This is a genomic window from Pseudarthrobacter linnaei, from assembly GCF_055412825.1.
On record NZ_JBVAYX010000031.1, the window covers coordinates 1 to 40,838 of the forward strand.

Below are 40,838 nucleotides of genomic sequence, written 5' to 3' on the forward strand. Positions count from 1 at the left end.
CACGGCCCATCAGGACCTCGCCCTGCGGGAGCTGCGCCGCGCAACCTACGCCGGCTCCGAGTTCTACCGGCGCCATCACGCCGGCCTGCACTACGCGCCTCTGGACCAGGTGCCGTCCGTGACGAAAGCGGACCTGATGGAGCACTTCGACGAAGCCGTCACCACACCGGACCTGAAGCTGGCGGATCTGGAGAACCACCTTCTGTCCCTGGTCCAGAGCGGGGGAGACCCGGGGCGGCCGTGGAAGGGCCGGTGGTGGGCGGCGGCAACGGCCGGCACCACCGGCCGGCGCGGGACCTTCATCTGGAACCGTTCTGAATGGGGCACGATCCTGGCCTCCTACGCCCGCGCCAACGACTGGGCAAGGATCTCCGCCGGCCCGACCCGTCCCCTGAAAATGGCACTGGTGAGCTCCCGCGTCCCCACACACCAGTCCGCCGTCGTCGGAGCGTCCCTGCGCTCCGGGGTCGTCCCCACCCTCCGCCTGGACGTCACTGCACCCATGGATGAGACGGTCGCAGCGCTGAACCGGTTCCAGCCCAGGGTCCTCGTCGGCTACGCCTCCGCGCTCAAACCCCTCGCGGCTGAGCAGACCGCCCGACGCCTGCACATCTCACCTGAGGGCGTGATGTCCGCCTCCGAAGTGCTCAGCCCGCACACCGCATTGGAACTGGAGGAGGCTTGGGGGAGTGCCCCCTTCGATGTCTACGCCGCCACCGAAACGGCAGGGATCGCCTCCCCCTGCATTTTCCGGAACCGCCACGTGTACGAGGACCTGCTGATCATCGAACCCGTCGACCTGGCCGGTAACCCCGTGCCCCCGGGGACAACCGGGGCCAAGCTCCTCGTCACCGTCCTGTTCTCCCGCACCCTGCCGCTGATCCGCTACGAAATGTCCGACACCGTAAGACTGGGCGAACGGGGATGCCCCTGCGGGCGCTCCTTCTCCATTCTGGAGGACATCGAAGGGCGCACCGAAGACGTCCTGCAGCTCCCCGGTAGAGCAGGCCATGTAAGTGTCCATCCGATGGTGTTCCACCATGTTCTCGACCAGGCCGCCGCCTCGGGGTGGCAGGTCATACAGGAGGCCTCAGGGCTTCGGGTCCTCATGGCGGGCCTCGCGCCCGGAGCCTCCACAGAGGGAGTCCGCGCCGCAATAACTGGTGCGCTCACCACAGCCGGGGTCACTCCCGTCCGGGTCGATGTGCAGCTGGTTGAACATGTTGAACGGACAGCCCTGGGGAAAGCCCCATTTGTGCGCAGATCAGCGGGCGGCCGCTGACGCATGTCCTGCCCCGCAGAACCATGCAGTGGTCGCCGGCCCGCTGGCTTCATGCCGGTGAGCCCTCGCCTCAGCCGTACGGCCCTCCATCACGGCGGCGTCAAGTCTGAGCAGCACGGAGCTGGGAGTTGTCGTTTTCGGCGACACACCTCAGTCACGGTGCTTGGTTCCGGCCACGTCGTCCAGTTGTCGTTGTTCCCCGCTTTCTTCTGCGCTGCAGCCGGTGATCTGGCCAAACCGAAGCGACCATGAGAACCAGCACATCGGCGAAACCGAGGATGGCGGCACAGGGCAGCTCGATGTCTCCGGTGTTGAGGTTTTGAAGAACGAACCTAATGGAGTAAGTAGGGGCAACAGCATAAGAACGTGACGAGGTAGATCGACCGCGACCGGGTATACGATACAAAGGCCAACGAGGAAGACCATGCCTTCGCGTGTGGAGGAAGCAGCCCTCGAGAGAACAGCAATTGGATCTGCACAGCCCGGTACACGGGGATCGTCATCAGGGAAGACGGGGGCCGGTGGTGAGGAGCCTTCGACGGTTGTCGGCTGCGTTGTCCAACACGTAGGACTCCAAACCAAGCCGGAGCTCTGTGCGCCGGTTAGACTTCGCGGCCTGCGGTGCTGCATCTGCGCAGTGGAAGGCGTCGCTATTGGCTTGGGCGCCTTCTGCGCCGGTATGACCGCAGACTGCTGCGGTCCGCCGCCAGGGTGTCCGTGATCGACGTCGTTGCCGGCGTACGCCCTGGGCAGGTCTGTCAATCCCCAGGCGCTCTCGATCCAGCGTTTGCGGGATTTCGGAGCGATCGAGGTTCATCAGTTTGCCACTAATCGTTGCCGGGCCGGTGACTGCGGCCAGATGCTTGCCCGTGCGACTGAGGACGAGAAAAGCGCGTACAGGGCAGGAGGACAGTATCGATGTCGTTTGGCAGGGGCATGAAAGGGGGTGGGCCAAGGAATTCACTGTCGACGCGGCCAGGGCCAGAAAGATCGCTTGCCATCAGCAGTTGACTTACCAGCGGCAGCTGCCGTGAAAGGTCGATCCCGCGGGGTATCGAAGAACAAGTGCAGGGCCTTAGGTCTCCATCCCGGAGCTGGTCCTGACGCGGCGATCCGCAACTGCCGGGCCCAGCCGTGATGGACGAAACCGGGCAGGTCCTCCCGGGACCTCACCTGAGTTCTAGCTGGCGGCGATGACGGCGGTAACTGGGGTGGTATTGGAGAAAAGGTCCAGGACCGGGCACCGGGCATCCACTACGCGGCGTAGTTCCTCATACTGCTCAGGGGTTCCAGGGCCGGTGATCTTGATAGTGAGCCGCATCGCGGTGAAGCCGGGGCGTACGGTCTCGTCCGCGCCGAACAGTCCGCGCACGTCCAGATCTCCTTCGGCATCAATGCTGATCGCCTCGAACGGTATCCCCAGCTGGTGGGCGTAGAGGCGATAGACGACGACCTGGCATGAGATCAGGGCGCCCAGGGCGTATTCCACGGGGCTCGATGCTATATCGTCCCCGGCCAAGCCAGTCGGCTCGTCGACCATGAACTCGTGCCTGCCAGCGGTGATCCGCGTCGCCACCGAGCCCTCTGCGGTGCCGCGGGCCAGGTACGTTAGCCGGGCGTTCCCGGCATCGGAGCTGATCCGTTTCGTCCAGAAATCCCCGGCGGCATCCAGCCGGGTTGCCCGGTCTTCGGCCGTGACATCCAGGCTTGTTTCGGTCGTGATGGTCATGGCGTTTCCTTCGGTTGCGGAGTGGGGCAATTCGCTTCAGAGTACAGAGCCCGGAGAACCGATTGCGGGGTTCTGTCACGGACGGTCACCGGGCGTAACCGGGGGTAACGCCCGCTGTACCCGGCTGAATTCAGGGGCGGAGATTCTGTATTCGCACGGGCTCGGGTTGTAGATGGATGCAGGTGCTTTCAGGGTCGCCTTGAGGTGTACTACTGATGTGAGACACAGTTTGAAAGGATTGTGCCCATGTCTTTCCGTCACAATTATTCCGATGAGTTCAAGGCCGATGCCGTGAATCTCGTCGTTTCCTCTGGCCATTCGCCCGCCTCAGTTGCCCCCGAGCTGGGGATCTCCGTGACCGCGCTCAAGAGGCGGGTCCAGCTGCACCGGGAAGGAGAGGCCGGCGCCGGCGGCAAGCCTGATGATCCGGTAGATCCTGCGAAACACAACGCGTTGGAGGCTCGGCTGCGGGAGCTGGAAAGGGTGGTTGGCCTTCACCTATTCATGTCCCGGTGTTGGGGTGAAGACATGACTAGAGGGAAAATTTCCTGAGGATTCTTCTCTTCGGTTCGCGTCCTTCTGTGGCCGCGAGGGGAGGGCTCGGGGGCGAATATCCTCCCAAAGGGGTGCGGATAGTGTCCACACTGGTCTAGAGGTGCTGGACTGTCTCATCGGTGACACTTCCCCACCTTTTCTGCCGTCCCGGCTTCGTGCAGCCCCGCGGGCCTCATCCGTGCTGCTTTGCCGGTGGCCGGGCGCTGTCCCAGGGGACGACGTTTGGGTTGTCACCTTCATGACGATGTCGCTTGCGAAACGCACTAACATGCCTCAAGCACCCACGTTCACGGGCCGGCGAAACCCAAAAAATCCCCGACGACGTCATTCGTTCTGGTGTGGGCAGGCGGGCTCGGGGGAGGGTGGTACTGCTTTGGTACCATGGGGTATGGCTATGAATCTGCGCATTCCCGAAGATCTCGACCGCCGGCTTGATGAGCTCGCCGCCGAGGAACACACCTCCAAGTCGGCTCTGCTCCTCCAGGGTGCCGAGCTGGTCCTCCAGCGGCACGGACGCAGCCGCGACATCAGTGCGGGATTGGACTTCGTCATGAGCCACGACGCCGAGCTGCTGACGCGGCTAGAGGATGCATGAGTTCGTACCTCGAAATTGAGGACGCACTGCAAGTGATCGACCGATACGGGTTCCACATCCGTGACATCGGGTTGCTCGCCTCCGCGCTGGCCCGCCCGGCAACAACAGTCATGGGCACCGAAGCCTATCCACAACTGCCCATGAAAGCGGCGGCCCTGCTGGAGTCGGTGGCCTGTTTCCACCCGCTCATCGATGGCAACAAGCGCACTGCATGGACCCTCATGGTCCTGATGCTCTGGATCAACGGCCACCGCCACGATTTTACCGCCGACGAGGGCTTCGATCTTGTCGTGGGCGTGGCTGCCGGCAGCATCGAACTGCAGGAGTGCGCCAGCTTGATTTCCAAACACATGGTCCCACGCTAAGAATTCGGGCAGGCTGCTGCGCTCTAAGCCTTTGGTCTGGCCGTTAGAGCAGAGGCGATGGCTTCTTGGACTGCTCTTGCGACTGCCGGCGCTTCTGCCAGGTCAGAGTGTTCGCAGCGCGCAAGGACTCCAAGGTGCGGTCCTTCGGTCGCCCTTCCACGATGAGGCTTCCGTCTTTGCTGTAGTCGAGGTCGACGTAGAACTCGGGAACGAACGCCACTCCGCAGGTTGCGGCAGTCGACTCGTGCGCTGTTCCTGCGAGCCCGTACCCGGGGACACCGTGGGCGGCGAGGAAGCCGACGAGGGCGCCTACCTGGTAGTGCATCAGATCGCGTGCTGCATCGGCCGTGATCGCCGTCCTTGCGACGCCCGAAACCGGTAATGTCGGCGAGACCGGGTGTGCGCCTACCGTGACGCCGGCGGCCGTCGCCGCCCGGACGGTGCGGTCCATTGTGCTGGGGTCCCCGGCTGCATGCCGCAGGCTATGTTGACTGTGTCCACGATCTTGAGGATGGCCTCATCGTTGCCGAATGAGTGGATCCCGATGTCCTCACCGAGATCTGAGTTGATTGTGATGTTGGCAGTCATGGTGTCCTAGAGGGCAGGTGCCTTTCGTCCTTGCAGTGTTGCTTCGGCTGCGGCGGCGAGTGCCAGGAGGGCCCGCTCGCCGAAAGGAACGGCCATGAACTCCAGACCGACGGGAAGTCCATCAGCTGTTTGGCCGGCCGGGATGGTGATCGCGGGGAAGAGGAGCTGGGATGCGATGACGGTGTTGGTCGGGTAAGTCAGGCAGGTCCAGCGGTCGGCGAAGATGTCGTCGTGTGTGGGTGCCGGAAGTTTGGCGTCCGGGAAGGCAATGGCGTCGAGTTGGTTCTTGGCCATGATGCCGATTACCTGTCGCTGGAACGCGTTTTGGGCGAGGAGGCGTTCCACGTATTGGGGATCATCGGTGGGCCGTTCCGGTCCGGCTACGATTGCCTCGAGCAGGTCCAGCTTCTCGTGGTACTGCTTTGTCTCGATCAGGTGTCGCATGGAGGGGATCCCGGTCGCGGGGCGGGCACTGACGAACTCGTTCATGTCGGACTGTGATCGTGTGGTGTAGAGCGATGTGAAGCCGACCTGATCGTCGAGGTTGTCGATGGTGATGTCGATGAGTTCAGCGCCTGCGCCGTGCAGAGCCGACAACGCGAGCTCAACTGTCGTGTTGACATTGGCCCCGTCTGGGTCGGATTGGTCGCCGAACGCCTGGCGAAGAATCCCGATTCGCTTTCCGGTAAGGGTCGCGTTGTGAAGTACGTCCGCGTAGGGCTCGTCGTGGCCTGCAATGACGGCGGCCGAGGTGTAGTCATCGGCCTTGTCGTAGCCGACCATGACGTCAAGGAGACGGGCGGCGTCTTCCACGGTCCGGGTCATCGGCCCGGACGTGTCCTGGGGTTTCACCAGGGAGGACATCCCGGCGCGGCTGATCAGGCCTGGCGTGACGCGGAGCCCGACGAGGCCGCAGAAAGAAGCGGGCAGGCGGATCGAGCCTCCGGTGTCCTCGCCGATTCCTACGAGTGACAGATTCGCTGCTACGGCTGCGGCGGTTCCGGAGGAGGATCCGCCGGGATCACGGGAGAGGTCGTAGGGGTTCTTGGTTACCCCACTGCGGGAGGAGGTCGAGAACCAGGACGTCGCGAAGTCTGGGAGGGTGGTCTTGCCGAGGATGATGGCGCCGGCGTCACGGAGTTTGGCGATGGCGGTCGCGTCCTGCTTGGGCTGATAGTCACCGCATGCGATGCTGCCGAATGTCGTGGGCAGGTCGGCGGTTTCGATCTGGTCCTTGACGACGATAGGTACGCCGTGAAGCGGCCCCATGAGCCGGCCCGTTTTGCCGAGTTCCCGGTCGAGCCGGCGCGCTTCTTCCAACGCGCTCTGCGAGACGGAAATCAGTGAATTGAGTTCCGGCCCGGACTGGTCGATTCGTTCAATGCGGTCCAGGTAGGCGCTGACAAGATCCTCTGCGGTGAATTCACCGTCGAGGAAGGCTGCGTGTGCCTGGGCGATGGTCAGCTCTTCGATGGGGCGTTCAATGGCCATGGGACCACTATTCCTTAATCGTGGTATTCAGGGAAAGGGTTCGAGACTTCAGCCTGACGGCTGGCAGCCATACGGCGGCCAGAGCGCCGGAGGGGGCTGCCCCGTTGGCGACTTGTCTGAAGGCAGGAGTTCCTGTCGATAATGCTGAATCGCTGTGGCCGAGTATGCTCCGTCTCCCACCCGTGACAAGCTGTGGAACGGTGCCGACCACACCCCGCTCTGCCCCCGAGGGGGCCGGGCACTTGCTTTATGATCACTGACTCCCTGTGTGCGAACCCCATTGTCTAACACTCAACACACGAATTATTTCCTTGTATCCGGGAACCTATACACCGCCACCGAATGGGCCGTCACCGGCTACGCAGAATCACTCCGACAGCAACTCGTGGGCACCGGTATCCGTGTGTTGGGCGTTGCTCCGGGCCACGTGGACACACCACTGTGGAGGGGGGCACCCGAGGCTGCGATAGCGCCGGAGTCCGTGGCCGGGGCCCTGCTGTGGGCGCTGGCAAACCAGCCGGAGCCGACATATCTGAGATAGCCATACGAGCCACAGGCCAGGACTTCTAGGTCGCAGGCAGCAGCCACATCAAGAGGCCCACGGCCCGCACTGATAAAGGGCAGACGTGTCGAGCCGCCGGCGCCGGCGTCGAGACGCCGTTTGGGAGGAATCGTCGAAAGTAGCTCAATTCAGGGGTGGGTCTGGAATCAGCGGTTGGCACCTAGGGCTGCCCGCGCGTTCTTCTTGCGTTCAGTAAGGTCCTTGCGCGCCCCTAGGGCTTCGTCCAGGCTGACGGCGGTGAACCTTGTGGTCGTGCCGGGGGCGGCGCGGGCCACCAGATCCATGTCGGCGCTGATGACCGTGCCCACCATGGCGTACCCGCCGCCGGAGACGGCATCGCGGTGCAGGATTATGGGTTGGGTGCCGCCGGGTATCTGGATGGACCCGACGGCGTAGCCGGCATCCACAATGTTGGAGGGGTCGGAACCGGCCCCGAAAGGTTGCTCGCGTTTTTTCCACTTAACGCCGGGGCCGGAGTATCTCAGCCCCATCCGGTCGGCGACTGGGGTCAGCTTCCATTCGCCGTCGAGAAGGTTTTCCAGTCCTTCGTCGGTGAGGAGGTGGTCGTACAGGCCAAGCACGATCCTGACCGTCTGATGTTTCGCGAACACGGGCCGGAATTCCTCCGGAACGGTTTCGGCGGCGGACAAAGTTCCGTCATTGAGCGGCCTTCCTACGGGGACCAGGTCGCCCGCCTGAAGTTTCCGGCCGTTAAACCCGCCGATTGCGCCCAGAACGTAGGTGGACCGGCTGCCAAGCACCTCGGGAACGTCGATGCCGCCCTGAACTGCGATGTAGTAGCGCGTGCCGCCCTGGATGACTCCGAAGCTGAGCTCGTCGCCGGCGTTCAGTTGAAGCCGGGTCCACTCGGGGCGGGATAGGCCGTTGACCTTCACGTCAACCGGGGCACCAGTGACGACGATGACTGCATCCTGATCGGTGGTCAGCACCGGGCCCAGATACGTGCATTCAAGGACGGCTTCTTTGGCGGTGTTGCCCGCCAGGGCGTTGCCGAGTTCGGCGGAGTATTGGTCCATGGACCCGCTCTGCGGGATTCCCACGTTGTAGTGCCCGGTGCGGCCCTGGTCCTGGACCGTGGTGGCCAGGCCGGGGTTCTTGATTCTAAACGCCATTGAGGGCCTCCATGAGTTCCTGGTTGTAGCCTTCGGGATTTGCGAGCGCCTTGGACAGATCGAACGTCGCAGGTACCTGCCGGTAGCGGAACGTTCCTGCGGAAATCTGCGCCTGAATGTCGTTGTACTCGGCCTCGGTTACCGGCTTGAACTTGACGATGTCTCCCGGGCGGAAGAACACCATGAAGTCGTTGAAGTCTTCCAAAGTCTGGGCGGGATCAAAGATCGGCGCGGCAGCGACGCCGAACATCTGGTATCCGCCGGCGCCGCGCACGGAATAGATACAGCCGAAGCAGCCGCCGTGGCCCACCGTCAGCTTGGGGGTATCGGTCCGGGGACTCAGATACTTGGGAACTTCCAATTGTTTCTCCCGCTCCACAAGCTGGAAGAGGAACGGCAGGCCGGCCACGAAGCCAACCATGGAGACAAGCCAGGGCTGCTCATGGTGCCGCTGGATGAATTCGGCGGCATCTTTCAGGTTGTTGACCTTGGCCGCGTAGTCAATGTCGGTACCTCCAGGCTCCTGATGGAACCCTTCGCGGAAGCGCTCCGCCACTTCCGCCGTGAAGGGGTCGTTGTACCAGACCGGGACCTCGATGATCCGGGTTTCGAGCGCCTGCTCCTGATGGTGTGTCAGGTCCCCTTCGATGGTCCGTACGGTGTCTTCAAGGGTCGACGGCGGCAGGACGTCGGGATCGAACCGCACCAGCAGTGAGGCGTTGGCGGGACAGACGTCAACGACGCCCGGCAGCTCCATGGCTGAAAGCTTTGAGGCAATGGACATGACCCGAAAGTTGGCAGCCAGGCTCATGGACTCGGACACTTCAACGAAGAGGAATTCGTCTCCGCCCCAGGTGTAGCGTGCCTCCTGCGTGGCGGGGACCGGGCTGATCATTGTGCCTCCAAAAGATCGGCGGTTTCAAGGAACTTTGAGTGGTGGGTCACGGCAGCGAACTCGGGCCGCGCCAGAAGCGTCTTGTGCACCGGGATGGTGGTCTTGACCCCTTCGATGTGTGTTCCGTCCAGTGCTGCCAGCATGGCCTCAATGGCCGTTACACGGTCGGGTGCGTGGACGATCAGCTTGGCGAGCAGGGAGTCGTAGTATGGGCTCACTACGGATCCTGCTTCCACGCCTGTGTCCACCCTGATGCCTTCGCCCGAGGGCCACTCAATGGCCGTGATGAGCCCCGGGCTGGGGAAGAAGTTATGCTCGGGGTCTTCGGCGTTGATGCGGCATTCGATGGCGTGCCCGCTGAAGCGGACGTCATCCTGTTGGATGGACATTGCTCCTGTGGAAGCTATCAGCAGCTGTTCGCGGACCAGGTCGATTCCGGTGATCTGCTCGGTGATGGGGTGCTCCACCTGGATCCGGGTGTTCATTTCGATGAATGCGGCTTCGTGGTTGATGGGGTCATAGAGGAATTCGACCGTGCCGGCTCCGCTGTAGCCGCATTCCCGGGCGAGTTCCACGGAGGATTCCCGGATCCTCCGGCGGACGGCGTCGGGAAGGTCCGGTGCCGGTGCTTCTTCGATGACTTTTTGTGAGCGTCTTTGCATGGAGCAGTCGCGGTCCCCGAGGTGGATGAAGCTGGTTCCGTCTCCGAGGATCTGCACCTCCACGTGGCGGGCATGCTGCACAAACCGTTCCAGGTAAACCGTGGGGTCCCCGAAGACGGATGCCGCCTCCCCGCGGGCCGTCTCGATCGTTTTCAGGAGCTCGTCTTCGCTGTGGACGAAGCGGATGCCCCGGCCGCCGCCGCCGGCGGAGGCCTTCACCACCAGCGGGTAGCCGATGCCGCGGGCCACCTCAATGGCGTCGGCACCGGGGTCCAGGGGTCCGTCCGAGCCGCGGAGTACCGGAACGCCGGCCTTGCGGGCGGATTCTCTGGCCATGGACTTGTTGCCCATCATTTCGATGGCATCCGCGTCAGGACCCACCCAGGTCAGCCCAGCATCTGCGACCTTCCGGGCGAATGCGGAGTTCTCGGAGAGGAAGCCGTAGCCCGGGTGGACGGCATCGCAGCCGCTGTCCAAGGCCGCGGAGATGATGGCGTCCTGGTTGAGGTAGCTGGCGGGCGCAGGAGCCGGGCCCACTACCACCACATTGTCGGCGGTGCGGGCTGCAAGGGAATTGGCGTCGGGTTCGCTGGCCACCAGGACTGTTTCGATGCCCATTTCGCGTGCGGTCCGAGCAACTCGGACGGCGATTTCGCCGCGATTGGCTATGAGCAGTTTCTTCACAGCTCTCCTTCGCGGATGACGACGATCGTGTCGCCCGGGTTAACCATGTCGCCCTCATTGACCTCGAAGGACTCGAGGACCCCGGCCACATCGGATTGGATTTCGGTGAACTGCTTCATGATTTCGACGATGCCCAGGGTCTGGCCGATCTCGATGGTGTCGCCTTCGTTGGCGAACGGCGGCTTGCCGGGGCCGGGCTTACGGTAAAAGATTCCAGGGAGCGGGGAGACGATGGTTGCCACGGAGGTGCTCGCTTTCAGATGGTTGGATAAGTCAGAGTCAGCCCAGGACCGCGCGCACGGCGGTGGCCACTGCAACAGAGTTGGGTGCGTCGGAGTGGATGCAGATACTTTGGAACGAGATGTCCAGTTCGGTGCCGTCAACGGCCAGAATGGGCTGTCCCGTCAGCGCCCGTCTGACGCGATCGGCAGCGGCGACCGGGTCCGTGGGGGCCGGGCGGCGCTGGATCAGCAGTTCGCCGGCCGAGCCGTAATTGAGGTCAACATAGAGTTCCGGCACGAATTCCACCCCCATGGCCCGGCACACGGATTCGTGAGCGGTCCCGGCGAGCCCGTAGAAGGGGACGCCAAACTGTTTGGCGGTTCCGGCGGCGGCCTGCATGAGTTCCTCGTCGCCGGCCAGCATTCCGTAGAGGGCGCCGTGGGGTTTGATGTGGTTCAGTTCAAGTCCGTGCTTTGCCAGAAAAGCCGTCAGGGCTCCGGTTTGGAAGAGGATGATCGATTCGACCTCGCCAGGGCTAAGGACCATGCGGCGGCGTCCGAATCCCACGAGGTCAGGCAGGCCGGGGTGCGCTCCCACTGCCACGCCATGCTCAGCGGCCAGAGCCACGGTCCGGTTCATGACGTCTGGATCGCCGGCGTGGTAGCCGCAGGCGACGTTGGCGACGTCGATGATCCGCATGAGTGCATCGTCGTTGCCGAACTCGTGAAGACCGAGGCCTTCACCCATATCGGAGTTCAAGAGCACACGTCCGGGAGTGTCGGGAGTCACGTTTGTTTGCATGGGTGTAACGCTACTCAGCATTTCGGGTTATCGATATTGTGCAGGCCGCTGAATCTAACGGCATACATTATGCTTATTGCACTGTTCGGCGGACGACTCCCGCCACATTTGGAGGCTACCTTGCGAATCTCAGACTTGGCGGACGACGCCGACCTCAACATCCGCCTTCGCGTTACAGGCGGCGAAGGCCGCCTGGCTCGACCCATCACCTGGTGCGCTCCGACCGAACATATGGACCCCACGCCCTTCCTCAGTGTGAATGCCCTTGTGCTGACCAATGGGATGGGCCTTAACGTCAAGGACTTCAGGATCTGGGACGCCTACGTGGAACGCCTGGTCTCCGTCCCGGTCTCCGGACTGGCGTTCGGGCTGGGCGCCGCGCACAGCGAGCTGCCGGCAGGCCTGGTCCAGGCCTGCGAGGCCCACGGCCTGCCGCTGCTGGAGCTCCCGCCGGAAGTGCCTTTTGTGTTGATCATGCGCCATGTGGAGCTGGCCATCGCCGCCGAGCGATATGAGGAGTTGCGAAAGGGCTGGGAGCTAGCCGATGGATGCACCCGGTTGGCGGCCGGCGGGCATTCACTGGCCGAGGTTCTGGAGCGGGTGGCGGACGTCGTCAACGCGAGGGTGGCCGTGATCGATCACAACGCGTTCGAGCTTGTGTCCGCAGGCGAGGCTCACGGCGGGCCAACGCGAACAACGCTGCACCTGCCCAGCGGCGACTCCGAGCAGTTCCGGCTTGCCATCGAGGGAATCGGGAGCGACATCGTGCTGCAGCCCATCCTGGGTCCTGTGGCGGCAGTCATTGGCATGCAGTTGAGCTACACCCTTGGGTCCCGTTCACCCCTGCATTCCCGGGAAGCCGCGCGCTTCCTGGAGGCCCTGTATGAGGACCGCGGAGAGCCGTCAACGTCTTTGCGCCGCTATGGCCTCGAGTCCGGCTTCGATCCCGACGGAGAAGACTGGGGGGCGGTGCTGATCGGCAGTTCGGAAGAGGTGGCTCCTGCCAAGCTGCGTGCCATCGCCTGGCGCGCACGAGTGGGACTGCAGGCAGATTTCGGTACGGTGCGGTTCATGGAGGAATCGGGACTCACGACTCTTCTGTTGCAGCACAGGCACGGAGCAACCGACCTGCTGGATGCCACGCGGGGGTATTTTACGGACGCCCCTGAACTGTCTGTCGTCGTCTCCGAATCCCCGAGCCTCAGCGGATTGCCGCTGGTGCTGCAGCTTGGCCGCCGTCACATCGGGCGGCCCGGCGTGCACCGGGCGCCGCCGGCTGATCTCGCCGGCATTGTGCAGGGGCTACCCAGCCCGGGCCTGGTGGCCATGTGCCAGCGGCTGTTGGCCCCGTTGGCCTCCGACGGCGGCAGCGTTTTGCTTGAGACGTTTGACGCTTTCCTGCGCCACAACGGGAATTCGGCGAAGATCTGCGACGAGGTCTTCATCCACCGAAATACGCTCAGCTACAGGCTGCGGAAAATCCAGGATCTCCTCCAACTGGATTTGTCCGACGGCGAAGTCCGCGCCACTTGCTTGCTCGCCTTGGGAATCGTCGCGTCTTCGCATTGAAGGAATCCTGCGCGGGAAACCGCGCTCTGGAACCCGTGCTGCGGGAACTCCGAGGTGAATATCATCCCATGTGGCTTCGGGCGCTGCTTTCCCTCACGCAGAGGCTCGGTTCCAGCCTGACGGGCGTGACGATTTCGCCGTCCAGCACGCGCTTCAGGAGCTGCACCGCCGTGCGCCCGATGTCCAGCATGGGCGAGCGGACCGAGGACAGCGGGATGGGAAGCTCCGCGGCCAGCGAGGTGTCATTGAAACCAACTACTGCAACGTCCTCGCCAACAGTGAGGCCATGGGACCTTAGCGCTCCCATGGCACCGATCGCCGCAAAGTCATTGACGGCGAACAGCGCCGTCGGATGTGGGTTGCAATGAGTCAGGATATTCTCGGCCGCTTCCCTTCCGCCGGCGGTATCGAAACGGGACCACACCACGGCCTCACTGGGGATTTTTCCGCCCAGCGAACGCCAGCGGTCCACGAAGCCGGCCGTCCGGTCAACGGCTGTACTGGCGTAGGGCTCGCCGGCGATGACAGCGACGATCCGATGCCCCTGGGCCCACAGGTGGTCGGCCACAAGCTCGCCGCCAAGGACGTCGTCGCAGGTGGCGGACGGGTAGCCGGGGACGCGGCGGTTCATGAGCACGAAGGGCACCTTCCGGGCTGACAACTCCCGCAACAGGCCACTGTCCAGATGTGCGTCACCTATGATGAGCCCGTCCACGCGCCTGGCCAGCATAGTGTCCGTCTTCCGTCGTTGTTCCTCCGGGTTGTCCCGGGAGTTCATGACAAACGTCGAATAGCCCAGCTCCGCCGCGGCCTCGTCAATCCCCTCGTACATGATGGCCAGGACGAGGTCCGAAAGCCGGGGCACGATCACCCCCATTAGCCGCGTGCGCCGCGTCCGCAGGCCGGCGGCCTGCGGGTCCGGGGAGTAGCCCCGTTTTCGCGCCAGCGCGCGGACGCGTTCGGCCGTCGCCACGGAGGCGGCCCCCCGCGCCACCTCGGAGTCCGAGTGAAGGATCCTGGACACGGTCGAGGGGTGGATGCCGAGCTCGCTCGCCAGATCCTTTAGTGTCACCGTGCGGTCCCCGGCCGTGGTTTCTTCCATGCGTTTCCCTGCCTCAGCTCAAAAAGAAGACACCACCAAGACTGCCCGATAAAGTGCGGAGCTCTGATCGGGAAGCCCTTGACGTGGCGCACCTCACATTCTATAGTCATTTCACCACCAACCCAATCGATTGGGTAGTGGAGGTCCGATGCCAGACGGCGACATGGTAACTCCGTCGAAACACCGGAAGCGGCTGCGAAAACATCGCAAAGATACTTTTTATCCGGTAACCCAATCGATTGGGTATGCATCTGGCAGCAGATGCAGGACAAGCGGAGTGAAAATGACTGTCACAGAATTGGGTGCTCCCTACGTGGTGCTGTTGGCGACCGGGGGAACCATTTCCTCCCGTGCGTCGGAGGTCGAGGGGGCCGCCGTCGCGTCGGACACGGGAGAGCAGGTGTTCGCCAGCCTGGGCGTTGCGGCCACTCATCCGGTCCGCGTGGTCGATGTTCTCCGGAAGGGGTCGTACCTGCTGACGGTCGATGACATGATCGCCATCTGCGCCGGCATCAGGCAAGCGCTGGCCGACCCGCACGTTCTGGGGGTCGTCGTCACCCACGGTACGGACACGATGGAGGAGACTGCTTATCTCGCGGACCTCACCCATGATGATCCCCGACCTGTGGTGTTCACCGGAGCGCAGCAGGCGGCCGACTCCAGGGCGCCGGACGGTCCCGGAAATCTGTCGCGCGCGATCTCCCTCGCCGGTTCTGCGCAGGCACGGAGGAAGGGCGTACTTCTGGCGTTTGCCGGGACGATCTTCCCTGCGGCCGGCGTCCGGAAGAGCCACACAACCCGACTCGACGCGTTCGCCAACCCGGATTTCGGAACCGCAGGCTCGGTGTCCGACTCCGGCGAGGTCGGCATGCACGCAGCACGGCCAGACATTGTCCCGTTGCCGTTGCCGTTGCCGTTGCCGGGCGTCGGCGCCGGTTCGCCGCGCGTGGACCTTGTTGCTTCCTATCCCGGAGCGGATTCGACCCTCTTGCGGGCTTCCCTGCAGGCCGGGGCGGCCGGGGTTGTGCTCCAGGGCACGGGAACGGGCAACGCCAACCGCGCGCTGTGCCGGGACGTCGCGGACGCTACCGCGGCCGGCGTCGTGGTGGTGACGAGCACGCGGGTGGAGGCCGGCGCCGTCGTTCCCCGGTACGGCGACGGCGGAGGTGCCGATCTGCGCGCGGCCGGTGCCATACCTTCCGGTCTGCTCAGGCCATCCCAGTCGCTGATCCTCCTGAGCCTTTTGCTCAGGCTGGACACCCCCGCGGCCCGCATTGCGGAAACCTTCGCCCGCCGGGGCACGCGCCCGCACTAGTTCCACCCAAAACCGAAACCCCAACGCACAAAACCTCAACAACAAGCGCAGTGAAAGGTAAATCTCATGACCAAGGACATCCAAGTCGCGTTCGGCGTCGACGTGGACGCCGTAGCCGGAATGCTCGGCTCCTACGGGGGCGAGGACTCCCCGTGCGATATCTCCCGCGGCCTGTTCAGCGGCGAGGTCGGCGGCCCCCGCCTTATCCGCCTTTTCGAGAAGTACGGCCTTCCCGCCACGTGGTTCGTGCCCGGCCACTCCATCGAGACCTTCCCGGACCTGACCCGCATGATCGTTGACGCGGGGCACGAAATCGGCGTCCACGGATACTCGCATGAAAACCCCATCGCCATGACCCGCGAGCAGGAGACGGCCATCCTGGACCGGTCGATCGAACTCATCGAAAAGGTCTCCGGCCGCCGCCCCACCGGCTACGTCGCACCCTGGTGGGAATTTTCCCCGGTCACCAACGAGATCCTCCTCGAACGCGGGATCAAGTACGACCACTCCCTGATGCACCGCGATTTCGAGCCCTACTACGTGCGTGTCGGCGACAGCTGGAAGAAGATCGACTACACGAAGGCCGCAGAAACCTGGATGGAGCCGCTCGTCCGGGGCAAGGAGACCGACCTCGTCGAGATCCCGGCCAACTGGTACCTGGACGATCTTCCTCCCATGATGTTCATCAAGGCTGCCCCGAACTCCCACGGCTTCGTCAGCCCCCGGGACATCGAACAAATGTGGCGCGACCAGTTCGACTGGGTCTACCGGGAAATGGACCAGGCCGTCTTCACCATGACCATCCACCCGGATGTCTCGGGCCGCCCCCAAGTCCTGCTCATGCTCGAACGCCTCATCGAACACATCAACTCCCACGAAGGCGTCAGCTGGCTCACATTCGACCAGATCGCGGACTCCTTCCTCGCCCGCAGCCCCCGAAAGGAAAACCAGTAATGACCATCCAGCAGCCCGGCGTCGACCTGACGAAACCCGCACCCAACGAGAAACGCCGCTTCCCGGTATTCTCCAAGCGCCACACGACCACCGCCACCGTGCTGGCCCTGCTGGCCTGGACCGTAGCCGTGTTCGACTACGGACTTTTCGGAACCCTCCTGCCGGCCATGCAGGAAGAGTTTGGCTGGACCGAAACCGAAGCCTACGCAATCAACACCTGGATCGCCGTCGGCACCGCCATCGTCTGCTTCGGCATCGGCCCCGTCATCGACCGGCTCGGCCGACGCAAAGGCATGATGGTCACCGTCGGCGGCACCGCCGCTGTCTCCGGTCTGACGGCCCTGATCCCGACCGGAATCCCGTTCCTCAGCAACGGCCTGGTCGTGCTGGTGCGTTCCTTCGGCGGGCTCGGATTCTCGGAGCAGGCCGTCAACGCCACCTACATGAACGAGGTCTACCAGGTCACCGAAGTCGCCGATAAGCGCAAGCGCCCCGGATTCCACTACTCCTTCATCCAGGGCGGCTGGCCGCTGGGCTTCCTGCTCGCCAGTGCCCTTGCCCTTGCCTTCCTCCCGTCCCTCGGATGGCGCGCCCTCTATCTCATGGCAACTATTCCGGCCGTGATCATCGTCTGGGCCATTGCCAAGAAGCTCAAGGAGACACCTCAGTTCGAGCTGCACCACAAGCTGACCGAACTTGAGAAGAGCGGCAAGACCGAGGAAGCCCACGCACTGGCCCGCGCCTACGGCGTCGAACACTCTTCGGCGGCCCCGCTCAAGCGCATCTGGGAACCGCACCTGCGCCGGAACACGATCGTCTTCTCGCTGGCCTGGATCTTCAACTTCTTCGGCATCATGATCTTCAGCATCCTCGGCAGCTCCGTCCTGAAGAACGCCAAGGGCGTGGAACTCTCCGACGCCTTCTGGATGCTGATCGTCATCAACATGCTGGCCTACTTCGGCTACGTCTTCCACGGATGGCTCGGTGACAAGATCGGCCGCAAACGGACCATCATCGGCGGCTGGATTCTCTCCGGCATTTCGTTCAGCATCATGCTCAGCCCCTTCGCCACGAGCCCCTTCATGATCATCGTCACCTATGGAGCCGGACTGTTCTTCCTGGTCGGACCCTACGCCGCAATCCAGTACTTCATGGCCGAGTGCTACCCCGTCAGCTGCCGAGCCACGGGCACCGCCTTCATCGGCGCGATGAGCCAGCCCGGCATCATTCTCGGCGGTGCACTGTTCACAGCTGCGACAGCCAGCGCGGGAACCGGCGCTGCAGCCCTGTGGGTCGGCGCCGCCGGAACGTTGTTCTCCGGCCTCCTGATGATCGCCGCCAAGCCGCCCGTAGAAGCCCTGCTCGAGGACCACCCCCACGAAGTCAAAGCATGACACCGGAAACCAGGGTGGCCGTGATCACCGGAGCTGCCAGTGGCATTGGACGGGCACTCGCGGCCCACTACGCCCACCGGGGCGTGCATTCGGTGATCGGCACCTTTCCCGGTGACCCGCACGACCCGGAAGAAACCCTCCGTCTGGTGAAGGATGCAGGCGGCCAAGGAGTTGTCCACGAAGTGGATGTCCGCAGCACACCGTCCGTTGATGCGTTCGCCGAACGCGCCCTGGCGGAGTACGGTCGTCTGGACTACGCGGTGGCCAATGCAGGAATTCTGCGCAACTCGCCCCTGGGCGAGATGACCGATGAGCGCTGGGATGACATGCTCAACGTCGACCTTACCGGCGTACTGCGGACCCTGCGAGCCGGGTCCGCGCGGATGACCGGCGGCGGATCGATGGTTGCCGTGTCCTCCATAGCCGGAGGAGTCTACGGGTGGGAGGAGCATGCCCATTACGCGGCCGCCAAGGCTGGCGTGCTCGGGTTGATCCGCAGCGTCGCCGCCGAGCTGGGACCGCGCGGCATCCGCGCCAACGCCGTGATTCCCGGACTCATCGAGACGCCCCAGTCCCTGGACCCGGTGAACTCGCTCGGTCCTGACGGCCTGCAGCGCGCCGGGCTGGAAATCCCCTGGGGCCGGGTCGGACGGCCTGGGGAGGTCGCCAGCGTGATCGGCTTCTTGACCTCCGATGATGCCTCCTACATCACCGGTCAGTCCCTGATCGTCGACGGCGGTCTTACCATCAAGATGCGTGCCTGAAAAAGCCCGGAAGGACAAGAATGGACAACCCAGAAGTCCCCCGTCACACCGAGGGCCGCGCCGTAGTGGTCACAGGCGGAGCCAGCGGCATCGGCAAGGCCATCGCCGAGGCCTTCACCGCCAACGGCGACAGGGTGGCTGTCCTCGACCGGTCGGGCGCGGCGGGAACCATCGACGTCGACGTCTCAGACGAAGCGAGCGTGAGGGCAGCCTTCGCCGTCGCACGCGCCCAGCTCGGGGGCATCGATATTCTCGTGAACAGCGCGGGCCTGCTGACGGAATCACCGCTCGAGGACATGACCCTGGCCATGTGGAACGAAACGATTGCCGTTGACCTGACAGGCGTTTTCCTCTGTTGCCGGGAGGTGGTAGGGGAAATGCGGCAGCAGAAGTGGGGCCGCATCATCAACATCGCATCCCAGTTGGCCATCAAAGGCGGAACCGGACTCAGCCACTACAGCGCCGCCAAAGCCGGTGTCGTAGGACTGACCAAGGCGCTGGCCCTGGAAACCGCCGCAGACAACGTGCTGGTCAACAGCATCGCCCCGGGCCCCATCGAAACGCCTCTGGTCGACGGTATCTCCGAGGACTGGAAGGCGGAGAAGCGTGCCGGACTGCCCCTGCTGCGCTTCGGTCTTCCTGCCGAGGTCGCGCCGACGGCCCTGCTTCTTGCCAGCGACCCGGGCGGCAACCTGTATGTCGGTCAGACGCTGGGACCAAATTCCGGCGACGTCATGCCCTAGGAAGGAGACAGTCACATGTGCGGTGCATGCGGACGAACTGTTGCGCGCGACCCCGTACTGGGCCCGATCCGAACGATGCGGCAACACCTCATTGTCGCCCAAACGATCAACAGCGTCTGCCAAACGTGGCCGGGGGCCCCGAAAGTGGCCGCTACCAGCGACGGCTGGCTGCTGTCGGGACGAACGGGCGCCACAGCGGCCGTTGGAACAGTGGAAGCGCTATGGTCTGCTGTTCTCCAGAGCAGCCCGGGAGCGCGGTCTTCGGATCTGCGTCCTAAGGAGGAGGGGCCCGGTGCTCCTGAAGAAGCTCGCATGGCGGCTCCTATCGTCGGTTCGGAGGGGGACCCGACGTCGGAGGACTGGACGGCAGCGCACTTGCAGCCGGAGGACTTGTCACTCCGCGTCTTGAATCTTGGCCGGCACATGGCGCGCAATGCGGGCACGGCCCCCGGAGGGTCGTGGACAGCCCGCGAATGATGATGGACCAGATGCAGCGCGCCGGGTTTGATGGGAACTTCGATTGCCTGGATGGATGATTCCCATGCCAGCACGACGGAAGTACCCGGTCCAGCAACGCGGAGGGCCAATGATGCAAGGAGAAACCCTGCGACCAGGACCGGCGAGTTCCGCCGGATCGGAGAGCAACTCGGGGTGAATCCCGAGGCGCTGCGGACCTGGGTGAGCCGGCCGAGATTGAGGAGAGTCTGCGACCGGGACGACGACGGCGGCGGCGGACACCCGACCGGATCACAATTCGAGCGTGAGGTCCGCGAGCTGCACCGGGCGAGCACGATCCTGAAGCAGGCAAAGCTGTTTGCCTTTTCGCGTGCACTCACCTGGCTTCGCTTCTGGTCGCCGATAATGGACCTTCGGTCAATTGGTAGGTGTGATCCCGGCTTTCAAGGCGATGAGCGAAATCGGTTGGCCCGGTTGCGCGAGACGTCATCCAGAAAAGGTTGCCCATTCTGTGCCGTGATGTGGTGAGTGATGGCCCTGGGCGTTGACCCACGGAACCATCGTCGACCAATCTCAGATTCCCTCTTCTGGGGCGTGGGCCCCGAAGACTTGCCCTGTTCCGCCGGCCGAGGTTGGTGCCATAGCTATCATTTCCCGATTGCAGCATGGCTCTGGCGAGTACTCGGGGAGTGAGTTCTGCGGGACGCAGCCGGGTCATGGGGCTCCCGACGTTGTGGACCATGAAGGGATTGAGGGAGTTGGAATCGATATGCAGAGACCATCGACCGAGAGTCCTGCGGGCTTGCCCCAGAGTCCCCAACGAGTGAGGGCATGACCCGGCCGCTGCCGCCCGCGGAATGCGACGTACGGGTCAACATTGCAGATACAGAGAGATGCCGCACCCTGTCAATTCGGGTGCGGCAGTTTGGGGAGGCCTTGGTGGGGAGGATTGGGGGTGTGGACAGTGTCCACACTTTGGGTCACGGACTGGGCGGTACCGGTACCGGTACCGGACTGGGCCGGATTCCGTGTGTTTTGGCGGAGTCCAGTGTTTGCAAGGGCTGGAACCCGGTTCGAGTCCCACCTCGGGCAAAGTGTTTCCGCAGGTCAGGGGCCCTGATTGTGTTTCTTCGTGTTCACTTTGTGCATACTCTCGTCTCTGATCCGATGTTCCGGGTGTGTGGGCTCCCGGATAGAGCTATTCGGGTGTGTGGGGGAGGGGCTCTCTACGGCGGACCGGGTACCGCCCGGTGGAGTCTCGTCTTCGAGTACATCCTCTTTCGTCCCTTTCGTTGGGTTCGCGTTCACAACTTCATGGTGGCTAGAGCCGCCTACAACGTGACTTGCTGATTATTCTTTAGATGGTCCTGGGTTTGCGGCCGGTCCGGAATTTCCGCTCTGATACCTGTTCATGCAGGAATGCGGGGGGAACGGCATGACATGCAACAGATCCGGAGCAGACCATGGGCTCGCTGAGCGTGGCCAGGCGGTAGGCGGGGCCGGCCTCGGGGGCGAGTCTTAGGAACCGGTGGGCCTTGCTGCCATGGCCTTACCACCGATTGACCCGCCGCCGCCGGTCCAGATTTGGCCTCCGGTTTGCTGTCCCCGAACGGCAGTTCCACCCGCGGCGCCCTCCGGACCGATGCAGCCGCTGGGTATTACTCCCGTGCCGGACGCAGTACGCATAAGCGCCCCACTGCCAAACAGTCTGACGGTCTTCTCCGGGATTCGTGCTGGTGGTTTTCAAGCGTCTTCTCGGATTCCCGGCGACGCTGGTCCACGGTGCGCATCGGCGGCGTGATCGGCCTCTTCTGGCTCTCTTTATCCAAACCCTGGACACAGTCTTTCTCTCCGCCGGCAGAAGTCCCCGTCGCAGCAGTCTGTGGTTAGAACCCAACCCGGACCGGCCGGCGGGCCGGCGTTCCCGTGTCGTTTCCCAGTGGCGTCCACTACCCGTTGTCTGCGTGCTGGTCGGCGTCGGTCGCGGACGGCTGTTCGGTCCAGGTTGGCGGGTTGTCGGTGCCAGCAGCCTCATCGCGGGCGGCATCAGCGGCCGTCCCGTGGATATTGCCGGCCGCGTGGTGGACTGGCGCGTAGATCACGTGGAGTCGCATGGGTTTATCGCCGGTATTGGTGACATTGTGCCAGGTGCCGGCCGGGACGAGGATGCACCACCCGTCCGAAACGTCATGCTCGAAGGTCAGGCTGTCCTTGTCGGGTCCCATCTGGGCCTTGCCGGTGCCGGCGTCGAGGCGGAGAAACTGGTCGGTGTCGGAGTGCATCTCCAGCCCGATGGATTCGCCGACGGGGATCGACATGAGGGTGACCTGTAGGTAATCTCCGGTCCAGACTACTGTTCGATAGTTGTTGTTCTCGGTGGTGGCGGTCTCCAGATCGAAGGAGTTGGGCTGGGGGCCGATGTCGGTGAGTGTCATGTTGGGACGGTCCTTTCTGAGCGAAGTCGGTTGTTGTTCGGGGCCGGGTGGGGTGCTGCGTATTACCGTTCTACGCCGGAACAAACCCGTCCGGCAAGCATGGTAGTGCCGAGCTGCGCAGCGAAGCGCGTCGATAACACAAAGGCCGAGCATCGCTCTCGAACCTAGCGTTGGCCGCAATTAGCGGTAGTGCGCTCTGGCGGGCCACGGCACAGCGGCTGTGATACCCGCTGGAGATGACCTTCCCAACGGAGAAGAGAAACTGACGGGCGGGGATTGCCCCGGATTTCGTTGGCTCTCTGACCTGCCCCAGGGATTGGTTATCCGGGGTTTAGTGGTTCCAGGCGGGTTTTGGACAGTGACCACACTTTGGGTCACGGACTGGGCCGTACCGGTGCCGGACTTGGCCGGATTGCGTATGTTTCGGCGGGAGTCTCGTGCCCTACGCCTTATCTTTCTGCTACTTCTACCTACGTCGATACTGACATAGGGTGATATACACCACACGACTAACGTGCGGGAATTAAAGGAGACTCTCATGCTGCTCTGGATAGCTATCATTATCGCAGTTCTCTGGCTTCTCGGCCTGCTCGGCAACATCGGTGGCGGGTTAATTCACATACTTTTGGTTATCGCCGTAGTCGTCTTGATCATCCACTTCGTGCGCGGCAGATCCCGCGCTTAAGACACAAAACTGCGGTGCGCCCCTGCTGTACAGCGAGGTGGGAGCTGCCGCCGTTCTCGGGCAAGGCCTGCAAGTCCTTTGACCCGACCGACAGATGGCTCGGTACTGACGAACTTGCCCGCCAGCCGCCGGGCGGCCGGCCCTGAGGTGGGCTCAGAAGTCACCGGCGACGGCTGACCCGGCCAGCTGCGCCGCGGGCGGGGGTGAAGGGACGTCCCGCGGTGGATCCCCCGCGGTTGAAGGCGGGGGGCCTGAGAAGAGGCCGATCAGTCCGTCGATTTCCCAGTTCGCGGTGGTGGGGTGGCGGAAGTGCTGGTGGGGTTCAATGGCATAGCGGGTACGTCGTCCTTCCCGGATGCGGCGCAGGTATCCGCCGTCTTCGAGATCCTTGAGGATCTGCAGGGTTGAGCGCGGAGTGATCCCGACCTTTTCGGCGATGTCTTTCACGCGGGCGTCGGGGTCTGCGGCCACCGAGAGCATGACGTGTCCGTGGTTCGTGAGAAAGGTCCAGATTGGGCGCAAAGGTGTTGGCGGCGCCGGAGGAAGGGGCGGACTCGGTCCCTCTCCCGAACCGGGTGGTGGGATGGTCATGGTTTCTCCTCGCTGACGTTTCCGATGGCGCCTGCATGCCTGTCGGGACGCAGGCGCTGTGCCTTCGTGATGACCGTGCCATCATCTTGCCTTGCCGGTGTTACGAGGATGACGGCGCGAATTTCCCGTGCGGCGGCCTTGATGCTTTTCAGCGAGGCGCCTCCGGTGGTCCCTGCTTGTCTGGAGAGACAGGGCACCGCCCGGACCTGGGCCTCGGACGCGGTGCTTTCGAGCACCGGCCGGACCCGGGCGGCGATCGTCTCTGCTTCTGCACTCTGCCGGATCGCTGCGAGCCGGTGGGTGAGGGGGTTGAGGCTGAAGCCGGTCCGTTCCACCGGCACCAGGAGGATCAGGGGCCGGCCCTCCATTCTGGCCGCCACCGCTGCGCGCCGCGCAGTCTCAGGGGCTCCTGCGCCATCAAGTATCAGTGCCGCCACCGGGCGGACCGGTCTATCTTTCATGAGCGTCACCCTTTGCAGGTGAGTGCGGATCCACGTCTGATGTTCCGGCGTCGCCGTCTTGGGGTGTTGAGGTGGCTTTCGTGCCACGGCGTCTGCCCCAGAGCGGTTCCAGGGCGGCGATCTCCCCGGGTGAGGCGGTTCCGAAGGGGGAGTGTACCGGCCGCTCGGGAGCCCTGCGTTCCTGGCCGCGGGTGGCCCAGAGGCTGAGGCCGATGGACACCCCGAGGATGGTGGCGATGACGGCCAGGGACACCGGGGTGGGGATGTAGTAGATGTCGATTTTGAGGAGCATCTTGATGCCGACCCAGATCAGGACGAGCGCGAGTCCGATCTTGAGGTAGATGAAGCGGTGGATCATGTCAGCGAGCAGGAAGTACATGGCCCGCAGGCCCAGGATGGCGAAAGCGTTGGCGGTGAAGACCAGGAACACTTCGTCGGTGACCGCGAAGATCGCGGGGATGGAGTCCACGGCGAAGATGATGTCGGTGACCTCGATAAGGACCAGCACCGCGAGCAGCGGGGTGGCGAGCAAGACGCCGTTCTTGCGGATCAGAAAACGCTGGCCGTGGAAGTCGTCCGTCATGGGCACGCGCCGGCGGAAGAGTTTCAGCGCCCGGGACTTCTCCGGGTCCAGCATGTCGTTGCGGTGGCGGATCATCCGGTAGCCGGTGAGGAGCAGGAACGCGGCAAAGATGTACAGCACCCATCCGGCGCTGGCGATGATGACGGCGCCCGCCGCGATAAAGACGCCCCGGAAGACCAGGGCGCCCAGGACCCCGAAAAACAGCACCCGGTGCTGGTATTCACGGGGGACTGCGAAGTACGTGAAGATGATCGCCCAGATGAACACGTTGTCCACTGCCAGGGATTTCTCGATCAGGTATCCGGCGAAGTATTGCTGGCCAAACTCCGCTCCGTAGATCCACCAAATGAGGGCGCCGAAGCCTAGGCCGAAGGTGACCCAGACGGCGGACCAGAGCGCGGCTTCCCGGACACGGATGACGTGCGCTTTTCGGTGCGCGAAAAGGTCCACGGCCAGCATCAGGATAATAAAGGCAAGAACGGCCAACCAGGCCCAAAAAGGAACATTCATCAGGGAGCACCTGTTTCCAGTCAGTTCAACCAACTGGAGGTCTTTCCCGGTCCCAGGGGACCTGTCCCGCCGGGCCGCTCAGGGTCGGCCGTACTGACGACGGGACATTCAGGGGATACTCCCCTCCGTCCAATTAGTGAAACATACTTCACCTATACCGGCAAGGGGCCGTGGTGCCCTAGACTCGCCCGGCGCCCCAGGGTTTCTTGCAAACTTAACGGCCGAGACGCTGGACCACTGGCAGCCGGCGAGGCAAGCGCAGGTGGAGATTGGTGTGGACAGGCTCGGGCCGGTACGGGCAGACTGGCTGGCAAGGACGCACAGGAACGCCGCCACCGGGAGAGGACTCGATGGAGCACCTCAGCCGATTCGCCCGCGAGTTCGCCAAGGCGCTGAGGAACCTGCTGCCCATCGTCGTTGTCGTGGTAGTCTTCCAGCTGTTCGTGTTCCGCAGCGTGCCGGATGCTCCGCTGGAGAAGGCGGCTGGGCTCCTGATTGTGGCGGCAGGAATCGCGTTGTTCCTCCACGGTCTGGATCTGAGCGTCTTCCCGGTGGGCAAGAACCTGGCCAACCAGTTCGTCCGGCGCGGTGCCCTCGGGCTGCTGCTGCCCTTCGGATTTGCCATCGGCTTCGCGGCCTCGGTGGCCGAGCCGGCCGTGATCGCGGTGGCCGAGCAGGCGCAGATCGTCAGTGACGGCCGGATCAGCGGCCTGGTCCTGCGTTTTGTCATCGCCATCTCGGTGGGCCTGGTCATGGTGGTGGGCATCCTGCGCGTCCTGCGGGGCTGGGCGGTCCACCGGCTGCTGATCGGTGGCTACGCCCTGGTGCTGGGAATGACCTACATCGCGCCGCCAGAGATCATCGGGCTCGCCTACGACTCCGGGGGTGTCACCACCAACATTGTCAGCGTTCCCCTGATCACCGCGATAGGACTCGGGCTGGCCAATTCCATCCGCGGGCGGAGCCCGCTCGCCGACGGCTTTGGCCTCGTGGCGCTGTGCGTAATGGTGCCCATGGTCGGGGTGCAGCTGTATGGAACGTGGGTTTACACGTTCAGCGATGCCAGCGCCGTGCCCGTCCCGGACAATGGGTCGGACCCGACGGGGTGGGTTGTCGGCATGCTCCTGGGCCTGGCCTCGATGGTCCGGGAGGTCCTGCCGATCTTGGGGGTGGTGTTGTTCTTCCAGTACGTCGCGCTGCGTCGAAAGCTGGCCCACCCGCTGCGCGTCGTCGTCGGGTTCATCATGGTGCTCGTGGGACTCTATGCCTTCGTTGTAGGGCTCAGGATCGGCTTGTTTCCCATCGGTACCCTCATGGCCGAGCAACTGATCGAGCAGGGCCAACCATCGCTGATCCTGCTCTTCGCCCTGCTCATCGGCTTCGCCACCACCATGGCCGAACCGGCCCTGGTGGCGATCGGGGACCAGGCCCAGGACGTGTCCCTGGGGAAAATCAACGGATCCGCCATCCGGATTATCGTCGCTGTGGGCGTCGGGCTCGGGATCGCCTTCGGCGTTTACCGGATCCTGGTCGGCGGCCCCTTCCACTACTTCATCATGGCCGCCTACGCCGTCGCGATTGTCTTCGTCTTCCTGACACCGAAGTACGTGATCGCCCTGGCATTCGACCTCGGAGGAGTCACGACGTCGGAGGTTACCGTCCCGCTGGTCACCGCCCTGGGCATCGGACTGGCAGCAGCGGTCGAGGGCCGGGACGTGCTGATCGACGGGTTCGGGCTGATCGCATTCGCATCCATCTTCCCCGTCGTCGCCGTGATGGTGTATGCCATGGTGATGGAGCGGCTTCCCCGGCTTCGAAAGGAACCAGCATGAAATTCACCGCCATCATCGTGATCGCGCCCGACGACCTCGAGGACCACGTCATCACCCAGGCGCAGCGCGCCGGCGCCACGGGGGTGACCATCCTGCCGGGGAAGGGCATTGGTGGTGAGGCGAAAAAGACGTTCTTCGGGCTGACCTTCGAGGGCTCCCAGTCGGTGCTGCTGATGATTGTGGGAAGCCACCTGACTGCACCGATCCTGAAGGAAATGCATAAGGCCCTGGTCAGCGGCACCGAGTCCCGGGGCCTGGCGTTCGCCATCCCGATCGAGCACCTCACCGGAATCGACACCAGACAGGTGGTCCGGTTCGAGGAGCACCTGCGCCGCGAAGAAACCTGAAACCCACAGGTACTGTCCACGCATCCGATCAACGAGGAGGAATCACGTGCTGACCGTCAAGAATGTCATGGTGGCCAACGTCATTACCATTTCGCCCTACAGCACCCTGCGGGAGGCACTGGCCTCGATGAAGGACAACCAGGTCAAGAGCCTCGTGGTGGAGCGGCAGCATGTGCACGACGCCTATGGCCTCCTGACCTACAACGAACTGTTGCGGGCTGTCGTCGCGCAGGAAGGCGACGTGGACCTCCTCAACGTCTACGACGCCGCCACCATCCCGGCCATCACTGTCGGCGAGGATCTCTCCGTCCGCCAGGCGGCCGCACTGATGACCCGTTACCACCTCAACCGGCTGGTCGTCGTCGAGGGAAACCAGCTCGTGGGCCTGTTGGCGATGAACGACATCCTGTCCCGGCTGATGGAAGAACTGACGTAACACCCGGAAAGCTCCGGCGCAGTCACTCACCAGTCGCAACGAGGACGTCGGCGCGGGACTGAGCCAGCACCTGTTTGGTCACACTTCCCAGAAAAACCTGCTCCAGCAGGGGCGCTTCCCCGTGCCGGCCCATGATGATCAGGTCGCACTTCCGTTCCCGTTCCTGTTCAAGAATCTGGTGCAGCGCCTCCCCATGACAGGCGAGCAGCCGCGCGGAGTGCGGGGCCAGCCCGGCAGCTTCACTGAGTTCATGCATCTTTTCGTAAACTTTCTTCCGGGCGGCGGCAAGGAACGGTTCGAGGACTGCATCGATGTCCCTGGCGGCCCGGATTTTTCCCTCGAACGGAAATCCGTAGGCATGCATCAGGATGAGGTTGGCACCGGGCGCCACGGCGGATGCCGTCTTGAGGGCGGGGAGGGATTGCGCGGAGAAGTCCACCGGAATGAGCACGTTCCGGTAGGGACCGGACGGGGCACCTTTGACCACCAGCACCGGGCACCGGCTGCCCGCTGCCATCCTTGCCGCCGTCGAACCCACGACCAGGCGGGGCAGCGCACTGGTTCCGTGTGCCCCCAGGACCACCAGGTCGGCGGGCAGCTCGGCGGCGCGCGCCTCGAGTTCAGCGAAGGTGTCGCCGAAGGCGACGTGAACCCCGGCTGCGATTCCGTGGTCTTCGTTCAGCTTCCGGCCCAGCCCGGCGAGTTGTTCGCGCCCGGCGTCGATAACCTGCTGCTCCAGATCCTCCGGAATCCCGGGAACAAGCCGGCGTAGTTTGTCCAGGCCGGAGAGGTTTGTTGTATGAAACAGTTCAAGTGCCGCTCCGGTCTCCTTGGAGACGAGGGCGGCCCGGTCGGCCGCATGCCCGGCTCCGGTCGAAAAATCAGTGCCCGCCAGAATCCGGCGTAACGGGTTCATGCGCCAACCCCCTTTGTGCCTTGCGGATGACTCTTCAGTCCGGGCGACCTCCCGTCAAGGCCGACGCAGGAGATGCAAGGCAGTTGGAGGCTGCAGGAGCGGGTCCGGGAGCATGGAGGGCCGCCCTTTAGCTCCGCTCTCACGGAGACCCGCCCTTCAGCTCGGTCACGCCCGGCCCTTGGGAATCCCGCGATTGAACAGATCTGCGGGCCTCCCGATCGGGAAGTCTCGTGTTTGTCCGGGTGAAAGTGTTGCCGGGTCTCCCTCGATGATGACGTTGATGGGGTTGGCGCCGCCGGCGCGCAGGGCCAGGCGCAGCCTGGTTTTGTTGAGTTCGATCCGGATGTGCTGTTCACGGTAGTTGATGGAGAATGCGACCTCGGCAAGCTGGTCCGGGAGCGTCGGGTGTATTCGCAGGATGTCGTTCCGGATTTCGAGTCCGGTGTAGCAGCGGATGACCATGTCGATGGACCCGGCCATGGCTCCCAGGTGGATTCCTTCCCGGGTGGTGCCGCCCTGGATATCGGCGAGGTCGCTTTCGAGCGCCCGGGTGAGGAAAGTCCAGGACCGTTCCCGGTCGCGTCGTGCCTCCACCCAGGAATGCACCACGTTGCTCAGCGTTGACCCGTGGGTTGAGCGTGACCCGTAAAAATCGACTGTGCGCACGATGGCTTCGCGCGGGAGCCGGTAGCCCATATCCTGCAGGAGGTCCCGGAGCTCCTCGGCCGAGAAGAGGTACAGGAGCATCACCACGTCTGCCTGCTTCGAGAGCCGGTAGTTGTTGGTGCTGTCACCTTCAGCAGCGAGGATCAGGTCGAGCCTGCCGAGGTCGCCGTACCGGGCCCGGTAGCCGTCCCAGTCGAATTCCGGCAGGTTTTCGTACCCTTCGAACTGGCTGGGGACGCCGTCCGCGTGAAACGGAACGCGCAGCCGACGGCTGATGTGTTTCCAGCGGCGTATCTCATCGGGCCGTAAATTGAGCCGGTTCCGGAGCGGTTCGCAGTAGCGGCCTTCGAGCAGGCCGGCTGTCTCAACCGCCCGGCGCAGGACCCAGGCAGCCATGACGTTTGTGTAGGTATTGTTGCGCAGCCCCAGCCCCGCCGAGCCGGGGTACCCGTCGTGGAATTCATCCGGGCCCATAATGCCCTCGATGTCATACCGGTCCTCCCGTGCGTCGTAGCTGCAAAGGCTGGCGAAGAAGCGTGCCACCTCGAGGATCAGCTCAGCACCCTGTTCGATGAGGAACCCGGCGTCGCCAGTGGACTGGTAGTGGTGCCACACGCTGTAGGCCAGGGCGAGGCCCACATGCCGCTGACGCCGGGAGTTGTCCGGCATCCACTGGCTGTTGTACGGATTGTAGAGTTCCGTGGGCGTCTCCTCACGCCCGTCGATGGCGCTTTGCCACGGAAACATCGCGCCCTCGAAGCCGGCAGCCCGTGCGGCCGCGCGCGCCTCGTTTAGACGCCGGTAACGGTACCCGAGCAGCGCGCGGCTCAGGTCCGGGCGCCGAAGGGTGAGGACGGGATAAACGAAGAGTTCGTCCCAGAAGATGTGCCCGCGATAGCCCTCCCCGTGCAGGCCGCGGGCCGGTACGCCGGCGTCCAGGTCCACGTCAACGGCAGCCACCGTTTGCAGGACGTGGAAGGTATTGAGGTTCAGCGCGAGGGCCTGCCTCCTGCCGGAGTCCAGGGACACCCCGAAGGCCTCCCACAGAATCTGCCATTCCCGCTCGTGGGCGGCCAGCAACCCGTCCGCATCGCCGAGGCGGTGCAGGGAGGTTGCCACCGCCTGGGCGGGGGAGGCGATGGCGCGGTCGCGGGAGGTGTAGACCGCCGCGGTTTTTTCGACCCGGGTCGGGTGCCCCTGCTCCAGGTGCAGAGTGAATTCGTGGGCGACCCATCCGGCGTCGTCGCGCAGAAAGCGCCTGTCCGGGGTGAGGAGGCTGTCTCCGTCGAAGGCCCGGGTGCGGGCGCCCGTCGCCAGATGGATGCCGGATTGGGTGGTCTCCATATCCAGCAGGACGGTTTCGCCGTCGAGCTCGACGGCCCGGCGCGGCGTGAGGTGGGTGCCGGCCAGCAGCCGGTCCGCGGCGACGTTCCGGTTTGCAACCCGTCCGTTGATCGCCGTACGCACGGTCATGGGACCTGACCAGTTCTCGGCCTCAAACGTCGTGACGAGCACGGCGATGTGCGGGGCAGCGTGGGATACGAACCGCAGTGAGGTGACTTTGGTTGTTCTCCCTGCATCGTCGCAGAACCGGATAACGCGGGTCAGCACCCCTTTCCGCAAATCCAGCTCCTGCCGATAGCCAAGGATCCGGGCGGTTCCCGGATGGAACCAGTCGCCGTCGGCCACTTTGAACCACAGGGGCAGCCAGTTGGGGGCGTTGACCATATGCTCGTCCTCGACCGGACGCCGGTCCCGGTCCGTCCGCACCCGGTTGTAGACGCCGGCGAGGTAGGTTCCCGGGTAGTGCACGGCGTCCGCGTCGGCTTCGGGCGCGGCTCCCCGGGTGGCCCAGTAGCCATTGCCGACCGTGCAGAGCGCCTCGCGCAGCCCTTCGACCGTCGGATCGTAGCCGTCGTAGCCCAGCAGCCACGGGCTGCTGCCGGATTCGGCGCCGGCCCACCCCGGAAGTGTGGCATCGGCATTGGGGCCCGCAGCCGGATGCCCGGGGACAGAGTCGTCGGGGTGCGGAGCGCTGGTCATGCGGCCGGGACGTCGTTGCGGTGTGCCCAGCGTCGGACGCCCTTTTCGGCCTCAACGATGATCAGCACCGTTGAGCCGACGGCGATGCAGAGGAGCCACTCCCACGGACGCAGGGGCGTGAGCTCCAGCAGGCCGGCGCTGACCGGCCAGGTCATCACGGCCCAGTGCAATGTCTGGGCGGCCAAGGATACGAAGAGGAGCGGTTTGTTGGCCAGCAGCTTCAGCTGGAAGAGGGACCTGTTTTCTGCCCGGGAACTGTGCACCTGGAAGAAGGTGAGCACCACGAACATGGTCAGCGCGAAGGTCCGGGCATGGATTTCGGTGTACCCGTTGTGCAATGCGACGATGAAAGTCAGGATCACCGCCAGGGCCATCCAGCAGCCGGTGATCCCGGCCCGGAACCACAGCGTGCGCGAGAGGATGCCCTCGGACGGTGCGCGCGGCGGGCGCCTGAGTTCATCACCTTCCGCCGGTTCGAAGGTCAGGGCGATGTCCTGGGCGCCATTGGTCACCACGTTCATCCACAGCATCTGGACCGGCAGGAACAGCAAGGGCACCTCAGCGAAGACGCTCAAGGTCACGGCCACCAGGGCGGCCGCAGCGGTGGAGAGCAGAAAGAACGTGGTCTTGCGGACGGCGGAGAACGTGACCCGGCCTTCTTCCACGGCGTGCACGATGGTGACGAAGTTGTCATCGGTCAGCACGACATCGGAGGATTCGCGGGCCACGTCTGTGCCGGATTTACCCATCGCTACCCCGATCGCCGCCGCCTTGAGGGCCGGGGCGTCGTTGACACCGTCACCGGTGACGGCGACGATTTTCCCCGCGGCCTGCAGTGCGTGCACGATCCTGAGCTTGTCCACTGGTGAGACCCGTGCCGCGACGGACGTCTGTTCGAGGCGGGCGGCGAGCATATGGTCATCGAGGTCCGCCATTTCGTCGCCGGTCAGTGCGGGTTTGTCCGTCGAGAGTCCGAGCCGGCCGGCGATGGCCGTCGCGGTCACGGGATGGTCTCCGGTGATCATCATGACCTTGATCCCGGCCCGGCGGCAGTCCACTATGGCCGCGGCTACTCCGGCCCGCGGAGGGTCAGTCATTCCTTCCATACCCAGGAACGTCAGGCCCGACGGCGGCGGCAGCGGTGAGGGGAGTTCCTCGTTCTCGGCCAGTATCCGGGATCCGGCGGCGATAACCCGCAGCCCGTCCCGGCCCATCGCCTCGTTGGCGGCGTGGACCTGCGCCTCGTCCAGGGGCAGGGTGCTGCCGGGTCCCGCCATGTCAACGGACCCAGCCAACACCGCTTCCGGGGACCCCTTGACGTACAGGGTCCGACGCCCGCCGGCGTCCTGCTGGACGGTCTGCGAATAGCGCACGTGGGGTTCATAGGGTTGATGGGCCAGTGGTTCGGCTGTGCGCTCGGCTTCACTGATGGCGGCCCGGACGACGGCGGTCTTCGCCATCGCGGCGTCGACCGCGTCGCCGGAGTACTCCAGGTCCTCGTCCTCGGCGGAGACCGTTGCCTCGTTGGTCAGCGCACCGGCGCGCAGGACCGCGCGGACCAGCGGCGGGTCCGTTGCGCCGCCGTCGTCGTCCCCGTCGGAAATGTCCAGTGTGCCCGCGGGGGTCCAGATTCTCTCCACGGTTAGCCGGTTCTCGGTGAGCGTCCCGGTCTTGTCCGAGCCAATGACGTTGGTGGACCCTAGCGTCTCGACCGCGGGCAGGGTACGCACGATCGCGTTCCGCCGGGCCATCCGGGACACGCCCAGGCTTAACGCGACCGTCAGGACGATCGGGAGCGATTCGGGGATGGCGGCCACCGCCAGGCCAACGGCGGTGCGGAACATCGTGGAGACGTCGTTGCCGAGTACCAGCCCAGCAATGAAGATGAAAACGATGGCGGCGAGGACGATCAGGCCGATGCGCCGTTCCAGGCTGTGGGTGAGCAGCTGCAGCGGCGATTTGCCGGACGGCCCCTGGACGAGGGCATTGATTTCCCCCAGGGCAGTGTCGGCGCCGGTCGCAATTACTACACCACTGCCCCGGCCGCTGCCGACAAACGTCCCGCTGAACGCCACGTTCGCCTTGTCGGCATCGCCAACGTCTTCCGGCAGGGGAGCGGTGTGTTTGGAAGCGGCGAAGGACTCGCCGGTCAGCATCGATTCGTCCACCTGCAGGGCGTTGGCGTCGAACAGCCGCAGATCCGCCGGCACCCGTTCACCGCTCTCCAGCAGTACCACGTCGCCGGGGACGACGTCGCGTCCCGGGATCACCTGTTCGGTGCCGTCCCGCAGCACCCGGCACGACGGGGTGGACAGCGACTGGAGGGCAAGCACGGCCGCCTCGGCCTTGCGCTCCTGAAAGAAGCCCAGGGCGGCATTGATGCACAGGATGAGGAAGATCGCGCCGGCGTCCACCCAGTGCTGCTGGACCAGGGTCACCACGGCGGCCACGAGAAGGATGCCGATCAGCGGGCTGATGAACTGCCGAAGGAGCACCCGCCACCAGGGAGTTGCGCCGGCGATACTCAGCTCATTCGGGCCGGTATCCGCCAGCCGCCGGGAAGCCTCTGCGCCGCTGAGTCCCCCGGGACCCGACGACAACCCGGCGAAGACGGCCTCGGTATTCAGAGCGTGCCAAAGAGTCGGTTTCTCTGGACTCGAAGCGGATGTCGTCACAGGGGCTGCCATAGCCCAAGTCTTCACTTGCACGGGCACTCCGGCAAGGTACCTCGGAGAAAAGAGAACTGCCGTTCACCATGTGGCAGGGACTTTCCTCACGCCCGGCACGCCGCCCGGCACGCCGCCCGGCGCCGGGCCCAGAGCTACCAAGGCACTCCCGCTTGGTTTGCGCATCAGGCTACCAGCCAGTTAAGTGTGGGGGTTCGGTAGTGTCGGGTCATGGATAGCGGCACCTTGGTCAATTTCTTGTTGGTTCTCTTTTTCGTGCTGTTGGGAGGGGTCTTCGCCGGTACGGAGATGGCGCTGGTGTCCCTTCGCGAAAGCCAGGTGCGTCAGATAGAGAAGCTGGGGAAGGGCGGGGCCAGGACTGCCGCTTTGGCCCGGAATCCCAATCGATTCCTCGCAACTGTCCAGATTGGTGTCACGTTGTCGGGCTTCTTCTCAGCCGCCTACGGCGCTTCCACGATCGCACCCGATATAGAACCCCTCCTGGAAGGTATGGGGATGGGCCCCGCAGCAGAGCCGGTCTCCTTTATCGGAATGACCTTCCTGGTCGCCTATATGTCCCTGGTGCTGGGTGAACTGGTGCCCAAAAGGCTGGCGATGCAGAACGCTGTCGGCTTCACGAAGGTTCTGGCCCCTCCGCTGATCACCCTGTCGGAAGTCATGCGACCTGTCATCTGGACGCTGTCCGTCTCAACCAATGCCTTGGTCAAGCTAGTGGGCGGCGATCCCCACGCCAAACAGCAGAGCGTCAGCTCCGAGGAACTCTGGGACATGGTCGCGGAGAGCGACATGCTCGAGGAACACAGCCGAAACATCCTGAGTGACGTGTTTGGGGCAGCGGACCGCTCGTTGCAGGAAGTCATGCGACCGCGCACTGAGGTGGCTTTCATCGACGGCGCCCTGAGCATTGCGGCCGCCCGCGGCATGGTCAGGGAGGGCCCGTTCTCGCGCTATCCCGTGATTGGCCGGACCGCGGATGACGTCCTCGGTTACATCCACATTCGTGACCTGATGCCCCGGGACGCGGAGTATGACGAGATGGCCGTGAAAGACATTGTTCGTGAGATCCTCCCGCTGCCGGGAACGAACAGGGTGCTGCCTTCGCTGGCCAGAATGCGCAAACTGGGTCATCACATAGCGCTGGTGGTCGACGAGTACGGGGGCACAGACGGCATCGTCACCCTGGAGGACCTAGTCGAGGAGCTGGTGGGCGAAATCTACGATGAGTATGACACCGGGGCCGACCACGAGGATCGCGTCAGCGTAGTCAACGGATCCGTCGACGTCGACGGCGGCCTGATTCTGCAGGAGTTTGCGTCAGTGACCGGCATAGCACTGCCCGACGGGCACTACGAAACAGTCGCCGGATTCGTCATGGACCGTTTGGGCCGCCTGCCCCGGATCGGGGACCGGGCGGAAGTTCCAGGCCACGTGTTGACGGTGACAGCCATGGACGGGTTGCGCATTGCACGGATCCGAGTGACGCCTGTGAACGACAACTCGGAGGAAACTTGAGCTTCGTCGGGCGACGTCAATCCCGCCGGCATTGCTGACGGCTGGACCGTACGCCAAAAAGCCCCCGAACGACGGTGAGGAGCCCGGTGCCGCCAAACCACGGTCTGAGGTGTGACGGCCACCGACATCCGGCAGACCCTGCAACATCGACCCCACCCCTTGGTGGAATTCAGTTCGAGTCCCACCTCGGGCACGGTGTTTCCCCTGTTCAGGGGCATTTTTGGTATTTTTTCGTGTGCACCTTGTGCACACTCTCGCCTCCGATCTGATGTTCCGGGTGTGTGGGTTCCCGGATAGACCTATTCGGTTGTGTGGGGGGCGGCTCATTACGGCAGACCGGGTGCCGCCCTGCGGCGTCGCGGCTGGGAGTTCATCCTCGTTCGTCGTTCCGTCGGGTTTTCGCGTTCACTCGTTCATGGTGGCTAGAGCCGCCTGCAACATGATGTGCCATGGTTCTTTAAATTGACCCAGGTTTGCGGCCGGTCCGGAATTATGAACCGGGCCAGATGGCCCTGGGGCAGCTATTCCTCCAACGACGGCGGGACCAGCACCACCGCAGCGGGCTCAAACGACTTGAAGCGCTTGTTGATCCCGCAATTGGCATCCATCGGCCCCTCGGCCGGAAGCTCGGCACGCTCCACCAAGGACTCGTCGAACAACCCAGCCTGCGCGAAAGAATCAATATCCATACCCCCGACTCTCCCAGCCACCCCGACAGGACCTGGTCAATCCACCGGTGTTCGAAAGAACCGGCACCCTGGTTGCTGACCCACGCACCTAGTGGCTGGTGCGCTTGGGTTTGCCCCATAGGTCGGCGTGGAATAGCGGAGCCAGCAGACAGAAGTTGAATGCTCCGGCAGCGATCATGACCCCGCCGAGGACAGCCAGCAGGGTGCCCCACAGCCCGCCGACGGTCAGGATTCCTACTGCAGCCAGCCCCAGACCGGCTATTATCCGCAAAGCCCTGCCAGCAGTGCCGCGCATAAAGCTTACAAATTCCATGATCAATCTCCGTTTCTCGGGTAGATACTGTGTTAGACGCCGCCGGACGGTGAAGTGGACATGCAGGAGCCAGTCAAATGCTGAGTGCAGAAGAATTCGTCGCAGGACTGGAAGAAGAGTTGCCCCGACTGCGGCGTGCGGCGTCGCGTATGGCTCCTGCGGGCATGGAACCCGATGACCTGGTTCAAGACGTCCTCGAGCGGGCGTGGCGCGCGAGGGAGGTTTTTCGTGGGGACGCGCGCCTGTCCACGTGGCTCTTCCGGATCCTGATGAACAGAGCCACCGATCTTGGGGGCCGAAGCCTTCCACAGGCCGCAACCTTGGATGATCTGAATCTGATTTCTCTGACGATTAGCGACCCCGCCGGGATCGTGGAGAAGGCGGAGAGCATGCAGAGGCTCCGGGCGGCCATGTCGACGCTCGGCGTCGAGGACAAAATGGTCCTCGTTCTTCACGACGGTGAAGGATGGAGTGCGGCTCAAATCACTCAACTAAGCGGGTGGTCTTCCGCTGCGGTGTATAAGAGGATTCAGCGGGCGAGGCTACGCCTGATCCAGGCGCTGTCCGAGACGCCCGGCGTCATCGTCGGGCAGCGCCAGGAATGCCGCGACGCGCGGGGGCACCTTGGACAGTATTTTGACGGGACTCTTGAGCTCCGAATCATGGAAACGGTTGACGAGCACCTCCAAAGTTGCCGTGATTGCCCGCCCCTGGCCCAGGCCCTCGTCGGTCTGCGGGCAGCTCTGGCCCGCAACGCACCAGTACCGGCAACCAGGGCAGGGTTGGTAGACGCTATACGCCTACTGCGTCTGGAAGCCTCTTCACTGCAGGACCAAGACGGCCGCTGAAACTCTTCATGGTCCCGTCGCGTGCACCGGACGCCGGCCCCGGGGGACAACCCGGATAACACCCGTTCTCATCGTGATTCCAATTGCACAACTCGACTGTGGGCAGGTTAGTTCGGCCGCGGGCAAACGGAGCATGCCGGCTATGCTCACAGTTGAAGTCAGTTCATCTGACGCCTGGAAGGTACCGTCATGAGGGAGTCACGACCAGACAAGACGAGGCCTTCGCGCATGAAGAACACCGCCGGCAACACCGCTGGCCGGGGCCGGGGTGTGGGGGACCGCCGCTGACCGCGTTCCATTTCACCTTTGTCTTCGGCGTCATCAGCGCGCTGACGACGCCGTGTACGAAGGGGCCAGAAGCGTCACCGGCCCGTTCCTCGGCGCGCTCGGTGCTTCGGCTCTCCTGATCAGTGTCATCACGGGCGCGGGCGAAGAGGTCGCCCTCGTTCTGCGCTTGGTCTTCGGACGCCTGGCGGACCGGCCCGGCTGCGCTGGTCCCTGGCCAGTACCGGCCACGGCCTCACCGCACTCTCGGTGCCGCTGCTCGGGATAACCAGCGCCTTGTGGATTGCGTGCCTGCTCGTTCTGGCCGAGCGTCTGGGCAAGGCCGTGCGGAGTCCCGCGAAGGACACCATGCTCGCCGAGGCCGGCACCGATGCCCCGGCAATTCTGGACATACACCGCATTCTCCAGCCTGACGATGTTCGGCTACGCGACCTTCGGGCTGCTCTTATTCCACCTCGTCACCACAGGGCTCCTGACGCCCCGCACTGGTGCCCGTCCTATACGCGGTAGCCATGGCAGTGGATGCTGTCGCGGCCCTGGCGTCCGGCTGGCTCTATGACCGGATCGGGTTGAAGGTGCTCCTTGTCCTTCCGGTGCTCGCAGCGGCCGTCCCGTGGCTCGGTTTCAGCAACAGAACCCCGCTGGCCATTACGGGGGTGCTGCTGTGGGGAGCAGCAATGGGCGTTCAGGAAAGCACCATGCGGGCCGCCGTCGCAGAACTGTCGCCGGCAGGAAGGCGTGGCAGCGCCTACGGCATCTTCACCGCCTGCTACGGCATGGCCTGGCTGGCCGGAAGCATACTCATTGGGATCCTCTACGAGCAGTCCGTCTTCGCCTTCGCAGTTACCCTGACCGTCACCCAAGCCGCCGCCCTGGCCGTATTCATCGGGGTCCGGCCCCATCGGGCTGCGTCCGTCGCCTAGCCCCTAGACCTTGTTACTGGAGCCGCAGCGAAGCGACGGACCTACCCGAGGTCTTGGCAGCGGCAGGTCCTGTCCGGCGCAGGAGGGAGCATCCCTCCTTCGTGGCCCGGGTTGATTCAGCCCCCTTCGAGGCAGCATGCGGTAATGCTGCTATTCGTGTGTCCAGACTTTGATCGAGGACAGCAACAGCAGCAGGACTAGCAGGGGAATCAGGACAAGGCTGGGAACTACGCCCAACAGGAGGCCGCCGATCACTGTCCCGGTGATGGAGCCCAGCGTCATGGCGACGAGAAAGCGTGTGTTCTGTCCCAGAGCGGCGAAGCTCTTGTCTCGGCTGAAGCGGGCCATCGCGACGAGCATGGTGGGAAGCGAGACTGCCAGGGAGAGGCTGCCGGCGATCTTGATGTCGGTGCCGTAGAGCAGCACGATCGTGGGGATGAGCAGCTCACCGCCGGCGACGCCCATCAGGGCTGCGACGACGCCGATGATGACGCCGGCAGCGATGCCGAGCACGGTTCGCGGGCCGGCGGGAATGTTGGGGGTGGCGACGGCGAAGAAGTGGGTGACGAAGAGCAGCGCTGCAATCAGGACGAGCAGGACCGCGATGACGCGGTACAGGTTTTTGGACTTGAGTCGGGTGGCCCAGTGGGCTCCGATCCAGGCGCCGATGAGGCTTCCGGCCAGGAGGTTCAGGACGATGAACCAATAGGGTGAGAGCTCTGCCAGGGGGACGCTGATGAGGCGGGCTGGCAGGGCCGTGATGACGACGACCAGGCTCATGGCCTTGTTCATGATGATGGCTTGGAGTGCGGCGAAGCCGAAGACCCCGATGAGCAGCGGCAGCCGGAACTCGGCACCGCCGAGGCCGATCATGCCGCCCAGGACACCGATGATGGCGCCGGCAAGGAAGACCAGGGTCAGGGATTGCTGTCGTCCCGGTCCTGGTGTCAACAGTGGCAGAGCGGGGCTTTTCATACCTGAAAATTATCAGCAGCAGATCAGCCCGGCACCGCTGGCCGCATGTCCCCGCAATGCCGAGCCCTCCCAGCAGCACCGCCTGGCGGCGGCTGACGGGCTGCACCACGGGCCCTCACCGAGCACTTTGACTCTTCGCGCGGCCTCGGCTGACAGGTAGAGTCCGAGGTCCCGGTCCATCCGTGCCGGCTTTTTACGCATCCGCACACCCGCCGGCGGAAGGCCGACTGGTACTTAGGCCGCTGCAGTCAGGGGTGGCGCTGGCTGCTTCACCCTGGTGGCAGGCCTCGGCGCAGATCCTGCAGGGCTCGTGTGGTCAGGAGGCGTCGGCGGGACGGAACGTGACTCCGCCGTGGGTGGATAGGACGAGCCCGCTGGCCGTGGCGGCCCAGATGGTTGGGCTTGCCTCCGCGCCCTTGACTGCCCCCGCAGCCTGGACCGTGTCCTGGATTTTGCCCTTTCGGGTCCAGGTCGCGCCGGCGTCCGCCGGGACGGTGGACGGGCTGCATGCGGACAGGGCAAGGATGAGGCCGGCGCCGGAGGACACCGGTCAGAGGGTGGCCAGCAGGTCCTGCATTTCCTTGATTTCGGCCTCCTGGGCGGTCACGATGTCTTTGCTGAGTTGGATCGCGTCGGCGTTCTTGCCCTGGGACATCAATGGCCAATAGTTTTCGTGCCCACGGGCTCGCAGATGCGGCAGCTCACGGCTAATGCCGCTGTCCCGCGCAAAACGCTGAAAGGGTATGCCGCCAAGGGCCGGCGTTTGCGTGGGTTGTCCGGTCCCACGGCTGGTCGTGTCATGTCGATGAGCCGCGGAGAGACCGAGCAGATTCGCAGCTGGGCGACGGAGAACGGGTACAACCCCAGCCCCGCGGACGTTCAGCCAAACCATTAGGCAGGCGCATGCTTAGGACGCCGCGCAGGGATATACGGAGGTCAGGGTCGCACTTCCATTTTGGACCGCTTTTGTTGAGTGCGGCTCTACTGAACATAGGAGGAAACCATCCGCGCGAGTCCAGGAGTCAAACGCGGAGTCGCCACGCGGGCGGCGAGGAAATAGACGTTGACCGCTCTGTCCTGAAGAGTGGCACTGTCGGCGACCGCTTGATGGGAGTGATTCAAAGCGCTGTCGAAGGTTTGCGCTGGCCGGTGGTTGTGTAACGGATTGGTTTCGGTTGTGGGGTGACCCATCCGGGACGGGGGTGTTCCCGAAGTACTCCTGACAGATCAAGCCGGACCC

38 protein-coding genes and 2 pseudogenes are annotated in these 40,838 nt (G+C 64.1%); 18 read left to right on the forward strand and 22 right to left on the reverse strand.

The genetic code is table 11. The features are described 5' to 3' along the window. On the forward strand, positions 1-1,282 hold a 1,282-nt coding region (locus tag ACZYZ3_RS17765; protein ID WP_463965124.1), incomplete at its 5' end, for a phenylacetate--CoA ligase family protein. 1,180 nt (positions 1,283-2,462) lie between these two features. On the opposite strand, the gene ACZYZ3_RS17770 is transcribed toward ACZYZ3_RS17765, so the two are convergent. Further along, positions 2,463-3,011 (reverse strand): OsmC family protein, encoded by a 549-nt coding sequence (locus ACZYZ3_RS17770; RefSeq protein WP_463965125.1) that lies wholly within the window; start codon positions 3,009-3,011, stop codon positions 2,463-2,465. Positions 3,012-3,257: 246 nt separating this feature from the next. Between ACZYZ3_RS17770 and ACZYZ3_RS17775 the strand changes: the two genes are divergently transcribed. The 3 genes from ACZYZ3_RS17775 (at position 3,258) to ACZYZ3_RS17785 (ending at position 4,526) form a co-directional block, all read left to right on the forward strand. Next, on the forward strand, positions 3,258-3,563 hold the full coding sequence (locus tag ACZYZ3_RS17775; RefSeq protein WP_463965126.1) for a transposase: 306 nt from the start codon (positions 3,258-3,260) through the stop codon (positions 3,561-3,563). 391 nt (positions 3,564-3,954) lie between these two features. Beyond that, positions 3,955-4,161, forward strand: coding sequence for a ribbon-helix-helix protein, CopG family (locus ACZYZ3_RS17780; protein ID WP_463965127.1), 207 nt, complete (start codon positions 3,955-3,957; stop codon positions 4,159-4,161). Then, positions 4,158-4,526 carry a type II toxin-antitoxin system death-on-curing family toxin gene (locus ACZYZ3_RS17785; RefSeq protein WP_463965128.1) on the forward strand — a complete coding sequence of 123 codons (369 nt, stop codon included), beginning with the start codon at positions 4,158-4,160 and terminating at the stop codon, positions 4,524-4,526. The genes ACZYZ3_RS17780 and ACZYZ3_RS17785 overlap by 4 nt, the downstream gene beginning before the upstream one ends. A 43-nt stretch (positions 4,527-4,569) precedes the next feature. Here ACZYZ3_RS17785 and ACZYZ3_RS20545 read toward each other — a convergent pair whose 3' ends face one another. The 3 genes and pseudogenes from ACZYZ3_RS20545 to ACZYZ3_RS17795 form a co-directional block, all read right to left on the reverse strand. After that, complete coding sequence (locus ACZYZ3_RS20545) at positions 4,570-4,851, reverse strand: hypothetical protein (protein ID WP_498049688.1); 282 nt, start codon at positions 4,849-4,851, stop codon at positions 4,570-4,572. Positions 4,852-4,860: 9 nt separating this feature from the next. Further along, positions 4,861-5,114: pseudogene (locus tag ACZYZ3_RS20550) on the reverse strand (LamB/YcsF family protein); the annotation flags it as partial. Between the two features lie 6 nt (positions 5,115-5,120). Further along, positions 5,121-6,605: an amidase gene (locus ACZYZ3_RS17795; RefSeq protein WP_463965129.1), complete on the reverse strand. Its 1,485-nt coding sequence runs from the start codon at positions 6,603-6,605 to the stop codon at positions 5,121-5,123. 268 nt (positions 6,606-6,873) lie between these two features. Between ACZYZ3_RS17795 and ACZYZ3_RS17800 the strand changes: the two genes are divergently transcribed. Then, positions 6,874-7,146 carry an SDR family NAD(P)-dependent oxidoreductase gene (locus ACZYZ3_RS17800; RefSeq protein ID WP_463965130.1) on the forward strand — a complete coding sequence of 91 codons (273 nt, stop codon included), beginning with the start codon at positions 6,874-6,876 and terminating at the stop codon, positions 7,144-7,146. 167 nt (positions 7,147-7,313) lie between these two features. Here the strand turns inward: ACZYZ3_RS17800 and ACZYZ3_RS17805 are convergent, their stop codons facing one another. Genes ACZYZ3_RS17805 through pxpA form a run of 5 tightly spaced genes read right to left on the reverse strand, consistent with a single transcriptional unit; the run spans position 7,314 to position 11,564 of the window. Continuing rightward, positions 7,314-8,300, reverse strand: a complete 987-nt coding sequence (locus tag ACZYZ3_RS17805; RefSeq protein ID WP_463965131.1) for a 5-oxoprolinase subunit C family protein — start codon at positions 8,298-8,300, stop codon at positions 7,314-7,316. Further along, positions 8,290-9,195 (reverse strand): 5-oxoprolinase subunit B family protein, encoded by a 906-nt coding sequence (locus tag ACZYZ3_RS17810; protein WP_463965132.1) that lies wholly within the window; start codon positions 9,193-9,195, stop codon positions 8,290-8,292. Before ACZYZ3_RS17810 ends, ACZYZ3_RS17805 begins: the two co-directional genes overlap by 11 nt. Continuing rightward, positions 9,192-10,541: an acetyl-CoA carboxylase biotin carboxylase subunit gene (locus tag ACZYZ3_RS17815; protein WP_463965133.1), complete on the reverse strand. Its 1,350-nt coding sequence runs from the start codon at positions 10,539-10,541 to the stop codon at positions 9,192-9,194. Before ACZYZ3_RS17815 ends, ACZYZ3_RS17810 begins: the two co-directional genes overlap by 4 nt. Then, positions 10,538-10,783 carry an acetyl-CoA carboxylase gene (locus ACZYZ3_RS17820; protein ID WP_463965134.1) on the reverse strand — a complete coding sequence of 82 codons (246 nt, stop codon included), beginning with the start codon at positions 10,781-10,783 and terminating at the stop codon, positions 10,538-10,540. Before ACZYZ3_RS17820 ends, ACZYZ3_RS17815 begins: the two co-directional genes overlap by 4 nt. 37 nt (positions 10,784-10,820) lie before the next feature. After that, positions 10,821-11,564, reverse strand: a complete 744-nt coding sequence (pxpA, locus tag ACZYZ3_RS17825) for a 5-oxoprolinase subunit PxpA (protein ID WP_463965135.1) — start codon at positions 11,562-11,564, stop codon at positions 10,821-10,823. Between the two features lie 120 nt (positions 11,565-11,684). Between pxpA and ACZYZ3_RS17830 the strand changes: the two genes are divergently transcribed. Further along, positions 11,685-13,133, forward strand: a complete 1,449-nt coding sequence (locus ACZYZ3_RS17830; protein ID WP_463965136.1) for a PucR family transcriptional regulator — start codon at positions 11,685-11,687, stop codon at positions 13,131-13,133. A gap of 61 nt (positions 13,134-13,194) precedes the next feature. Here the strand turns inward: ACZYZ3_RS17830 and ACZYZ3_RS17835 are convergent, their stop codons facing one another. After that, on the reverse strand, positions 13,195-14,235 hold the full coding sequence (locus ACZYZ3_RS17835; RefSeq protein WP_463965137.1) for a LacI family DNA-binding transcriptional regulator: 1,041 nt from the start codon (positions 14,233-14,235) through the stop codon (positions 13,195-13,197). A gap of 283 nt (positions 14,236-14,518) precedes the next feature. Here ACZYZ3_RS17835 and ACZYZ3_RS17840 point away from each other — a divergent pair, with 283 nt between their 5' ends. The 5 genes from ACZYZ3_RS17840 to ACZYZ3_RS17860 all read left to right on the forward strand — a co-directional run bounded on the left by ACZYZ3_RS17840 (position 14,519) and on the right by ACZYZ3_RS17860 (position 19,405). Then, positions 14,519-15,550, forward strand: coding sequence for an asparaginase (locus ACZYZ3_RS17840; RefSeq protein ID WP_463965138.1), 1,032 nt, complete (start codon positions 14,519-14,521; stop codon positions 15,548-15,550). Between the two features lie 66 nt (positions 15,551-15,616). Beyond that, entirely contained in the window at positions 15,617-16,504 is an 888-nt protein-coding gene (locus ACZYZ3_RS17845) for a polysaccharide deacetylase family protein (RefSeq protein ID WP_144671353.1), read from the forward strand. Continuing rightward, entirely contained in the window at positions 16,504-17,898 is a 1,395-nt protein-coding gene (locus ACZYZ3_RS17850; protein ID WP_463965139.1) for an MFS transporter, read from the forward strand. The genes ACZYZ3_RS17845 and ACZYZ3_RS17850 overlap by 1 nt, the downstream gene beginning before the upstream one ends. Then, on the forward strand, positions 17,895-18,662 hold the full coding sequence (locus ACZYZ3_RS17855) for an SDR family NAD(P)-dependent oxidoreductase (RefSeq protein ID WP_463965140.1): 768 nt from the start codon (positions 17,895-17,897) through the stop codon (positions 18,660-18,662). The genes ACZYZ3_RS17850 and ACZYZ3_RS17855 overlap by 4 nt, the downstream gene beginning before the upstream one ends. Before the next feature lie 20 nt (positions 18,663-18,682). After that, positions 18,683-19,405: an SDR family NAD(P)-dependent oxidoreductase gene (locus ACZYZ3_RS17860; RefSeq protein ID WP_463965141.1), complete on the forward strand. Its 723-nt coding sequence runs from the start codon at positions 18,683-18,685 to the stop codon at positions 19,403-19,405. A gap of 2,405 nt (positions 19,406-21,810) precedes the next feature. Here the strand turns inward: ACZYZ3_RS17860 and ACZYZ3_RS17865 are convergent. Continuing rightward, entirely contained in the window at positions 21,811-22,296 is a 486-nt protein-coding gene (locus ACZYZ3_RS17865) for a cupin domain-containing protein (RefSeq protein ID WP_463965142.1), read from the reverse strand. Between the two features lie 538 nt (positions 22,297-22,834). Here ACZYZ3_RS17865 and ACZYZ3_RS17870 point away from each other — a divergent pair. Then, positions 22,835-22,981 (forward strand): lmo0937 family membrane protein, encoded by a 147-nt coding sequence (locus tag ACZYZ3_RS17870; protein ID WP_463965143.1) that lies wholly within the window; start codon positions 22,835-22,837, stop codon positions 22,979-22,981. A gap of 153 nt (positions 22,982-23,134) precedes the next feature. Here the strand turns inward: ACZYZ3_RS17870 and ACZYZ3_RS17875 are convergent, their stop codons facing one another. The 3 genes from ACZYZ3_RS17875 to ACZYZ3_RS17885 all read right to left on the reverse strand — a co-directional run bounded on the left by ACZYZ3_RS17875 (position 23,135) and on the right by ACZYZ3_RS17885 (position 25,126). Beyond that, positions 23,135-23,461 (reverse strand): winged helix-turn-helix domain-containing protein, encoded by a 327-nt coding sequence (locus ACZYZ3_RS17875; protein WP_463965144.1) that lies wholly within the window; start codon positions 23,459-23,461, stop codon positions 23,135-23,137. A 107-nt stretch (positions 23,462-23,568) separates the two neighbouring features. After that, positions 23,569-24,033: a hypothetical protein gene (locus ACZYZ3_RS17880; protein WP_463965145.1), complete on the reverse strand. Its 465-nt coding sequence runs from the start codon at positions 24,031-24,033 to the stop codon at positions 23,569-23,571. Continuing rightward, positions 24,023-25,126, reverse strand: coding sequence for a TerC family protein (locus ACZYZ3_RS17885; RefSeq protein ID WP_463965146.1), 1,104 nt, complete (start codon positions 25,124-25,126; stop codon positions 24,023-24,025). Before ACZYZ3_RS17885 ends, ACZYZ3_RS17880 begins: the two co-directional genes overlap by 11 nt. 350 nt (positions 25,127-25,476) lie before the next feature. On the opposite strand from ACZYZ3_RS17885, the gene ACZYZ3_RS17890 reads away from it, so the two are divergent. The 3 genes from ACZYZ3_RS17890 to ACZYZ3_RS17900 are packed head-to-tail and all read left to right on the forward strand — an operon-like array spanning position 25,477 to position 27,741. Then, positions 25,477-26,958 carry a DUF1538 domain-containing protein gene (locus ACZYZ3_RS17890; protein ID WP_463965147.1) on the forward strand — a complete coding sequence of 494 codons (1,482 nt, stop codon included), beginning with the start codon at positions 25,477-25,479 and terminating at the stop codon, positions 26,956-26,958. Next, complete coding sequence (locus ACZYZ3_RS17895) at positions 26,955-27,305, forward strand: P-II family nitrogen regulator (protein ID WP_463965148.1); 351 nt, start codon at positions 26,955-26,957, stop codon at positions 27,303-27,305. The genes ACZYZ3_RS17890 and ACZYZ3_RS17895 overlap by 4 nt, the downstream gene beginning before the upstream one ends. A gap of 46 nt (positions 27,306-27,351) precedes the next feature. Beyond that, positions 27,352-27,741: a CBS domain-containing protein gene (locus ACZYZ3_RS17900; protein ID WP_463965149.1), complete on the forward strand. Its 390-nt coding sequence runs from the start codon at positions 27,352-27,354 to the stop codon at positions 27,739-27,741. A gap of 22 nt (positions 27,742-27,763) precedes the next feature. Here ACZYZ3_RS17900 and ACZYZ3_RS17905 read toward each other — a convergent pair whose 3' ends face one another. The 3 genes from ACZYZ3_RS17905 to ACZYZ3_RS17915 all read right to left on the reverse strand — a co-directional run bounded on the left by ACZYZ3_RS17905 (position 27,764) and on the right by ACZYZ3_RS17915 (position 34,053). Further along, positions 27,764-28,657 (reverse strand): universal stress protein, encoded by an 894-nt coding sequence (locus ACZYZ3_RS17905; RefSeq protein ID WP_463965150.1) that lies wholly within the window; start codon positions 28,655-28,657, stop codon positions 27,764-27,766. A gap of 165 nt (positions 28,658-28,822) precedes the next feature. Further along, a complete protein-coding gene (locus ACZYZ3_RS17910) occupies positions 28,823-31,366 on the reverse strand; it encodes a glycoside hydrolase family 65 protein (protein ID WP_463965151.1) in 2,544 nt (847 codons plus the stop codon). Further along, complete coding sequence (locus ACZYZ3_RS17915) at positions 31,363-34,053, reverse strand: cation-translocating P-type ATPase (protein WP_463965152.1); 2,691 nt, start codon at positions 34,051-34,053, stop codon at positions 31,363-31,365. The genes ACZYZ3_RS17910 and ACZYZ3_RS17915 overlap by 4 nt, the downstream gene beginning before the upstream one ends. A 210-nt stretch (positions 34,054-34,263) precedes the next feature. On the opposite strand from ACZYZ3_RS17915, the gene ACZYZ3_RS17920 reads away from it, so the two are divergent. Further along, the gene (locus ACZYZ3_RS17920) at positions 34,264-35,565 is read left to right on the forward strand and encodes a hemolysin family protein (RefSeq protein WP_463965153.1); all 1,302 of its coding nucleotides are present in this window, start codon (positions 34,264-34,266) and stop codon (positions 35,563-35,565) included. A 521-nt stretch (positions 35,566-36,086) separates the two neighbouring features. On the opposite strand, the gene ACZYZ3_RS17925 is transcribed toward ACZYZ3_RS17920, so the two are convergent. Both ACZYZ3_RS17925 and ACZYZ3_RS17930 read right to left on the reverse strand, forming a co-directional pair. Next, a complete protein-coding gene (locus ACZYZ3_RS17925) occupies positions 36,087-36,254 on the reverse strand; it encodes a hypothetical protein (protein ID WP_463965154.1) in 168 nt (55 codons plus the stop codon). An 88-nt stretch (positions 36,255-36,342) separates the two neighbouring features. Beyond that, the gene (locus ACZYZ3_RS17930; protein ID WP_463965155.1) at positions 36,343-36,567 is read right to left on the reverse strand and encodes a YgaP family membrane protein; all 225 of its coding nucleotides are present in this window, start codon (positions 36,565-36,567) and stop codon (positions 36,343-36,345) included. A gap of 77 nt (positions 36,568-36,644) precedes the next feature. Here ACZYZ3_RS17930 and ACZYZ3_RS17935 point away from each other — a divergent pair, with 77 nt between their 5' ends. Beyond that, positions 36,645-37,415, forward strand: coding sequence for a sigma-70 family RNA polymerase sigma factor (locus ACZYZ3_RS17935; RefSeq protein WP_463965156.1), 771 nt, complete (start codon positions 36,645-36,647; stop codon positions 37,413-37,415). A gap of 773 nt (positions 37,416-38,188) precedes the next feature. Continuing rightward, on the forward strand, positions 38,189-38,623 hold the full coding sequence (locus ACZYZ3_RS17940; protein WP_463965157.1) for an MFS transporter: 435 nt from the start codon (positions 38,189-38,191) through the stop codon (positions 38,621-38,623). A gap of 150 nt (positions 38,624-38,773) precedes the next feature. On the opposite strand, the gene ACZYZ3_RS17945 is transcribed toward ACZYZ3_RS17940, so the two are convergent. The 3 genes and pseudogenes from ACZYZ3_RS17945 to ACZYZ3_RS17955 all read right to left on the reverse strand — a co-directional run. After that, positions 38,774-39,598: a sulfite exporter TauE/SafE family protein gene (locus ACZYZ3_RS17945; RefSeq protein WP_463965158.1), complete on the reverse strand. Its 825-nt coding sequence runs from the start codon at positions 39,596-39,598 to the stop codon at positions 38,774-38,776. A gap of 316 nt (positions 39,599-39,914) precedes the next feature. After that, a complete protein-coding gene (locus ACZYZ3_RS17950; RefSeq protein WP_463965159.1) occupies positions 39,915-40,145 on the reverse strand; it encodes a hypothetical protein in 231 nt (76 codons plus the stop codon). 3 nt (positions 40,146-40,148) lie between these two features. After that, positions 40,149-40,250: pseudogene (locus tag ACZYZ3_RS17955) on the reverse strand (DUF305 domain-containing protein); the annotation flags it as partial. Between the last annotated feature and the right edge of the window lie 588 nt (positions 40,251-40,838).

Excerpts from the sequence above, each read along its gene's own strand:
- ACZYZ3_RS17780 (WP_463965127.1), top strand. The coding sequence starts at position 3,955 with ATGGCTATGAATCTGCGCATTCCCGAAGATCTCGACCGCCGGCTTGAT.
- ACZYZ3_RS17935 (WP_463965156.1), top strand. The coding sequence starts at position 36,645 with ATGCTGAGTGCAGAAGAATTCGTCGCAGGACTGGAAGAAGAGTTGCCC.
- ACZYZ3_RS17945 (WP_463965158.1), bottom strand. The coding sequence starts at position 39,598 with ATGAAAAGCCCCGCTCTGCCACTGTTGACACCAGGACCGGGACGACAG.
- ACZYZ3_RS17865 (WP_463965142.1), bottom strand. The coding sequence starts at position 22,296 with ATGACACTCACCGACATCGGCCCCCAGCCCAACTCCTTCGATCTGGAG.
- ACZYZ3_RS17930 (WP_463965155.1), bottom strand. The coding sequence starts at position 36,567 with ATGGAATTTGTAAGCTTTATGCGCGGCACTGCTGGCAGGGCTTTGCGG.
- ACZYZ3_RS20545 (WP_498049688.1), bottom strand. The coding sequence starts at position 4,851 with ATGCACTACCAGGTAGGCGCCCTCGTCGGCTTCCTCGCCGCCCACGGT.
- ACZYZ3_RS17835 (WP_463965137.1), bottom strand. The coding sequence starts at position 14,235 with ATGGAAGAAACCACGGCCGGGGACCGCACGGTGACACTAAAGGATCTG.
- ACZYZ3_RS17770 (WP_463965125.1), bottom strand. The coding sequence starts at position 3,011 with ATGACCATCACGACCGAAACAAGCCTGGATGTCACGGCCGAAGACCGG.
- ACZYZ3_RS17845 (WP_144671353.1), top strand. The coding sequence starts at position 15,617 with ATGACCAAGGACATCCAAGTCGCGTTCGGCGTCGACGTGGACGCCGTA.
- ACZYZ3_RS17785 (WP_463965128.1), top strand. The coding sequence starts at position 4,158 with ATGAGTTCGTACCTCGAAATTGAGGACGCACTGCAAGTGATCGACCGA.
- ACZYZ3_RS17885 (WP_463965146.1), bottom strand. The coding sequence starts at position 25,126 with ATGAATGTTCCTTTTTGGGCCTGGTTGGCCGTTCTTGCCTTTATTATC.
- ACZYZ3_RS17910 (WP_463965151.1), bottom strand. The coding sequence starts at position 31,366 with ATGACCAGCGCTCCGCACCCCGACGACTCTGTCCCCGGGCATCCGGCT.
- ACZYZ3_RS17880 (WP_463965145.1), bottom strand. The coding sequence starts at position 24,033 with ATGAAAGATAGACCGGTCCGCCCGGTGGCGGCACTGATACTTGATGGC.
- ACZYZ3_RS17775 (WP_463965126.1), top strand. The coding sequence starts at position 3,258 with ATGTCTTTCCGTCACAATTATTCCGATGAGTTCAAGGCCGATGCCGTG.
- ACZYZ3_RS17905 (WP_463965150.1), bottom strand. The coding sequence starts at position 28,657 with ATGAACCCGTTACGCCGGATTCTGGCGGGCACTGATTTTTCGACCGGA.
- ACZYZ3_RS17850 (WP_463965139.1), top strand. The coding sequence starts at position 16,504 with ATGACCATCCAGCAGCCCGGCGTCGACCTGACGAAACCCGCACCCAAC.
- ACZYZ3_RS17915 (WP_463965152.1), bottom strand. The coding sequence starts at position 34,053 with ATGGCAGCCCCTGTGACGACATCCGCTTCGAGTCCAGAGAAACCGACT.
- ACZYZ3_RS17875 (WP_463965144.1), bottom strand. The coding sequence starts at position 23,461 with ATGCTCTCGGTGGCCGCAGACCCCGACGCCCGCGTGAAAGACATCGCC.
- ACZYZ3_RS17890 (WP_463965147.1), top strand. The coding sequence starts at position 25,477 with ATGGAGCACCTCAGCCGATTCGCCCGCGAGTTCGCCAAGGCGCTGAGG.
- ACZYZ3_RS17920 (WP_463965153.1), top strand. The coding sequence starts at position 34,264 with ATGGATAGCGGCACCTTGGTCAATTTCTTGTTGGTTCTCTTTTTCGTG.
- ACZYZ3_RS17805 (WP_463965131.1), bottom strand. The coding sequence starts at position 8,300 with ATGGCGTTTAGAATCAAGAACCCCGGCCTGGCCACCACGGTCCAGGAC.
- ACZYZ3_RS17895 (WP_463965148.1), top strand. The coding sequence starts at position 26,955 with ATGAAATTCACCGCCATCATCGTGATCGCGCCCGACGACCTCGAGGAC.
- ACZYZ3_RS17855 (WP_463965140.1), top strand. The coding sequence starts at position 17,895 with ATGACACCGGAAACCAGGGTGGCCGTGATCACCGGAGCTGCCAGTGGC.
- ACZYZ3_RS17840 (WP_463965138.1), top strand. The coding sequence starts at position 14,519 with ATGACTGTCACAGAATTGGGTGCTCCCTACGTGGTGCTGTTGGCGACC.
- pxpA (WP_463965135.1), bottom strand. The coding sequence starts at position 11,564 with ATGCAAACAAACGTGACTCCCGACACTCCCGGACGTGTGCTCTTGAAC.
- ACZYZ3_RS17925 (WP_463965154.1), bottom strand. The coding sequence starts at position 36,254 with ATGGATATTGATTCTTTCGCGCAGGCTGGGTTGTTCGACGAGTCCTTG.
- ACZYZ3_RS17870 (WP_463965143.1), top strand. The coding sequence starts at position 22,835 with ATGCTGCTCTGGATAGCTATCATTATCGCAGTTCTCTGGCTTCTCGGC.
- ACZYZ3_RS17795 (WP_463965129.1), bottom strand. The coding sequence starts at position 6,605 with ATGGCCATTGAACGCCCCATCGAAGAGCTGACCATCGCCCAGGCACAC.
- ACZYZ3_RS17810 (WP_463965132.1), bottom strand. The coding sequence starts at position 9,195 with ATGATCAGCCCGGTCCCCGCCACGCAGGAGGCACGCTACACCTGGGGC.
- ACZYZ3_RS17860 (WP_463965141.1), top strand. The coding sequence starts at position 18,683 with ATGGACAACCCAGAAGTCCCCCGTCACACCGAGGGCCGCGCCGTAGTG.